The sequence below is a fragment of the Photobacterium rosenbergii genome (assembly GCF_033022775.1).
Classification (GTDB): domain Bacteria; phylum Pseudomonadota; class Gammaproteobacteria; order Enterobacterales; family Vibrionaceae; genus Photobacterium; species Photobacterium rosenbergii_A.
Map to the genome: position 1 here is coordinate 173,015 of NZ_JAWJZI010000003.1, position 57,671 is coordinate 230,685.

The following is a 57,671-nucleotide window of genomic DNA, read 5'->3' on the forward strand; positions in this document are numbered from 1 at the left end:
AGCTTGAAAACATCATGCCGGACTTCCGAGATCCCGCCAAACGCAAAGGTAACTACTCATCTGCCGTGTATATGGGTATTCTTGGTTTTGGCGTCAACACCGAGCGCCTTGCAGAAAAAGGCCTGCCAATCCCACGTTGCTGGAATGATCTAACCAAGCCGGAATACACTGGTGAGATCCAGATCGCTGATCCTCAAAGTTCAGGCACCGCCTACACCGCCCTGGCAACCTTCATCCAACTTTGGGACGAAGACAAAGCCTTCAACTACTTTAAGGCACTGGACAAGAACGTTTCTCAGTACACCAAATCTGGTGTAACCCCATCTCGAAATGCAGCTCGTGGCGAGATTGCTATCGGCATCGGCTTCCTGCATGACTACTCATTGGAGCAATCAAAAGGTGCACCTCTTGAGTTGATCTCACCTTGTGAGGGTACTGGGTATGAAATCGGCGGTGTCAGTGTGATCAAAGGTGCCCGTAACCTTGATAACGCTAAGAAATTCGTTGATTTTGTGCTTTCAAAAGAAGGCCAGGAAACAGCGTGGCAGAAAGGCCAATCATTCCAGATCTTAACCAACATCAAGGCCAAGCAATCGCCAAACGCCTTGAATCCTGAAGATCTAACACTGATCAGCTATGACATGGACAAATATGGTTCGTCTGATGAACGTAAACGTCTGATCAACAAGTGGGTCAATGTCGTCAAGATGGGACAATAATCTCCTTTGGGGCTGCCTAGCAGCCCCTGTCCTGCACCAACTGACAAGACCAACACCGCTCTACATTTCAGGTACAGACAATGAACGAACTTGCCGCACAAATCACGCCAAGTGCCATAAAGCGCGACCCTGTCTTTTATTGGGTATTAAGCCTGCTGGCAGCTTTTATTTTGCTGCCAGTCTTTGCTCTCGATTGGGGCCTTTTTGAATCCACCCCAGAAGAATTCAGAGCAGCGATGGGCTGGAGTAGCATGAATATCTCATGGCTATGGTTCGCCCTCCCTGCTGTTTTATTGTTCCGCCCTGCCCAAGTGCAGGATAAATACGCCAAAAACCGACACTACTTCGATATCGGCTACAGTGCTTTCTGCATGTTGTTTGTGGTGATTTCTTCTTGGTATACCGCGCAAGGAATGGGTTACGCAACCATCGCCCTGTTTGTTGTGCTTGGTGCAGTAATGACCTTGGCTTTCTCAAGGCTTGAATACCTTGGCGGCGATACGTTTGTTATTGGCTCGCTCATCGCAATCGTGCTACTGATCACCACATTTATTATTTTCCCGAGCATCGCCATCTTTGTCCCTATGTTCAAAGATGACATGGGGAATTTTGTCGCCTGGCAGTTCCTAGATATTCTTGGCCGTGCCCAAATCATCCAGATCATCATGAACTCCGTCATGCTGGGGACATCTGTCGGCATCGGCGCAACCTTCTTCGGTTTGGTCTTTGCTATCTATACCACCCGCATCGCCAAGCGAAGTGCCTTCATTGCCCGAATCTTTTCTATTTTGCCTATCGTTACCCCGCCATTCGTAGTCGGCTTGGGTGTCACCCTGATGCTGGGGCGCTCTGGTTATATCACTGAATTGATGGTGGATTGGTTCGGCCTTACCCAAACCAACTGGCTGTATGGCTTTACCGGCATATGGATGGCACAGGTACTGGCGTTCGCACCGATGTCGTTCATGATCCTTGACGGTGCAATGAAATCGCTACATCCATCACTGGAGGAGGCGTCTTATACCCTGCGGGCCAATCGCTACCAGACCTTCTTTAAAATCGTCATGCCGCTGCTCAAACCGGCATTGGCAAACAGCTTTTTGATCATCTTCGTCCAGTCTTTGGCAGACTTCAGTAACCCGCTGGTACTCGGTGGTAGCTTTGACGTACTGGCCACTCAGATCTACTTCTACATTGCTGGCGCTCAGCTAGATTACGCCTCTGCCAGTACCCTTGGCGCAGTTTTGCTTCTGTTCTCACTGGCTATTTTCGTCGTGCAGTATATTTGGATAGGCAAACGCTCTTATGTCACCATCTCCGGTAAGTCTTACCGGGGCGATGTCCAGCCACTGCCTGCCACATTGAAACACAGCGTGTCGGGCCTGTTGTACTTCTGGATGGCATTCAACATTTTGCTCTACGGCAGCATTATCTACGGTAGCTTTACCGTCAACTGGGGGGTTGATTACAGCCTGACCTTCGCCAACTACATTAACCTGTTTGGTATGGGTATGAGCGAAGGGGCTTGGCCATCACTGATCACCACCATGACGTATGCCGGTATTGCCGCACCGCTAACTGCACTATTCGGACTATTGATTGCTTACATCGTTGTGCGCCAGCAGTTCCACGGCAAAAAGGTGATCGAATTTGCCACTATGCTGTGCTTTGCAGTACCGGGAACCGTTGCCGGTGTCTCCTATATCCTTGCGTTTAACGATGCACCTGTGTACCTAACCGGTACTGCCGCCATCGTAGTTATTTCCATGGTGATGCGAAACGTTCCGGTGGGGATCCGCTCCGGTGTCGCCGGTCTCGGCCAATTGGACAAATCATTGGACGAAGCCTCGTTGAGCCTGCGAGCTAATTCGCTGAAAACCATCACCCATATTTTGCTACCACTACTGCGTCCAGCGATTCTATCTACGCTGGTATACAGCTTCGTGCGCGCAATGACCACAGTGAGCGCCATTATCTTCCTGGTAACCCCAGAAACTCGGGTGGCAACCTCTTACATCCTCAACCGAGTAGAGGACGGTGAATACGGTATCGCTATTGCTTACGGCTCCATCCTGATTGTTGTGATGCTCAGCATCATCCTTATTTTTGATTTCCTTGTCGGTGAAGCGCGTATTTCGCGTTCCAAAGCCAAAAACGACGCGTCCTAACTGGAGAATAAATTCATGGCAACTGAAAACTTTGTAGTGCTCAAAAACGTCTGTAAGCGCTTTGGCGACAAAACCGTTATCGGCAACCTCGATTTAGAAATCAAAAAAGGCAGCCTTGTCACCTTGCTGGGCCCATCGGGCTGTGGCAAAACCACAGTGCTTCGCCTTGTCGCAGGGCTGGAAAAACCCACCAGCGGCCAGATTTTCATTGACGGCGAGGATGTCACCAATACCTCTATCCAGCATCGTGATATCTGTATGGTATTCCAGTCTTATGCCCTGTTTCCCCATATGTCCCTGCACGAAAACGTGGGGTATGGGTTAAAAATGCTGGGCTTGGATAAGGCGGAAATCAAAAAGCGGGTCGATGATGCGCTCAAACTTGTTGATCTTGAAGGTTTTGGCGAGCGTTTCGTAGACCAGATCTCCGGCGGGCAGCAACAGCGCGTTGCCCTGGCACGGGCACTCGTGCTCAAGCCCAAGGTGCTGCTGTTCGATGAACCTTTGAGTAACCTTGATGCCAATTTGCGCAGGAATATGCGCGAGACCATTCGCGATTTGCAGCAGCGCTTCAATATCACGTCGCTGTACGTTACCCATGATCAGTCCGAGGCCTTTGCGGTTTCTGATACCGTTATCGTTATGAAAGATGGCGACATCATGCAACAGGGAAGCCCAACAGATTTGTACAAGCACCCAGCTTCTATGTTTATGGCAAACTTCATGGGCGAAGCCAACCTGTTTGAAGGTCACTTTGACGGAGAAACCATAGACATCCATGGCTACAACCTACCAGCTGCCACAGACAATGTTTCAGGTATTAATCCAGGCGACTTTCAGATTGGTGTACGCCCTGAAGCTATTTTACTGGCCGAGCATGGAGAACCTTGCCAGCAATGCCAAGTCATCAGTGCAGCGTATATGGGCTCGATGTATGAAGTCGTCGTGGAGTGGCAAGGCCATGAGCTATTGCTGCAGCTAAACTCCGCACAATTTGATACCAGCTTCACCGACCATGCGTACCTAACGATTAACCCGAACGGTGTGTTCCTATTACCCCCAGAAACAAACTAAGGTTTATCGTCTAGTGCAAGCCGCTCATTTGAGCGGCTTTTTTATTATGCGAGAACGGTAATTGTAGGGGACTTAGGTAAGTGCTCTACGCACAAATCTGAGTAGGTACGTCAGCATCACTGTACTGACGAATAGAAAGGCCATTTTCGTTGAACAGGTGCAAGTTGTGGTTATCCATATACACCTTTACCTTATTACCGGTAACGACCGGCTCATCGGTCGGTAGATGAATCTTGAAGCCATCGACACCTGCATATTGGCCAAACAGATAGGTACTGTTGCCTAGCCTTTCAACCACATCAGGTTGGAACTCAATACAAATAGTATTTTCCTCACTGCTTTGGGAATTGAGGAAAATATGTTCAGGACGGATCCCCACTTTGACCGCCTGGCCAACTTCAACACCGTCTGTATGGGCGGCAATTGAAACAGATTGTCCATCGGGCAAGGTAAGCGTCAATGATTGTGGCTCTTTTTTCGCTATCATAGCCGGGATAAAATTCATTTTCGGCGAGCCGATAAAACCGGCGACAAACTCATTGGCTGGCTGATAGTAAAGCTGCAGCGGTGATCCCACCTGCTCTACCCTGCCATCGCGCAATACCACAATCTTGTCGGCCAGTGTCATGGCCTCGACCTGATCATGGGTCACATACACCATGGTGTTGCCCAGCTGTTTGTGCAGCCTCGCAATCTGAATCCGCATTTCGACCCGCAGCTCGGCGTCAAGGTTAGACAGCGGCTCATCAAACAGGAAGACTTCCGGATCGCGAACAATCGCACGGCCAATCGCCACACGCTGCCGTTGCCCACCCGATAATTCCTTCGGCTTGCGCTTGAGCAGCGCTTCGAGCTGGAGAATATCACTGGCATGTTTCACCCTCTGCTTGATCACCTCCGGTTTCTCTCCCACCATCTTGAGACCAAAGCCCATGTTTTCTTCCACTGTCATATGCGGGTATAACGCATACGACTGAAACACCATTGCGACACCACGCTCTGAGGGCTCAACGTCATTCATGTTGACCCCACCAATGCAGATATCGCCTTCAGTAATGTCTTCCAAGCCAGCAATGAGCCTGAGAAGAGTAGATTTACCACACCCCGACGGACCAACGAAGACAGTGAACTCACCATCTTCGATAGTCAGATCGATACCGTGGATAGTTTGTATTTTTCCAAATCGTTTCACTGCGCGATTTAGGGATATACCAGCCATATAATTTCATCCTCTGAGGTTACGGGACGTCAGCAAGGCTATTTATCAAACAACTAGAACGCTATTTACGCTACCTGATTGTAACGACACAGTAAACGTTTCCAGAGCAATAAGACTCATCTTTTTAACATAGTGTGAGCTGAGTACACCTTGTAGCATTCACACAGGACAAGAGTGATAAAGCACACAATTCATACTAAATAAACAATATATTAGATTGAAACCCCTACATAAAACCCTTATACGCGAGAGACTTTCCAAGCTATAAATCGACCATATCATCCAGATCCATGTCACACATTGTGAGTATTATCACTACCATTAATGGAAACGTTTCCTTGATCACGTTTTATTAACACCATTGTCGATATCGTAACCACGCAAATCACTTTGCGTCATCAAACAGCTATCAAAACAACACCTAGAACATACAGAACAACTTGGTAAGCACGCTTGCCAATGAACCGAGATCTCTGCATACATGGAATCGGAGCCTAGTATGATTCATTCTTCTTCAGCAGAAGCAACATTAGATAGAGCCAGTGACTCTAAACATAAAAGGAAGCGGATTATTCCTATTTCTTTAGTACCGTGGGTATTTCTTGCCCCGGCATTGGTGCTATTTTCTATTTATGTCCTTTACCCCATTGTTAATAGTTTCAACCTCAGTTTGTACCAGTGGGATGGTATGGGCGAGAAAGTCTGGGTGGGTTTTGACAACTATATAGAGTTATTTGATTCAGAAACCTTTTACACCGCACTGACCAATAATTTGTTGTGGCTCATTCTGTTTATGCTTGCCCCACCGATTGGTCTGGCCATCGCACTATTTTTGAATCAGGAAGTGAAAGGAATTCGCTTGATTAAAGCGCTATTCTTTTTCCCATTTGTTATATCGCAAGTCATTGTCGGCTTGGTATTCACTTGGTTTTATGACCCTAGCTTGGGTTTGTTAAACAGTATTCTGGCCTTTTTCGGTGCCGAACCTATTGCGCTGCTATCTAGCGATCAATACGTCACCTACGGCATTATTGCTGCAGGCCTATGGCCGCAAATTGCCTATTGCATGATCCTCTACCTCACCGGGCTCAATAACCTTAATCCGGAGCTTATTGAAGCCGCCCGGCTTGATAACGCTAAGGGGCTCAAGCTCCTCAGGCACATTATACTGCCCCAGTTATCACCGGCGACATTCATCGCTGTAGTGGTGACGGTGATTGGTGCCCTGCGCTCATTCGACCTGGTTGCCACCATGACCGCTGGCGGCCCTTGGGGAAGCTCGACCGTACTGGCTTATATGATGTATGAACAGTCAATTTTCAACTACCGGATGGGCTACGGTGCCGCTATTGCTGTCGTGCTATTCCTGATCATGGCTATCTATATCGCCTTTTTCTTAACGCGCATGTTAAGGAGTGAGAAGTAATGTTCCCGACACCTATTAATAAATCATCCCGGACGATAAATATTGCATACCGGGTTGCACTGCCTTTTTCAATTATATTATGGCTACTACCACTCCTGGCTATATTGCTAACTTCGGTACGCTCTATAGAAGATATCAACCAAGGAAACTATTGGGGTTGGCCCACCAGCTTTAATTTAATAGAAAACTACCAGATGGTGTTCCAAACCACCGATATGGGACAATATCTTCTTAGCTCGTTGATTATTACGCTGCCAGCGGTAGCCGGTGCCGTCGCCCTTTCGACGCTTGCAGGTTTTGCATTGGCAAAATATAAATTCAGAGGCAATATTTGGCTTCTCGCTATATTTATTGCCGGTAACTTTGTTCCATTCCAAATATTGATGATCCCTGTTCGCGATCTCACTATCAGTGCAGGCTTATATGACACCCACCTTGGGTTAATTATCTTCCACGTCGCTTTCCAGACAGGTTTTTGCACCTTGTTCATGCGCAACTTCATCGTCAGCCTACCCAATGAATTACTTGAGGCAGCGCGCGTAGAGGGCGTCAGCGAGTTCAAGATTTTCTGGTACATCATCTTGCCATTAGTCCGCCCAGCCCTGGCAGCGCTATCGGTACTGGTCTTTACCTTTATCTGGAACGACTACTTCTGGGCACTGGTATTGGTGCAAAGCGAAGAAGTACGCCCTGTTACCGCAGGGATCAGCGCTCTACGTGGCCAATGGCTGGCTTCTTGGAACCTGATCTCCGCTGGCGCCGTACTGGCTGCGCTTCCGCCTGTCGCTTTGTTCTTCGCGATGCAGAAACACTTCATTGCTGGGTTAACCCTAGGTGCGACCAAAGGTTAAACGGAAATACAACTACCCTACTAATAAGGATAAATGATGAAAAAACTACATAAAATCATCACCGCTACCACGCTGGCGATGAGCATGGCATCGACTGCTTTCGCCTCGGAGCTGATTATCAACTCAGATCAAGCCGATCCAGCACCAAAGGCCGTCTTTGACAATATGGTTGCCCAGTTTAAGCAGGAAAACCCAGATATTACCGTTAAATACAACCTGTATGACAAAGAAGCCTATAAAACAACACTGCGTAACTGGTTGGTTACCTCTCCACCCGATGTCGTATTCTGGCATGCCGGTAACCGAATGAAGACGTTTGTCGACCGCGGTTTGCTGGAAGATGTCAGCGACGTGTGGCAAGCCAACAACATGTATGAAGATTTCACCAGTACCATCCCAGCAATGACGGTTGATGACAAGCAATGGGGCGTACCGTTTACCTATTATCAATGGGGTATTTACTACCGAAAAGATATCTTCGACAAATACGACATCAGCGAACCTAAAACCTGGGAAGAGTTCCTAGCCGCGTCGGAAACGCTGAAACAAAACAACATCGCCCCGATTGCCATAGGGACGAAATACCTCTGGACCGCCGCAGGTTGGTTTGACTATATCAACCTGCGCGTCAATGGGCTGGACTTTCACCTCGATCTAATGGATGGCAAAGTCCCTTACACCGATGAGCGCGTTCGCAATACCTTCAATACTTGGCGTGAGCTGATCGACAAGGGCTATTTCCTGGAAAACCATGCGGGTTACTCTTGGCAGGAAGCTCAGCCGTTCTTGTACCGCGGCGAAGCAGCCATGTACTTGATTGGTAATTTCATCACCCCTAACTTCCCAGAAGAGCTGGAAGGTAAAATGGGCTTTATGCAATTCCCAGCCATTGACCCAGAGATTGCAATGGCCGAAGAAGCCCCGATTGATACCATTCACATCCCAAGCAAGGCTAAAAACAAAGACAATGCCCGTAAGTTCCTAGCGTTTATCGCACGCGCTGAGAATCAAACAAAGATGAACGAGGCACTGCTGCAGATCCCGACCAACAATAAGTCTACGGTCACTGACGATGTGTTCCTCAACAAAGGCATTGCCATGCTAAACAGCGCATCCGGTACGTCACAGTTCTACGACCGCGATACCGATCCGGCGATGGCACAGGAAGGGATGAAAGCGTTCCAGGAGTTCATGGTTCACCCTGACCGCCTGGACCGAATCCTCAAGCGCCTGGAGCGAACCCGTGCTCGTACTTTCAACAAGTAACTGATAGTGGTGAAATCGATACCACTCCAGTAAAAATGCGGTGTTTTGGGTTTTGATTCCATTCAAGGAGTTTCACATATTACTTGAATTCACACTAATAGCTGACGTATTCTGTGACTATTGTGATTCAAAGTGAAACGTTATCCTGGGTTCCTAACTCAAAACACTCATAGATAGCTTCTTTACTTGGCTTACCGAGCAATCTGTACTGCTTGGGAAAGAAGTTTGTTTCCATTGATCAAAAAAGCCCAACTCATTGTTTTGTTGGGCTTTTTATTTCTCTCCATTTGCGTCCCGCCTCTTCAATGTAATCGTTTCCGGACCTTAAATGTCACCCTGTGTGCATTTTCCAGCAAAAACCGCCAAAAAACACCGTTAATGTGAGCTAAATTACAATTTCATTAATTGCCTTGCCTTTTATGAACAAAATACGCCACACCTCACTGTAAACGTTTCCAGGGCAATGCTAGGATCGCTCTTGAGTTAGGACCCATACATAAAAAAACAAAATGATGGAGACGTTTCATGAAACAGAAGATGCTAGCAAAAGCAGTCGGCATAGCACTGGTAATGGCCCCACTAGCCAGCCAAGCGGCAGTAGAGAACATTCAATATTTTGGCTATGCCAAATGGGGGAATATCTATACAGACAATGATGACCACAATGATGGCAAAGGTGAGCGTAACGACGTGATCCGCGCCAGCGAAGGTTATGGTAACTACCGTTTGGGTAACGAGCTGAACTGGTGGGAAGCAGGCCTAAAAGCCGATGTGTGGCAAAATGGCGATGCTTACTTCGATACGACCCTCTACCTAGGTAGCGGTGAGAGTTGGGGTGATGTCAGTATCATCCAGATGTGGTCAGCCGGTCATGGTCTGTTTGCCTCGCAGCCAAATGCCAAAGTCTGGGCCGGTGAGCGCTTCTACCGCCGCCACGAAGTCCACATGATTGATATCAAGTACTGGGATACATCAAGCACCGGTATTGGTATCGAAGATTGGGATCTTGGCTTTGGTAACGGCCACATTGCCTGGATGGCACCGAACTCCAGTGTTGATGGCCGCAGCCTGCATAACATCGATGCCCGAATCAGTGACATAGCTATTAGCGACACCGCCGATCTGACCTTTGGCTTGAACTACATTTTCACCCAAAACTCTAGCTATGAAGAGTCAGATATCACCACTTCTGGTGCCATGCTATCCGCGCTTTACCGCCAAGCTTGGGACTACGGTTCGAATACCTTAGCCCTTCAGTATGGTACCAATGCCCTTGCGGGCGGCTTGATGAGCGCCGAAGGCGGCTCTAACCGCAAGTACAGCACAGGTGTTGAGCATGATGGTTATAGCTGGCGGATCTTCAACTCTGGCGATCTGAACGTCAACGAAGACTTCCAAGTGATGTATTCGATCGCCTATCAGGACAAAAACCTTGATAACAACGACGGTGAGAAGTGGTTCAGTGTCGGTGCCCGCCCTCAGTACAGCTGGACAGATTACATGGCAACGGCTTTGGAAGTCGGCTATGAAACTGTCGAAGCACAAAACGGCGTAGGTACCAATGACATGTACAAGGTTACTGTTGCCCAGATGTTCCAGGCCGGTAAAGGCGTATGGGCTCGCCCTTCGCTGCGTATTTTCGCAACCTACTCCGAGAAGAACGACGAGTGGAACCGTGGTGGCGATACCTACGGCACAGCTATGCGTAACGCCAGCGGCAAGGACAGCGTTGACGAAGTGACCTTCGGTTTCAACGTCGAGACTTGGTGGTAATCACCCGTTCACACAAACTTGACTAAAAATGGTACGGGCCTTTTAGGGCCTGTACCCTAAGGAAAAAGCATGAAGAAGAATCAGTTGGCGATCATTTTGCTTGGCCTGAGCCTAACCGCTTGCAGTAGTATTCCAGACACAGCACTCAATACCGATCTTAACCAATCGGCATGCTGTGAATCTATTGCTGCGCTATCAATCCAACCGTTGGCATTAGATAGCCAACAGTATGTGATTCTCGATGGAAATGGTCAGACTCTCCCTCTCGCCCATGTTGGCAATGAGGGTCCAAAACGCACACCTGCCAAAGCTTATAGTTTGCCGCAAACGGCCTCTCCTTTCATGCTGACAGTCAGTGCTCCGATTAAAAACAATCTAGTCCTCGCCCCGGCTATAGCCATTTATGACAATCAATGGCAGTTGGTCGAGCAGTACACCACAGAAGATTTCCATTACTTTACCAGTAGCCTAGGCGGTCTCGAGCGCATTGAAGGTAAATTTATCCTCAGCACTCAGCTTAACAACATGGCTTACCTGGTGATCCAGCACGATCCTGAGCAAATTGGCAATCAGCTGGAACGTATACACCCAGAACAGGAATTTGCCGAGTCACAGAACATTATCGGCAATAAACGTCTTCCGCTTCATGCGACATTGTCGCCTGTCGGCGTGGTTGAAATGACCACGCAGCAGCACTTCGGAAATCCTGTGGTAGACCTACTTTCAAGCCTAACGGCGAAAGAGGCCTCGACTGCAGCCGTATCAAATACTGCAACGACTATTGTATCAGAACCTATATCAACAACACCTAAACAGACTGCATCCGTTGACACACAGGACTGGCACTATTTCAAACAACAAATTGATGAAGCCATGAGCCGCGAAAAGCTCAAACAAGCCATTGACTGGGCAAACAAAGCCGAGTCAGCAGGCCATGAACAGGCCAAAGATTACCTGTTGGATACCTTGGCCCAATAACAGCCAACCCGAAAAGCACAAAGAATAACTAGCCGTAGGGCAGCGAGCTATCGCCGTGCGGCACAGCAACTAAAATTTTCAAGATTACGTAAGATCAATATAAGTAGGATAACGATGACGGCATTTTCTAACATTATTCAGCGCCGAGACTGGGATAACCCTCAGTCAGTGAACATCCATTGTTTGTCTGCGCACAGCCCACTGGCCAGCTACCGTGACATCGACAGTGCACGGGATGCAAAAAATGCCCAGCGCCAGTCATTGAACGGCGAATGGAAATTCAAGCTTTTCGATGCCCCGGAGCAAGTAAACGGCGAGTTCGTGACTCCTAGCTTCAATGATCAGGCTTGGGACAGTATTCCGGTACCGTCTAACTGGCAGTTGCAAGGCTATGACAAGCCAATCTATGCCAACGTCAAATACCCGTTCGAAGTAAACCCGCCTTTCGTCCCGAAAGACAACCCAACAGGCTGTTACCGTACCAGCTTTACGGTAGAAGAAAGTCAGCTACTAGAAACCCATCGTATTATCTTCGATGGTGTTAACTCTGCTTTTCATGTGTGGTGTAACGGCCATTGGGTCGGTTACAGCCAGGACAGCCGTCTACCAGCAGAATTCGATCTATCCCAGTACCTTGTGGCTGGTGAAAATACCCTTGCAGTGATGGTGATCCGCTGGAGTGACGGCAGCTACCTAGAAGATCAGGATATGTGGTGGCTAAGCGGCATCTTCCGTGATGTTACCCTACTGGCCAAACCTTCACAGTGCATTGAAGATGTCTTTATCACACCAGATCTCGATGCTTGCTACCGTGATGGCAGCTTGTCTGTTGTTACCCATATCAATGCCACTGCTGAACATCAGGTACAGATCCAACTGTTTGATGGTGAGCAGGCAATCACCGAGCCAGTTATTGACCGCCCGAACAACCGTCGTATCGACGAGCGCGGTAGCTACAACGATGTAGTATTCCAAACGCTGTCGGTACGTGAGCCGAACAAGTGGAGTGCCGAAACACCAAACCTATACCGCTGTGTGGTCTCTTTGCTTGATGCCGATGGCAGCCATATCGAAAGTGAAGCCTACCACGTTGGGTTCCGTAAAGTTGAAACCATCGGCGGCCAGCTTTGCCTCAACGGCAAGCCCCTGCTGATCCGTGGCGTAAACCGCCATGAGCACCACCCAGAGCTTGGCCATGTTATGACAGAAGCAGATATGATCAAAGATATCTGCCTGATGAAGCAATATAACTTCAATGCGGTGCGTACTGCCCACTACCCTAACCACCCTCGTTGGTACGAACTGTGTGACGAGTACGGTTTGTATGTGTGTGACGAAGCCAACATCGAAACCCACGGTATGGAGCCGATGAACCGCCTGTCTGCCGACCCGATGTGGGCACACGCTTACATGAGCCGCTATACCCAAATGGTTCAGCGTGACAAGAACCATCCTTCGATTATCATTTGGTCATTGGGCAATGAATCCGGTCATGGTAGCAACCACAACGCCATGTATGCCTGGTCGAAGAACTTCGACCCATCTCGCCCGGTACAGTATGAGGGCGGCGGCTCCGATACGACCGCGACTGATATCATTGCCCCTATGTATGCCCGTGTGAACACCACCATTGCAGATGAAGCCGTGCCAAAGTGGTCAATCAAGAAGTGGGTGTCCCTACCAAATGAGAACCGCCCATTGATCTTGTGTGAGTATGCCCATGCAATGGGTAACAGCCTTGGCAGTTTCAACGAGTACTGGGACGCTTTCCGAGACTACCCTCGCCTGCAAGGCGGCTTTATCTGGGATTGGGTTGACCAAGGGATCAGCAAGTTCGATGACAAAGGCGATCATTTCTGGGCCTACGGCGGCGATTTTGGCGATACCATCAACGACCGCCAGTTCTGCATCAACGGATTGGTTTTCCCAGACAGAACCCCGCACCCGACTCTGGAAGAAGCCAAACACTGCCAGCGCATGATCACCGTCCAGCTCGATAGCGAAGAGCTATTGGCCAACTGTGTCGCGTATACCCTGACGGTGACCAACGAGAACTTGTTCCGTGCTACCGACAACGAGCGCCTGAAATGGTCTCTGCTTGAAGATGGCCGTATTATTGCAACGGGCGAGCAGCTACTGGATATTCCGGCAGATAGCCAGAAGACCCTCTGCATCGATATTGACTTCAAGCCCCTTGCCGGTGCGGTTTACCACCTCAATACCGATATCGAGCTACGCGAAAGAACACCGTGGGCAGAAGCTGGCCACATTGTTGCCAGCGAACAGTTTGCAGTCACTAACCGCAACTCCCTGGCCTACCCTGCCTTCAGCCGTAGCCAAGCCCCTGTTGCTACTGAAAACGATCAAAACATTTTGGTCAGCAGTGACGATGGCAAGCATAATTGGTGCTGGAACAAAGGCAACGGTCTGCTGGAGCAATGGACAATCGGAGGCAAGCCACAACTTATAGCTTCACCAGCAGATAACTTCTTCCGTGCCCCGCTGGATAACGACATAGGTGTGAGTGAGGTTGATTTCGTTGACCCGAATGCCTGGGTATGCCGCTGGGACGCAGCAGGTATCGGCAAGTGGAACCGCGAATGTGTTGATTGCCAGGTGAATACCCTTAGCCACCACGTCGCTGTCACTTCAACCTTCGTGTATACCTTCAATGGTAATGTACAAGCGATCACCGTTTGGACTTACACCTTGGACAGCCAAGGCCAAACCAAGGTAGATATCTCGGTTAAACTGGCTGATGAGCTACCACCTATGCCTCGCATTGGCCTAGAGCTAGCCTTACCGCTACAGCAAGAGCAGCAGCACATCGAATGGCGCGGACTGGGTCCATTTGAAAACTACCCAGACAGGCTATCGGGTGCCCGCTTTGGAAAGTACACCGAAGCACTGAGCGGCATGCACACACCATACATCTTCCCTACAGATAATGGTCTGCGTTGTGGCTGTAACTCGCTGTCTATCGGTAGCTTGAATATCTCAGGTGAGTTTCAGTTCAGTGTCAGCCGTTACAGCCAGCAGCAGCTGGCAGCAGCGAAACACACCAACGAGCTTGAAGCCGAACAGCTAATCTACCTGCGTGTAGACCACCAGCATATGGGGGTTGGCGGTGATGATTCATGGAGCCCGAGTGTCCATGAAGATTTCAAGCTCACTGACAAGCAATATGCCTACAGCCTGTGCATTGAGCCTCTCGGTGCATAACCACAAGACAGCCTTACCAAAGTAAGGCAGGTCATCGATTAGCGGCCTCATCGAAAGTGGGGCCGCATCTCCTCGCCGTTAGAATTCGCCAAAGCAAACTAAGCTCACTCCAGCTGAACAATTTTTGATAATATTTACCTGTAGGTAGCGTGATTATATTGATCTTGTTGTTCATGCGGAGTTTAGATGCAGATACCGACTATCAGTTTTAACCATAAAAAATCGAACCAAGCAGAATTGGAGATCTTTGATTTAGAGTCTCTTTATCAGCGTGAAAACCTGGATCACTCCCCTCACAAACCTCACCGAATTACCTTCTTTATGATGGTTTACATTGAGCATGGAGCCGGCGAACATATGGTTGACTTTAAAAGCTACCCATATCACTCCGGCAGCATTGTCTTTGTTCGCCGCGAGCAGGTTCATGCGTTTGACTTCTCTTCAAAACCTAAGGGGAAGGTCATTATCTTTACCCAGGCTTTCCTTGACCAACTTCATGCCAACATGCGCCTGCCAAACTATACACCTACTTACCTAAACCAATCGCGCTCTCCGGTACTGACATTGGACAAGAATACCGGCATTAGTGCCACACGAATTATTGAAGAGGTATTGAAAGAAATATCCCGGGATAATGTAGACCCTTTAATCGTCATGTATCTATTTTCTTCGTTCGCGTTAATGCTACATCGATTAAGACCTGAAGAACGCCATGATAAGTTATCCCAAGAACAAAGCGTTAAACTAGCGAGATTTTTTGACCTCTTGCAGGTACATTATGAACACGTTCGCGATGCAAACTGGTTTGCCTCGCAGATCGGTACTACCTACAAGACACTCAACCAAATCTGCAAGCTCGCTACCGATCTTACTGCGAAGCAGATGATTGACGCCTTTGTCACGATAGAGATGAAGCGCCGGTTAGTCGTTAGTAATGCCACCACCCAGCAGTTGGCCTATGATTTTGGTTTTGAAGATGCCAGTAACTTTGTGAAGTACTTTAAAAACCAAACAGAAATGACACCAAGCCAATTTCAAAAGCAATATGCCGACCCTCAACTCTAGCCTCCAGCAAACCCACTATTGAGGGTGCAAAGTTCGATATTAACCATTTTCGGACCCATTTCGACACAGATCTCAACCCGACTTGTTCTTATTATTATTCCCAACCGAACAAGAGGACAACAACATGAACAAGCTTACCCATTTCTTCGCAACCACTATTATTGCGACTTCAGCCCTTAGTGTTTCTGCTTTGGTAAACGCAGAAGAGATGACTAACCGCGATAAAGCTGTAGCGGTTATCTCTAGCATTGAAACCGGAGACCAGAGCGCAATTTCTTTCATCAACCCAGAGAAGTACATCCAGCATAACTTGGCAGTCGGTGATGGTCTTGCCGGTTTTGGTGAAGTGCTTAAACAGCTTCCTGAAGGTAGTGCCAAAGCAAACGTGATTCGCACAATTCAAGACGGTGACTACGTTGCTCTTCATACCGAATATAATTTCTTCGGCCCTAAAGCTGGGTTCGATATCTTCCGATTTGAAGACGGCCTTATTGTCGAACATTGGGATAACTTGCAAGAAGTGGCCAAGCCCAACCCTAGTGGCCGAACTCAGTTCGATGGCACAACCGAAATCACAGACATAGATAAAACCGATGCGAATAAAACGCTAGTCAGTGACTTTGTTCAAACAATTCTTATCAAAGGCGATATGACAAAAATTAGTCACTTTATTGGTGACAAAGACTCTGACTATATCCAGCACAACACCGCGGTTGCAGATGGTTTAAGCGGATTAAGCGCTGCCCTCAAGTCATTGGCCGAGGCCGAAATGCCGATGGTATACGCTACTAACCATCTGATTATCGGGGAAGGTAACTTTGTCCTCTCGGTCAGTGAAGGTACTTTTATGAACCAACATGTCGCATTCTATGACCTATTCCGTGTAGATAACGGCAAAATCGTTGAACACTGGGATACCATTGAAGTGATCCCGCCAAAATCAGAATGGAAGAACGACAACGGCAAGTTTGGTTTTGAATAACCGAATCCATTTAGAAACCACTCCCAAGAGGGTCACTTGAAAGGTGGCCCTTTTCTATAGGCTATGGACCCCTACTACGATAAGAAAGAACAGATCCTTACCGATGAACATGGTGTACCTAAATGTCCTCATTGTGGCAGCAATATGTTTATTAACGCTCGCATCCACAGCTCGTTTATTGATGTCGAGCATCAAGCGGAATATCAGAACCTGATGACATGGCTAAATGATGTCGTAGATAAGAAAGTTGTTTTGCTAGATCTAGGCTCAGGCTTTAACACGCCAACGGAAATTAGAATTCCCATGGAGCAGATTGCGATGGCTATTCCAGAGGCGCATTTGGTGAGAGTAAACCTTGAAAATGAGGACATCACAATGGAATTGGAATCGAAATCGGTTTGTTTAAAGCAAGATATCGCAAGCTGCATCCAAGGACTGTCCGCTCTGGATCCAGTTGATCATATTTAGTTTCTCGATATTAGGTATTGATTACAGTTTACAACTGCACGGCCGATCGACTGATTTAAAAGTCTTTGCTGATCACAATTTTCAGCCGTGGGGCGCAGCTTGTTTTTGGACATTTCCGAGTTTCGGAAGATCCAACATTAGCGGTTCATGAATAACTATAAGTATGGAAACTCGCTTAACTTAGTGTCCAGTATCGATGGACCAAATCACATAAAATAAGGTGACAATATTAAAATTAAAACTGTCACCTAGTACTAAAATTTGCACACAACAATTACGTTTTGTACAAAGTTAAGTAAACTTACTCAAAGAACTTCAAACTTTCTAATACCCCCTTACCAGTAGAACAGCAAAATTCTATAGAACTGACCTCCAGAGAGAAGCTAAGGTCGGTAAAACAGTATTCACCATCCTGCAAAAAAAGTTCACTTGAGCAACGATCAATGATTAATGTAAATTGTAACAAGTCGCTATCAGGTATAGTTAAACTAGATTCATGACTGAACATATCAGTATAGTTATCTTCACCATCATCCCCTACCTTTCTGCTTGTTGTTATAATAATATTATTTTCGTTACGCTCTATATTATAAGTTAAACACTCATTACCTAAAGGGGAAATAGATATTGAACTTCCTCGACCCAAATATAACATACCATCAAGTATCCCTGCATGGTAATTCTGAAAGATAGCGAAGCTATCTCCTGCGTTGAGTGTTTTATCTTGAGAGATAATGGTATTTCGCTCGTTGAGCCATTGTTTAGGTAAAGATGATAAAAGTCGTAACCCCGATTGGGTTTCCGATAATTTTAAATCTCGTGGCGCACTCATAGCGCTTCGCCATGCCTGTGTAGGAACGTCGTTAGCATACAACCAGTTGCTCATCCACGCAATTGACGTACGGCAGCCATTTTCCACATCAGACCAAGTTTGGGCTGCATAATAATCTTTGCCATAATCAAGCCATAGCACTGTTTGAGCATCATGATGATTAATAAAACGTTCACCATCGAACTGACCAATGAAATATTGAGTACCTGAACCACCTGCGTGGCTGCAACGTTGCACACCCACAATCAATACCCAATAACAAACCTTAGAGCCTTCCAATAGGATAGGAAAAAGATCCGGGCACTCCCATGGCATCTCATCATGTTTGCCTTCGTTCAAACCGAAATTGGAGGTTTTTTCCCAGTGATTAAGATCGCTAGAGCGATAAAAGCCCACCTCCTGCCCTTCCGTCACGACCATTATCCAGTGCTGACTTTGCTCGTGCCAAATGACCTTTGGATCGCGGAAGTCTTTTAAACCCGGATTAGGCAATATCGGATTATCGGCAAGCTTATTCCAACTAAAGCCTCCATCTTTGCTGTAAGCCAGACTCTGCATTTGTTCACTATCTCTGCCATCATCATGGCCGATACACGCGGTATAAAACGCCAGTACACCCGGCTGTGATTCATTGTCAAACAACCCGCTCGTATTGCACCAGTCCACTATGGCACTACCTGAAAAACACATGCCTTTTTCATCTGGAACCAACGCTGGTGGTAAATGCTGCCAATTGCGCAGGTCGGCACTGACTGCATGCCCCCAGTGCATCGGTCCCCACTTATTCGCGTAAGGATAGTACTGATAAAACAAGTGGTATTCATTATTGATGTAAACCAAACCATTTGGGTCATTCATCCAACCAAATGGTGGAGTAAAGTGCATTATTGGACGATATGGATCTTTTGCTAATTGTTGCATGCTATTTTTACCTTAGCTATTTAAATAAAATCGAATATACATCAAAGCTATTCTTAATTTTATTAAAGGAATAAGTGTACGTTAGATTCACTTTTCAATACACTCAACGTACTTAATAACGTTCACCTTAATAAAAAGAAGGGGAAATATTTAATTAAAATTAATATAAGGGTAATTAAGTCATAAGAATCATGTTTACACCGCTATTGCAAAATACACTTTATCAGTTTTTGTGTGTATTCAATTTTTTAATTCTCCAGCACATCAAAGGATAACCAATATCGAATCCTTATACACTGATAGGATCGTTCAATTGATCCCACTATTAATGCCTTAACTGATCGGAATTAAAATTAAAGGGGGGCAAAAAAACTTACTTTTTAAGTATTAAGCACTTGTGGCTTTAAAACCATATCTCGCCATCGCAGTTTCAATTTTATTTTTATCAAAGCCGTCATGAAGGCGATAGAACTTTCGGTAAACAACGACACTGGCTATCATTAATAACGTCGGAAGCCCAATCATCATGAATTCCAAGCCTGCAACGGTTTCGCTACTTTGAACGGCATTTGGAATATACCCAACTAATGACAAACCAACACCCACAATGAATCCACCCGCTGCTCCTGCAAACTTAACCAACATTGTTTGTACAGAAAAAATGACGCTCTCGCTTCGGTGCCCAGACTTATACTCCCCATAATCGACAACATCAGCTAACATTACGGTCTGAAGTGCATTCACAATACCCACACCATATGATTTCGCGGCAGCTCCCATGGCTATCAAAAGTACACTACCAGGAATAAAGACACGCATAAAATAGAGCAGAACGCAAGATAAAACCGCTAGGCCACATGCAATGAGCCATAAATTTTTACGAGGGAATAATTTTGCTATATGCGGAAAAGTAACGACACCGATGAATTCAGCAACCCCTGACACCATCATATAAGTAGAAAATAATTCGGCATTATTCAAAGCATAAGTGAAATAATAGATGGCAAAGCCACCAAATATCATATTGGCAATCTGGAACGTCAATACTGAACTGATTAATACTTTGAGTTGGTCATTAGACTTTAAAATATTAGCCACATCTTTTAAGTTAAATCTTTCCGTTGTTTTATCAACGGTCACACACTCTTTAACATTTCTTGCGACTAAAAATGCACTCATAATAAACAATACAGCAATTAACATCGCGAGATTGGAGAAACCTTCACCCTGATCACCGTCGCCTAACTTACCTATGATCGTCAGGCCGTAAGTGCCAATTATAAACCATGCGAGACTGGCAAACATACGCGGCCAAATGACTAATTTCTCTCTTTCCTTACGGGAGCTTGATAGTGCCGGTATCATCGACCAGTACGGAATATCCATGATGGTGTATGTTAAGCCCCACAAGATATAAGCTGCAGCGGCATAGATATAAAGAGGTGTGCCCTCAAACGTATGAGTGCGGAATAAAGCGATTAGAACGACGGCATTCAACAGTGTTCCAATGACAATCCAAGGGCGGAACTTTCCAAATTTAGACCGTGTATTGTCTACGATCATTCCCATCATGGGATCTGTCACAGCGTCGATAATTCTCGCCGCTAAAAAAATAGTGCCGATAAAGCCAGCCGAGAGACCCGCCACATCGGTAAAGTAAAACATTAAAAAGATATAAATAGGTGCACAGGCGAAATCTTTACCTAATGCTGCAAGTCCGTAGGATGCTTTGGTTTTCATCGTTATTTGATTAGACATATTACTACCCTGTTCTTAGTTATCGGCCTAGTTGGCTACCAATGACATTTCATTGATAGCCAAAATCATTTCATTTATTCGAGATACCGAATCAATTTACCTTCTCAACTTTGATTAACATCGCAGTTTCGGGATCGAGTAGCGGCATGCTTAAACCAACCTCTTTGCACCATTCCCCACTTAGTTCACAACCAGCTTCGGTCCAAGGTGGTTGGAACACGACAATGTCGTTGTAGTTGGCCGGTTTGTCTAAAACATAGATACGGTAAGTAGCTTTATCATCTAGGCCCAATATGCGCAGGTTGCCGCTCAAAGAGTGTGTTGGCATATCCAGTTGCGCCACCACAACAACCGCTTCAGATTGATCTTCTGAAACGACAGACAACACTTGATGCGAACTGTCGTCAGTTGGTGTGCGCCACATTTTCCCTGTATGTAACGACGATCGCAATTGCTTGTGTAGCGCGACATAACGTGCAAAGTTCGCTTTTTCATTGCTATCTTCTTTCACCGGATCAAGCTCTATTCCCATATGACCAAACAGTGCCGTCAGTCCACGGAACTCAATGCTGTGACGACGGCGAGTACAATGACACTTATCAGACCCAATATGGCTACCCATCACCTCTGGCGGAAAGAAGTAACTCATGCCACGTTGGATCCCTTGTCTTTCTAGCGCATCATTATTATCCGAAGGCCAGAAACGGTCGGTGCGTTTCAAGATTTCGTAATCAATACGGCCACCGCCACCCGCGCAAGACTCAATACTGACATGAGGGAACTTGGCTCTTACCTTATCGACTAACTGGTAGTAACGCTCTGTTTGTTTTCGTCCAGATGCCACGCCATCATGTGCCGGCTGAACGATTTCTCGGTTCATATCCCACTTGATGTAGCGAATATTGTAGGTGCTTAAGAAATGGTCCAATCGTTCATATATGAAGTTGAATGCATCATCATTTAGCAAATCAATAACATGTTGATGTCTGCCTGTTGGTTGATCATAGCCATCGACAGCCAGTAACCAATCAGGATGTTCGCGGAATAAATCTGAGTCTTTGTTTATCATTTCAGGCTCAAACCACAAACCAAACTCCATACCCAAAGCGTTAACATGGTCTACAACTGGCTCAAGGCCATTTGGGTATTTACGCTCATCTAGGAACCAATCCCCCAATGCGGCAGTGTCATCGTCACGACCTCTGAACCATCCGTCATCGATGATAAAACGCTCCACTCCCATTTCTGCTGCTTGCGAAGCCATTTCCATGATGTATTCAGGATCGTGATCAAAATAGATCCCTTCCCATGTATTCAAATGCACCGGACGTAACTTCTTCTGAAAATCTTCAGCGATGATCGAGTGTCTTACGTGCGAATGGAAGTGATGGCTCATCTCGTTGAGTCCGTTCTCACTGTAACTTGCATACAACCATGGCGTAGAGATACTTTCCCCTTTTTCCAGCGCGACTTCTCCAGGAAAATAGATCACTTCAGCTTGCATCATACGACGACCATCAGTTTTTACATCGGCACGTAAACGATGGTTACCACTCCAAGCAAAGTGGAATCCCCAAACATCGCCTTGTGTCTCACTGAAGTTAGACGTACCAGCAACCATTGCCGGGTAGTGTTCATGTGACGTTCTGCCACGTCGATTCTCTTGCTGATAGCCGTTATGAAGTAGTGGCTGACGTTGTGTTTGAAATTCTCTTGCCCAACGTCCGTGGAACGTCATCAATTCATTTACTCTTACAGGTAATGGCATTGAGTTCGCAAAGCGGTTGACGAAATATTTCCCAGGCGCGAGGTTAGTTAATGTGTGACGTGTTTTCACAACATCAAATTGATCTAAGCAAATTTCTGTTAATAGCTGCAAACCAGCCTGTTCATCTTCACTAGCAAGAGTAATTTGGCCATCACTTTGTTGAATATTTTTCAGGAAGAATACTGGCGCCCAGTCCTGACTATCCCGATGTCCCTCCAATCCAGGGCTGCTGAATACACCACGACCAAGTTCAGGTAGAGTCGTCATTGCTACGTCTTTATCTAAGCGTCCATGAGGTACCGGACGATGCAAAGCGGAGCGAAAGTTTTCTAGGCTACCACTTAACTTCTTACCCCAGTGTAGAATTTCTGCAAAGTCACCAAGCTCAATAATAAGTTGGGACTCCGCTCCGCTTAACTCAATTAATTTTTTTTCTTTCATTACATCTTACTCGACATGTGGCAAACGATTAAACTGCAGTCAAATTAAACGACTCTTCTTTTGTCATCAAATCGAAAAAAACACCGACGTCACCAAACCTTACCTTTCAAGAGTCATTAGATGAAAAGCAAAACCAAAACCCATACTCAACAATCAATATAAAACCTCATAATCCATTACAAATAAGCCAGAAAAGCCAATACAGATCACATTTCAAATAAACACCGTCTGGTAGCCTTACCCCGAAAGCTTACTTTATAGCACCACCAAAACGTAACCTGGACAATTTTACATGCATCACCTGGAAGTATTTCAGTCTGAAAACGTCATCTATTTAGTCAATGATATGCACTCAGCACCTCTACTTGATGTAGACACTGAGTTAAGTTTTGAGCAGCGCCAACCTTTTTACATGGCTGACTACCATTGGCATCAGCAAGTCGAAATCAATGTGCTGCACAAAGGGACGCTCGAATACGGGATCAACAATGCCAGCGTAAAAGTATCCGCGGGAGAGATGGTAGTGTTTTGGGCAGTGACACCGCATAGAGTAAGTAAAGTCAGCGACGACGCTCTAGTTGGGATCATCAATATTCCCTTGAGCGCTTTTCTTGGTTGGGTGCTACCACAAGAGTTTGTGCAGCAAGTAATGCATGGTGGGGTTATCACCTCTCACACCGACGGGATCATCAGCCTTGCCGAAAGTAATCGTTGGCTAAATTGTTATCACGGTGAAAATAGTGTGCGAAATGGAATAGTCAGTGACGAGGTTTGTTTAATGCTGCGACGTCTATGTTCGTTCGATTATAAAGTCGAAATGTTCAGCTTCCTACGTAACGGCTCGTCTCGCCACCCAAATGATACGGGCTATAAAAACGTGCAGCTCATGCTCGATTACATTGCTAAAAACCATAACAAAGACATTAAAGTCGATGACATCGCAGCCCATGTAAAACTGCATCCGAAATACGCCATGGGACTATTTAAGAATATGCTGAATGTCTCGATAAAGCAGTATTTGATAATTATGCGCATCAATCATGCGAAAGTGTTGCTGAGTAACACTCGAAACCCAATCAAAAATATTGCGAATGACAGTGGTTTTAAACACCCAGGTTCCTTTTTCGCTGCATTCAAGAGCCATACAGGTTTAACTCCTCAGCAATTTAGGTCAGAAACTCAAATCATCTCATGACTTGCTATTACATAGAAAAAAATCACATTTGGGCAGAACCGAGTTACGATTGTCGCAACGCAACAGCTCTGTTTAATTTCCAGTACTTCTAACTGATGTTGATGTTGCCAAAAATGAGGTAACGAAGTCGATCCGCCATAACAGTTAATAATAATGCAGCTCTAAATTGCCACACACAACAAAACAATATAAGAGCATATAAATGAGCACTACTTTATGGCAGCCTGAATGATCCTTAACGGAACCTGCTTCTCGCTTATTCCCTGCCCAGTTATCCAATGCCTCGCATCATCATGGCTTACCAGGTAGGGCATCCTGTGATGGTATGGCTCACAGACTTCATAAGGTTGCGTGGTTATCGTAACCACTTTAGGGACCTCAGATGGAAACCAGATCCCTCCCATATATATCGGGCGGCCTTCTTGATGGGAAAAATAGTACTTCTGCTTTCTGGGGCCTCCCTCGTCCCGCCACTCATACCAACCCAAGCAGGGTACCAAACAACGCCTGCTAGCCATTGCTTGTTTAAAAGTCTTCTTTTCAGCGGCAGTTTCTGACTGAGCATAAATAATTATTTTCTTGGCCCAGTCAGGTTTAATCCCCCATTTCGCATCTAGCTGCTGTAGTTTTCCATCGGCATTCACGACAACAGACACAGCTTGCGTTGGCCGTAAGTCCATATTCTCAGTAGCAATAAAATCACAACTAAGCTCATTGCTCACCATCTGGCTAAACTTAATCCCACCCACACCAAACCGTCCGCACATAGTGTTCACCCCCTACTCTGCCAGCTCTAAGAAACAGGATGCCTATTGAATTTTTTCCGGTTCCTGACCAAAATACCACTGTATATATAAACAGTGTATTAAATATGAAAATCATTCCAATCTGTGCCAGTGCCGGTGTGACAGGCTTTGAAAGTCCTGCAGCAGACTACCTACAGCTACCACTGAGTTTAGATGAGCTGTTGGTCGAGCACCCCAGTGCAACTTTTATTGGAAAAGCCCAAGGCCGTTCAATGGAGGGGGTCGGGATCTATGACGGTGATATTCTTATCGTTGACAGGCATGTTCAAGCGAACAACCATGATGTGATCGTTGCGAACCTAAATGGCGAGTTTGTCTGCAAGCTGCTCGATACCCACCGTCGTTGCCTGCTTTCAGCAGCTCCTGGATACCCAACCCTATATCTTTCAGAGAGTGACCAATTCTCCATTGAGGGAGTCGTGATCCGCTCGATACGCTGCCACCGTGCAAGCCGGCTACTGGAGGAATAATGTTTGCACTTGTAGATGCCAACTCGTTTTATTGTTCAGCTGAACAAGTCTTTCGTCCTGACTGGCGTGGTAAGCCAGTAGTCGTGCTTAGTAATAACGATGGCTGTATTGTTGCGACGAACCGGCAGGCCCGGGAAGCCGGTGTGCAGAAATTCAAAGCATATTTTGAAATGCGTGGGTTGTGCGAGGCCAAAGGCGTTATTGCCTGCTCTTCCAACTACGAACTCTATGGTGATCTGTCCGCGAAGATGATGGAAGTCATCGGCAGATTTGCTCCAGAACAGCATATTTACTCTATCGACGAGTCATTTCTGGCATTCAAACGCTGTGAAAAGTCCATACCTGATCTAGCTTTTCACGGCCAGAAGTTACGTCGTGCGGTATGGCGTGAGTGCCGGTTACCCGTGTGTATCGGTATTTCCTCAACGCTGACTTTGGCTAAAGTCGCCAACCATGCAGCCAAAAAGATTCAGGGGTATCAAGGAGTATGTATAATCGATAGCCCTCAACAACGTCACCAAATACTTTCACAGCTCAAGACATCAGACGTATGGGGCATTGGCTCTCGCATATCAAAGCGCCTTGAGTATATGGGGATCAATACTGCCCTGCAGCTGGCACAGCTAAAGCCGGGCTTAGCCAGAAAATCATTTAATGTTGAAGTAGAACGCACCGTTAGAGAGTTAAACGGAGAGCCTTGCAAAGGCTGGGACGAAGTAAGGGCGGATAAAAAACAGATTTTCAGCACACGGAGTGTCGGTGAGCGCATTACCTGCCCAGATAATTTACGCCAGGCGCTGTGCAAACATGCCGCCATTGCGGCTGAGAAGTTACGGCGACAGCAGTCACTAGTCAAAGTCATGATGGTCTTTGCTTCTAACTCCCCGTATGACGAACGCCCTCAAGGCTTCAAACAAGTTTACCGCTTTGCCTACCCCACAGACGATACAACCGTAATCACCAAAGCAGTAACTGCTCAGCTAAACAGCTTATTTACTGAAGGGGTTCGCTACTACAAAATTGGCGTTGGGTTTATCGACCTGGTTAGCGGTAAGCACGCCCAAGGGGATCTCTTTGATGAATCGCCGTCTAACCCTGCACTTATGGGTGTATTCGACAGCCTAAACAAGAAATACGGCAATGGCTCTGTCTTTTTAGCGGCTCAAGGGATTAACCCTAAGTGGTCAATGAAGCGGGAGCTATTATCACCTCAATACACCACTAAATGGCGGGATTTACCGAAAATTAGGTGCTAGATGCTCATACGATCCACACACCGGGCATTGTTTCTTCACTGTAAGCTCCCAGACTGAATCAGCGAATAGACACTACTCGGCGGTAAGGTAAAGCGCTACGTGATAGCCCTTGTTGCAACCACACCATGCTCTGTGTCGGCGTTGCCCGACCAAGATAGCTACAAGGGCTACCCATAAGGGGAATGGTATTCGACACTTATCCTTACTTGTTCGATCATGCCAACGAAAGCCCACCATCAACTACTAACGTGTGACCAACGATATAGCTGGCTTTATCAGATAATAAAAACTCTATAGCATTGACGATTTCGTCGATTTCCCCAAAACGGTTGATTGGTACGACGTCTGAGACCTCAGTGCGAATATTCGAGTTTTCAAGTTGCTTTTCTTCCCATCGGGGTGTCCAAGTTACACCTGGAGCAACCGCATTAATTCGAATTCCAGATTTAATGCTTTCCAGGGCAACAGACCTAGTTAGCCCTTCAAGTGCGTGTTTAGCAGCACTATACATTGATGCGTTGGGCGTCGGTCTAAGACCATTGACGGAACTTACATTTACTATGGATGCACCTGATTCCATCAATTTCAATTCAGACCTCAAACACAAGGCTTGGCACAAAAAATCCACATGAAGCGTTTCTTTGAGAAGCGGTACATCTACTTGAGCTAAATAACCTCGAGAAGCAAGAGCAGGAGATGCGTTATTTACTGCTACATCCAATTTTCCGTAGCGCTCTATAATGTGAGTAAATAAACCTTCTAATTGTTGTTCATCTGCAATATCAACTGATTGGTAATCAACCACTTTTAACTCTGGATATTTTTCAAGTGCATTGAGCCAAGTATCCTTCGAGCGCGAGCATGTAATAACTTGATATCCATGCTTCACGAGCCTAAGCACTGCATGTAAACCGATACCTTTCGAACCACCAGTGACTAATGCAATTTTCAATTTAGGACTCCTTTCCTATTTATGATCTTTGACGGTTAACGCTTTTCTAAGGGGGCTGTAACGCAATACCTATGCCCAACTAGTACATATATCCTAGCCAGTCTATATGGCCAACAGCCCAAGTTTTATCGCTAATAGGCTTAACATATAAGTCATCGACTTGCTCCACAGCGATACCGTAATTTTTATGTTCATGTATTCGCAACCAAGAGCTTAGAGAATTCAGACGAAGATAACCATTAGCAGCATAAAAACCATCTAAACCGGAGATTAAAATAATAAAGTCGACGTCTTTGGTTGAGGCATACTCGCTGACAACTCTATTTCTGGGTAAATATCCATATTTGACCTTATTTGTTATGTACGTACTCCTTCTGGCACGATCATAGGCAGGTCAATCCATTTAATCTCCAAAGCACATAACGCTTAACATAATGCAAACCGCCGCCTATTAGCAGGGTACGCTATCGCCCTCACGTTACCAAACGTTTCATACGTCTCATAACACTATCACAATAGTACGGAAAAAGAGTTATTGGCGTATATACCCCGCTTAAACCCTCAATGCACTGTAGCGCCAGCGCGTATTTCGTCGGCTGTAATATCTGTTTGGTCTTCTGGCAGCCAAACGACAAAGGCCCCGTTCTCACCGATGAAATCATCCCAACCGCCGTTCAATACTTTCGACTCACACAGCGCCTTGATTTCCTCTTTGCTTTTGCCGAGCTTGCGGACTGCTTGATCGAGAGTGAAGGGTTTGATCCAGTTGGTTTGAAATTGCGAGGCTGACATGTCTGGTTTTCTCATTGAACGATTAATAATATGGGATTGCTAGCGAGCTAAGCCCCGTACACAGGTAATTATGTATTGCAACAATACCAATTCACTTCATTTCAGATCAACTGACTGACGTGCATGTTAGAGGTAATGTGACCTTAATCTTAAAGATAAGACAGCAGGTACTATTTTACGGACTCGATACCTTCAACGAATACGTTTTTCATCAATACAAGGCAAGCCTCGCATCCTTGAGTAGATCGAGCCAACTGGCGATCATTCTACTCGCTTTCCCATTTTAGCTATCGTTTACTTTTCACTCTCATGCGTTATGAGTAGGGTGATTCAGGTTACAATAATTAATTTAGCCCATGAAAAAACACTGACGGAATTTGTTTTATCCTCCCAACCATTGTTTAATGAGCCAGCAGTAAAGAAAGAGGGCTCTATGGCTACCATCAAGGATGTCGCGAAAGAAGCGGGCGTTTCCGTCGCCACGACTTCACGGGTGATCAATAACGCACCACACACCAGTGAAACGGCAATCAAAGCCGTAAAGGCCGCAATGGCAAAACTCGGCTACCGACCCAATGCCAACGCAAGGGCTCTCGTGAGCAAATCGACCAACACCATTGGTGTTTTGGTCAATGATGTGTCTGCCCCCTTCTTCGGTACCATGGTCAAAGCCATCGATACCATCGCTAACCAAAATGAGAAACAGCTTCTTATCGGCAATGGCTACCACGACCCGGTGAAGGAGCGCAATGCCATTAACCTGTTGATCAACAGTCGCTGTGAGTCCTTGGTCATTCACAGTAAAGGATTGGACGATCAGGAGCTCATTGACTTAGCTAACGAAATCCCGGGGCTTGTGGTTATCAACCGCATCGTACCCGATATCGCCTCGCGGTGTATTTCACTAGATAACCGTAAAGGCTCCTACCTTGCTACCGAGTACCTGATCCGCCATGGCCATAAACATATCGGTTACTTGTGCTCAAGCCATGACATTGAAGATGCCAGGGATCGCAAGGCTGGCTACCTTGAAGCCCTCAAAGATCATGGATTAGAGCCTAACGAAGAATACATCGAGTATGGTGAACCGGATGAATTAGGTGGTGAATATGCAATGACCAACCTATTGTCGAAGAACCTGCCTGTTACAGCAGTGGCTACCTACAATGACTATATGGCAGCAGGTTGCTTGTCCGTGCTGCATGAAAATAATCTGCGCATTCCGGAAGATGTTTCGGTTATCGGCTTTGATGATGGCGACATTGCCCGATATGTTCACCCGAAACTCACTACCATCCGCTACCCTATCCAAGTCATGGCAGAGCAAGCAGCCAAGTTGTCATTACAATTGGCAAGCGAAAGTAAAAACAGCAATCAGGCAAGATTGTATAACCCAACATTGGTTCGACGTTTGTCAGTTGGTGCAGCACCTCAATAGCATTTTCAAAGCACAAATACGTTTGTCCTACTTGTATAGCCCAAGTAACCTAATGCTACTTGGGCCCACCCCCTTCACATTCCCGTCGATTCCCCCTAGAATTGCCAGCCAATTTCGATTTGGTATCTAAGCATGAACCGCAAGAAGAAAATTAACGAAGCGCTGAAGAAAAAGCAGAAGAAAGCAAACGCCAAGCTGCACCGAAGCAACAAACCACGCTACATCTCCAAGGCCGAGCGTGCCAAGATGGAAGCGGAAGCCCAGCAGGCAGAGCAACCTGCCGAGCAAGCACAAGAAGCAAGCGCAGCTCAAGACAATGTAGAAAGCACGGATAGCAACGGTGACAAAACCGCTGAATAAGCCCTTATGTTAAGCCGCGTGCTTAGCGCATCCATTCGCGATGGAGCTGCTCGCTATCTCCCAGGTAATCGAGCAGCCAATCAATTGCCGGGTTCTGGCTCTCTTTATTCCACGCCAAGCAGCATGGGCTGACCGGCGGTTTAACTGCTAGCTGCTTTTCCACCAGCTCACCACTTTCGATAAGCGGCAGGGCCTTATGCTCTGGCACCACGCAAATCCCCAGCCCCGACTTCAAACAAGACATTGCACTGTGCCAGTTCGGCACCATGATTCGTCGTTGGTTATCCATCAGCCACGTCACTCGCTTAGGCAGCACCCGTGACGTATCTTCAAGACATATCGCCGGATATTCGATAAGCTCTTCTGCCTCCAGCGGATAATCGGTTTGTGCCAGAGGGTGATCCGGGCTGATCACAAAGCGCCACTCCAGCACCCCCATGTCACGGTAATCGAAGTGGCCACTGACCGGCACCGCCGCCGTTGCACCGATGGCTATATCAGCCCGGCCATCAGACAAGGCATCCCACACCCCGTTGAACACTTCCATCGTCAAATGCAGTTCCATATCGGGAAACTGACGATAGAAATCACGCACCAGGGTATTTACCCGGCTCTCACGCACGACTGTATCCAATGCCACCGATACACTTTGCGACCAGCCATTGGCAACTCGCTGGGTTTGCATTTTTAGCAACTCCATTTGCTTAAGTAACGCCCTGGCCTCTTCGACAAAAAACTCCCCTGCCGGGGTAAGTTGTACCTGCCGGTGCAGCCTAACAAACAAATCGACCGCCAAGCGCTCTTCAATCACCCTAACGGTATAGCTAATTGCACTGGGTACTTTGTGCAATTCTTCAGCAGCTGCAGAAAAACTTCCTCGTCTGGCAACCACGTCTATCACTTGCAAATCATTATAAGAAAACATCAACCCCTTCCTTTTTACCGTTTTCGGCTAGCAACCAGCACAGTCAAAACGGTTGATTTTCACAGCAATATTGCAACAGGTTGCTGTTAATTCACACCACCTGATTGATATTCAACCCAACACAGTGCACAAAAGTTAACGACATTGTAAAGGTGAAAAATCAATCGAATCAAATTTTTTGAAAGCAATGTTTAAATTTTACCGTTTCACACCATGAAAAACCATGTATAGACTTGCCGCAAAGTACAAAACAGTTAAAGAAATAAAAGCTATGACAAATCAACCTTCAAAAATGACCACCCTGTGGTTTGCATGTTTAAGTATGCTGGGCTTCCTGGCCACAGACATGTACCTCCCCGCTTTCGAAGTTATTCGAGAGGATTTTGATACATCACAATCACTTATCGGCCTAACACTGAGTATCTTCTTGTTGGGTATGGCACTTGGCCAGCTAATTTATGGTCCGCTGTCTGATCGTATTGGCCGTATCAAAGTGCTAATGGGCGGTATGACGCTATTTAGTATCGCTTCTGTTTTCTGTGCCTTTGCACCGAACGTTGAACTGATGCTGGTTGCCCGTTTTGCACAGGCGCTCGGCGCATGTAGTGCAACGGTTATCTGGCAAGCTGTTGTGGTTGACCGTTACGAAGGCAAAGTCTCTGAGCGCGTTTTTGCTACCATTATGCCGTTAGTTGCCCTATCTCCAGCGCTAGCACCACTTGCTGGTGCGATGCTTGAGCATCAGTTCGGCTGGCGCAGTATCTTTGTAGCCCTCGTTGGTTTTGGTGCTATTTTGTCCATCATGACACTAAAAGAAACTGAAAGTGCCAATTTGGACAAAAAACAAGAAAAAGTCTCGGTGCAATTGCGCCGCGATTATGCCCAGATCCTTAGTTCAAAAAAATTCATCGGTAACATGATTATCTTTGCTGCCTGTTCTGCTGCGTTCTTTGCATATCTGACAGGTTCACCGTTTGTGATGGCAGCAATGGGCTACTCTGGTGCAGATATTGGCCTGAGCTATGCACCACAGACAGTTGCTTTTATTATTGGTGGTTACGGTTGCCGTACTTTGCTGAACAAATATGACAGCCAGCAGCTACTACCTTGGATCCTAAAATTGTTCTTTGCCAGCGTGACTGTGATGTTCATGATCTCTTTGCAGACTGAACCAACCACTATCTGGCCGATCCTGGTACCATTCTGTTTCTTGGCGGTGGCGAACGGTGCCATCTACCCGCTTATCATCAGCAAGGCGCTGGAAGATTTTAAAAACTGCAGTGCAACAGCGGCTGGTCTACTGAACTTCCTGCAGACAATGGTTTGTTTCGCAGCAAGTGGCTTGGTGTCAGCCTTTGCAATGCACGGCTTGATGACAGTAACAACTGCAATGTTCATCACAGGGTTTGTCGCGCTAATCGGTTATGCGTTTGTAGTTAAAGCCCGCCGCGAAGAAACAGCGGCACTTGCCCAGACTGCATAATTCCATATTGCGCTAAAATTCAAAGCGTCCAAAAGGTCACTCTCGAAGTGGCCTTTTTCATTATTAGAGCTCTCTCGCCTCTCGTCTCAAAAACGCTTAAATATTCCACACTGCAACCCTGCACCAATATTCCATTTTCACATCTATCGCCAGAACCACTCAAACACAGTGGTTTAAATGGGATAAAAGACAAAACTTAGAACAAAAATCAAACATAAATGTAACCTGTGGAATTTTTTATACATTTTTCTTGCATAAGATCTCACCCTGGGTAATATAAAACCCAAGTGACGATTAATGCAGTAAGTCAGCATGAGTATTCAAGTAAAGAGTGTTAATAAATTCTATGGTGATACCCAGGTTCTTCATGATGTTGAATTCACCTGTGGTAAAGGGGAAACCTTGGTATTGCTTGGCCCTAGTGGCGCCGGTAAAAGCTCTTTGCTAAGGGTGCTTAACTTGCTGGAGAACGCGAACAGCGGCCAGCTTCAGGTTGCCAACGAAGCCTATGACTTCGCAAAGACTATCTGCGAAAAAGAGGCATTGAAACTAAGACGAAAAGTCGGCATGGTCTTCCAGCAATACAACCTATGGCCTCACCTCACGGTAATGGAAAACCTGATTGAAGCACCGATTAAAGTTGCCGGCATCTCTAAACAGCAAGCGATTGACGAAGCCATGGCTCTTCTAACTCGTTTGCAATTAGCAGACAAAGCGGATGCTTGGCCACTTCAACTCTCTGGCGGCCAGCAGCAACGTGTTGCCATTGCCCGCGCACTGATGATGAAACCTGAAGTGCTGCTGTTCGACGAACCAACTGCAGCGCTCGACCCCGAGATTACCAACCAGGTTGTCAAAATTATTAATGACCTGAGTGAAACCGGCATTACCCAAGTTGTGGTGACCCACGAAGTGGACTTTGCCAAGAAAATCGCCAGCCACGTGCTGTACCTTGAAAAAGGCCGCATGGTGGAGCACGGCACAAAAGAGGCTTTCACAACCCCGGCCACCCCGGAATTTGCCGAATACCTCACGCACTAAATTAGTTACCTATTCAAACTTAGGTATACACACCATTTTTCAGCATCATGCCTATCGTGATGCTGCAGTTAACGACGCACGGAGTATCGCGATGAAAAAGATTGTATTGGCAACATTGATTGGTTTGGCTTCAGCGAATGCAGCCGCTCAGGAAGAAATTAAGTTTGCAATGGAAGCAACTTACGCCCCATTCGAATACGTTGATGAGAATAACGAAATTCAGGGCTTTGATGTTGATCTCGCCAATGCTCTTTGTGACGTAATCGAAGCCAAATGTAGTTTCCACAACCAGCCATTTGATAGCCTGATCCCTGCGTTGAAATTCCGTCGTTACGATGCAGCTATCTCGGGTATTGATATTACTGAACAGCGCCAGCAAGTGGTTAACTTTACCGACGCATACTACGACAACTCAGCCGCTTTCGTTGCCCTGGATGGCAAAGTAGCTGATCAAGCCGCGCTTAAAGGCAAGCGTGTTGGTGTTCAGAACGGTTCAACCCACCAGAGCTACCTAACCGAGCAACTTGACGGTGTGACCGCTGTACCTTACGCGAGCTACCAGGACGCCTTCATCGATATGCAAAATGGCCGTATTGACTCGGTATTCGGTGACACTGCCGTGGTTGCAGAATGGTTCAAAAAGAATGACAACCTGGTTTATGTTGGTGAGCAAGTGACCAATGCCAAATACTTCGGTAACGGTTTTGGTATCGCCATCAACAAAAGCAACCAAGAGCTACTGGATAAGCTAAACACTGCACTAAAAACAGTTAAGGCAAACGGCCAGTACGACGAGATCTTCAACAAGTACTTCGGTGAGTAATTTATGGCGTTATCAGGTTATGCTCTGACGCTACTTGAGGCTAGCTGGGTCACCATCCAGCTAAGCCTGGCCAGCGTCTCTGTAGGATTGGTCTTGGCAGTTCTATTTGCCAGTGGTGAGATGTCGCGCTTTCGTGCCCTTGCTTGGCCGACAACGGCGTTGGTCACCGTGCTTCGGGGCTTACCTGAAATATTGGTTGTACTGTTTATTTTCTTCGGCTCTACGCAAGTACTGTTCTTGCTGACCGGAGATTTCATCGAGGTCAGCCCGTTTCTGTCTGGGGTAATTGCCCTGTCTCTTATCTTTGCCGCTTACGCCTCACAAACCCTGCGTGGCGCCCTCAAAGCCGTTCCTAATGGCCAGCGGGAGGCGGCAAGTGCATTGGGGATCAGCAAGTCGCGGGCATTCTTTAAGATTGTTCTACCACAAGCTGTTCGCCACGCCCTACCCGGCCTGACGAACCAATGGCTGGTGCTGCTGAAAGATACCGCTTTGGTCTCCTTGATTGGGGTAACCGATTTGCTCAAGCAGGCTCAGTTAACTGCTGCTGCCACCCATGAAAGCTTTACCTGGTATGCCTGTGCGGCGGCCGTGTATTTGGTCATTACTTTGATCACCCAACGGGTCGTCAAGCAGCTGGACAAAAAATACAGCCTCCAGGATGGGCAAACAGTATCGAAAAAATCATCAGTCAAAAAGTCAGCCAAAACTAACGCATTGGAAGGAGCTAGCGCATGAATGAGCAGCACGTTTGGCAACTTCTCGATGGCTTAGTCGTTAGCCTTGAACTGACCGCGGTATCCTTGTTAGTTGGCTGTACCTTAGCGTTATTGATGACATTTACGCTGATACTCAAAACATCGGGTCTGCACTGGTTAAGCCGCGGCATCATTACCTTGTTTACCGGTACACCGCTGCTGGTACAGATTTTTTTGATTTACTACGGCCCGGGGCAATTTGAGTGGGTACGGGAAAGTATTTTCTGGCAATGGCTGAGCCAACCTTGGTTTTGTGCCATGCTTGCCCTGGCACTTAATACCGCGGCATACAGCACCCAGTTGTTCAAGGGCGCATTCAATGCCATCCCTTCGGGCCAATGGCATGCGTGCAAAGCCTTGGGGATGAATACCAAAGCCACCTTGAGTGTATTGCTACCGTATGCGATTCGCCGAGCGATCCCGGCCTATTCCAACGAAGTGATTTTGGTTTTCAAAGGCACCTCGCTAGCCAGTACCATCACCATTATGGATATCATGGGTTACGCACAGCGGATCAACGCCCAAACCTACGATACGTTAATGGTCTTCAGTGTCGCGGGTGCTTTCTACCTAACAGTTAATGGCATGCTTACCCTGGTTTTCCGTCAGGTTGAGAAAAAAGCCCTCGCTTTCGAGATGGCGAGATAAGATCTGAAACGTCAAATCTTCATTTATTAAAAGCTGGTTCATACCAGCTTTTTTATTTTTCAAACTTATTCCTCTAATTTATTCCTCAAGATCGGAATCTGTAATAATTCATTTCAAATCAAATCCGCACTGAAACAGTTTTAATATTTATTTAAACGCCATAAATATGACTCTTGGATATATACAGGTTAACCATTCAGTTTACATGGTTAATATTTCTATAGATCTGGATCACACTTTCATCCGATCAACTTATCGGCAAATCAATGAAAAGCGCGCTTTCTTCATGTCATCTAGATCAAAAACGCAACCAAGCCGAAACCAATTTAACAAGATAAAAACACAAAACACTATTAACAACTTTTCACAACTACCCACAAATAGTTATATAAAATCGCATCCCATTCATCTTTCCGTTACAGATCAAAAAAGAATTAATAAGGCAAAACCAATAGCTTTTGCCCGATTGAATCACTATAAAAATATACCTTAAGATCCCCTTAAAACATTTGTTAACACTTTTCCTTTTAGCTCAATTAACAAAGTAGAACGGGTAGAACTATGAATAATGGAATCAGCACAGCTGCTAAGGATGAAAAGCAGCGTGAGTGGCGTGCTTTCTTTTTCATCACAATTTTTCTCTTTCCCATCCTCAGTGTTGCTGCCGTCGGTGGCTACGGCTTTTTCGTTTGGATGATGCAGGTCTTCTTCTTGGGGCCTCCAGGCCATATGGGATAACGCCGGCATAACAACAATCAAATAACCACACATTGAGAACACAACATGAAAGCATTTCTAATTAAAGCTTGGCAGACTTTCTCTCGGCCAAGTGTCCATATCAGCCTCGGGGTATTAACCCTTGGTGGCTTTATCGCAGGGGTTATTTTCTGGGGTGGTTTCAATACCGCGCTGGAGGTGACCAATACCGAAGAATTCTGTATTGGCTGCCACACCATGGAGAATAACGTATACCAAGAGCTGCAAGAAACCGTGCACTGGAAAAATACGTCCGGTGTTCGTGCAACCTGCCCTGACTGTCACGTTCCGCACAATTGGACTGACAAGATCGCCCGTAAAATGCAAGCCAGCAAAGAAGTGTTCGCCCAAGTATTCGGTGATTTAGACACCAAAGAAAAATTCGAAGAACGCCGCGTTGCCCTAGCCCAGCACGAATGGGATCGATTCTCTGCCAACAAGTCGTTGGAATGTAAAAACTGCCACAACTACGACAGCATGGATTTCGACAACATGCGCCCAACAGCTCGCATCCAAATGAAGCAAGCGGCAGAGCGTGATCAAAGCTGTGTTGATTGCCACAAGGGTATTGCCCACAACTTGCCGAAAAATATGGACAGCTCTGGCGGCATGATTGGTGAGCTTGAGCAGCTAGCTTCAAGCACCAAGTTCGAAACAGGCCAAGAATATGTCAGCGTTCGTCACCTACCGCTTTACGAAGAAAAAGAGCTAACCACAGAAGCCGGTCTGCTAAACCCAGCCTCTTCCGTCAAAGTCATCGACCAAACCGCCGATGCCATCGAAGTTGAAGTATCGGGCTGGCGCAAAGACAAAGGCTTTGGCCGTGTTATCCAGGAAGATTTCGGTATGAACATCGCCGTGGCTTCCCTGCTGAAAGAATCTGCAACCAACGATCAGGTTGTCGAGAAGTTCGAGCGCAAAGAAGATGACCTAACCGGCCTGCCTTGGCAGCGCGTGACTGCCAAAGTTTGGATGAAAAAAGAAGCACTGATGGCCGACGTCCAGCCTATCTGGGAAAAAGCCAAACAGTCCTACAACACCAACTGTTCTGTGTGTCACACCCAACCGGATGAAGCACACTTTGATGCCAACACTTGGCCAGGCATGTTCAACGGCATGATGGCATTCGTTAACTTCGATACCGACAGTAAAGCCTTGGTGCTGAAGTACCTACAGAAACACTCATCTGACTTTGCAGATGGCCACCACTAAGCGATTGATGGAGTAATTGACTATGTCTGTAAGCAGAAGACGTTTCCTACAAGGTATGGTAGCAACCAGCGCCGCATCAGTGATTGGCCCAAGCCTGCTAGGGTCAAACAAAGCGATGGCCGCTGAAACTGTAGGCACCTGGAAAGTATCAGGCTCTCACTGGGGCGCATTCCGCGCCCATATCTACGGCGGCAAACTACAAGAAATCAAACCGCTGGAGCTGGATAAGCACCCTACCGAGATGCTTAACGGCATCAAGGGGATTCTTTACAGCCCATCGCGTGTGCGCTACCCGATGGTTCGCCTCGACTGGCTGAAAAAACACAAATACAGTGCCGAGACCCGTGGTAACAACCGTTTTGTCCGCGTTACCTGGGATGAAGCGATTGACTTATTCTACCGCGAACTGGAACGCATCCAGAAAGACTACGGTCCATGGGCGCTACACGCAGGTCAAACCGGTTGGCGTCAAACCGGCCAGTTCCACAGCTGTGGTAACCACATGCAGCGCGTTGTTGGCATGCACGGTAACTACATCAAGAAAGTCGGTGACTACTCAACCGGTGCAGGCCAAACCATTTTGCCATACGTACTGGGTTCTACCGAAGTGTATGCTCAGGGTACCTCTTGGTCTGAAATTCTTGAATACAGTGACAACATTGTTCTTTGGGCTAATGACCCGGTGAAAAACCTGCAGGTTGGCTGGAACTGTGAAACTCACGAGTCCTTCGCATACCTCGAAAAGCTGAAAGAGAAAGTCGCCAACGGCGAAATCAATGTGCTTTCCGTTGACCCGGTGAAGAACAAAACTCAGCGTTACCTGAACAACGATCATATGTACATCAACCCACAAACCGATGTGGCGTTTATGTTGGGTGTCGCGCATACCCTGTACACCGAAGAGCTTTACGACAAAGACTTCATCAAGATGTACTGTTTGGGCTTTGATGACTTCATCCAGTATGTAATGGGTGAAACCAAAGACAAGATCGAGAAAAACCCAGAATGGGCAGCAGAGATCTGTGGCGTGTCCGCCGATAAGATCCGCGAATTTGCCCGCATGCTGGTTAACGGCCGCACCCAGATGCTATTTGGTTGGTGTATCCAGCGCCAGGAGCACGGCGAGCAGCCATACTGGATGGGGGCTGTTATCGCTGCGATGGTCGGTCAAATCGGCCTGCCGGGCGGTGGTATCTCTTACGGCCACCACTACAGTTCAATCGGTGTACCTTCAACAGGATTTGCAGCTCCGGGCGGCTTCCCGCGTAACCCAGACGAAGGCCAAAAGCCTAAGTGGGATAACAAAGACTTCAACGGCTATAGCAGCACCATTCCGGTCGCGCGCTGGATTGACTGTCTGCTAGAGCCCGGCAAGCAAATCCGCTACAACGGATCTAAAGTGACCCTGCCTGATTACAAAATGATGGTGATCAGTGGCTGTAACCCTTGGCACCACCACCAGGATCGCAACAAGATGAAGAAAGCCTTCAAGGCACTTCAAACCGTTGTCACCATTGATTTTGCATGGACAGCAAGCTGCCGCTTCTCGGATATCGTGCTACCGGCATGTACCCAGTGGGAACGTAACGATATCGATGTTTACGGCTCTTACAGTGGCCGTGGCCTGATTGCGATGCAAAAGCTGGTTGATCCACTATTCCAGTCAAAAACAGACTTCGAAATCATGACAGAAGTGGCCCGCCGTTTCGGTCGCCACAAAGAATACACCCGTGGTATGGACGAGATGGAATGGGTTCGCCAGCTTTACAGCGAATGCCGTGATGCCAATAAGGCCAAATTCGATATGCCAGAATTCGATGAGTTCTGGGAAAAGGGCTATTTCGATGCCGGTACAGGTAAACCTTGGGTTCGCCATGCCGACTTCCGTGAAGATCCAGAGATCAACCCGCTTGGCACGCCATCAGGCTTTATCGAAATCACCAGCCGCAAGATTGACCGCTTTGGCTACGAACACTGTCAGGGCCACCCGATGTGGTTCGAGAAGAGTGAACGCTCGCACGGTGGCCCAGGCTCAGACAGGCACCCGTACTGGCTGCAGTCTTGTCACCCAGACAAACGCCTGCACTCGCAGATGTGTGAGTCGGAAGATTTCCGTGCCACCTATGCAGTACAAGGCCGCGAGCCAATCTACATCAATCCGAAAGATGCTGCTGCCAAGGGCATCCAGAACGGTGACTTGGTCCGTGTTTACAACGACCGTGGCCAATTGCTAGCAGGCGCAGTACTGACTGACAGCTACGCACCGGGTGTAGTTCGTATCGAAGAAGGTGCTTGGTATGGCCCTCTAAGCGAGAAAGAAGGCGCGATGGATACCTATGGCGATCCAAATACCCTGACTCAGGATATTCCGTCTTCAGAACTGGCTCAGGCAACCAGTGCCAACACCTGTCTGGTTGAGTTCGAGAAGTTCACAGGTACCGTTCCGCCAGTGACGTCATTCGGCGGACCGATTGAAGTGAGTTAATTCTCACTGGCAGTAAAATAAACTAAGGGGAGTTGCCTATGGCGACTCCCCTTTCTATGCGCAAAGCATTTCAATAGCCACTTTTGGTAACGCTTACACCATCCCTAAGTGTTGATTTTATTAGTTATGTGCTTTAACTCTGATTCTTATTACTGCTTTGTTATTGCACCTGTTACACAGTCGGTGTTTAATATGCGTCAAGTATGATTTGAGCTAGGATGTGTAGCCATGGCTACGATTAAGGATGTGGCCAAACTGGCCGGTGTTTCCGTTGCGACGGTATCACGAGTGATCAACAAATCCCCTAAAGCCAGTAAAGCGTCTATTTCGTCTGTCACGCAGGCGATGAAAGAGCTTGGCTACCGCCCCAACGCCAATGCAAGAGCGCTGGTCAGCCAATCCACCAATACCATAGGCGTGGTAGTCGGTGATGTCTCTGATCCCTTCTTTGGCTCTATGCTGAAAGCCATCGATCAGATCGCGCGGCAAAACGGCAAACAAATTCTTATCGGCAATGGCTATCACAACGCTGTTACCGAAAAAGAAGCCATAGAGCTATTGATTAACAGCCGCTGTGAATCGCTCATCATCCACAGCAAAGGGTTGAGTAATCAAGAGCTGATTGATTTTGCCAATGAAGTGCCGGGCATGGTGGTGATCAACCGCTACATACCCGAAATTGCCCATCGCTGCATTGCACTCGATAACCACAAGGGCGCCTACCTAGCAACCGAATACCTGATCAAAAATGGCCACCAGCATATCGGCTATGTTTGTTCTAACCATGATATCGAAGATACCGAGCAACGCTGTGCAGGTTACCTCGATGCACTACGTGCTTATAACCTACCAACCGATGATAACTACATCGAATACAGCTCACCCGATGAAGCCGGTGGCGAGCATGCGATGACTAACCTGCTATCCAAAAATCTCCCGATCACAGCAATAGCCGCTTACAACGACAACATGGCTGCAGGTTGCTTATCTGTGTTGGAAGAAAATGGTATTACTCCACCGCAAGATATCTCTCTGATCGGTTTCGATGATGGTATCATCGCCAAGTATTTGAGCCCGAAACTGACTACGGTGCGCTACCCAATCAACATCATGGCAGAGCAAGCAGCAAACCTATCGCTTTCTCTCGCCAAAGGTGATGAGAACAAGACATGTACCCGAATGTTTGTCCCAACCCTAGTACGTCGCTTGTCCGTCGCTCAAAAATAATAAGCAATAAGAGGAATGTATGCTTAATCTCGAAAAACAGTTGGCTTTTATCAATGAATTGGATCGCCTGAAAGCGGTATACCGCAAAACCATGGTCAAGCCTGATAACAACCGCCAGGAAAACAGCGCCGAGCACAGCTGGCACATTGCGCTTATGGCACAAGTCTTAAAAGACTACATTGAAGAGCCAGTCGATGTGAATCGTGCGGTTATGATGCTGCTGATCCATGACATTGTTGAAATCGATGCCGGAGACACTTTTGCTTTTGCCGAGCAACATGAGCTCGATGGCCAGGAAGAGAAAGAAATCGAAGCGGCCAACCGTTTGTTCGGTCTATTACCACAAGCACAGTTTACAGAAATGAAAGCATTGTGGCTGGAGTTTGAGCAAGCGCAAACTGCTGATGCTCGCTTTGCTAAGGCAATGGATCGCATCTTGCCGCTTATCCAGAACATGTCCAACGAGGGTGGCAGCTGGGTTAAACACACAGTAACCAAACAGCAGGTCCTTAAGCGTAATGAATACCTGGAAAAAGTAACACCAAAGCTATGGCAATATGCTTGCGAGCAGATTGACCTTGCAGTGAAGAATGGCTGGCTTGTCGACAACTAATATCGGCATAATAAAGACTTGATCACAAAGGCCGTGGAGATTTGAGCAATCTTCACGGCCTTTTGTTTATACCCATGTAACTTGAGTAAATTAAGTCACTGACACAGTGTTTACAGGCATGACTTATGAGAAATTCCTTTTCTCTACATTCCATACTGTTGTGCGTTTACTTATCTTTGTGAATCAGCGCCATTTTGTAAGCAAGGTTACCTTCTTGATCCATTGCCCTGAACTTCACACTGCCTGAGCGGTTGGATGCAACAGTCACAAAAGCCCGACCATGTTCATCGGTGGTGAAAGTACCAGAACCTGGAACATTGGTTGTAATTTGCACATTGCTAGCAGGTGATCCGTTTTCGCTGACTTTGACCCATGCTCCCTCGTTTTGCGGAGTCACTCTAAGCTTTAAATCGGCCATCACTGGTGCACTTAGTAACACAGTTGCTGCGATCATAGTACCTGTAAGCTTAAGCATACCTTTTCTCCTTGAAATATTTGTTTGGGTTCGGAGTTAAATTTAGCTAGAGCATCAAGATAAAGAAACATTAAGAATTAAACATGTCGTTCGAATTATTCGAACATGATTTTTTGCCCTGACATTAGTTTACGATTACGCACGAACTGTTTACCATTGGCATAAATATCTGGATTTTCTTTACTATCAGAGTAATACATCATTAAACTACGCATTCAGACAATAATTATTTCTCAACAACTTTATTTCTCTACCCTGCATGTTTAAGCTATAGAGCATAAGACATAACAAAGTTATCTAAGTCGTTCAATTTCTCAAAACTGATACAATTTAATGGTAAAATTAAGTAAATATCCGTCAATCAAACGATATTTTATTGCTATATCGTAAAGATAATTTACACCTATTTTTATCCATAATCGGCCAGTTAGATCGCAATTAAAAGTCATAGCTTAAATTAACCGTGCTGTATATCTCATCATGGCTCTGATCGGAGGCAACTGTCGAATTGTAGAGATACACAAAATCTATGACGTCAACGAAATACCTACGTGCCTATTTGCGATCGGCTGGATGGTTTACACCATCATTAGTCACCACATCACCTAAATCAAAAGGATTGACGCCTTCTAGGCACCCTACGTTATAGCCATATTCTTCCGGGTTTGAACGTCTCTGGTGGTGGGTATATATGCCACATTCAGAGCAAAAATAGTGTTTGGCAGTATGGCTATTAAATTGGTAGAGCTTGAGGACATCTTGCCCTTTAATGATTCGAATACCATCAAGTTTTACTGAACCCACGATCGCCCCTTTACGGCGGCATATCGAACAGTCGCAGCGGCGGGGATTCTCTACCCCATTGGGTAAACTCAATTCTAATTCAACAGCGCCGCAATGACAGGTTGCTTTATGCTTGGCTTGGATTTCCGTTTCACCGACTTTTCTGATCATTTTTTATTCCTTGTGTTGTATTGCTTGTGTTACATCCCTTGTAATATGTCGCTCTAGTCGATCACTAAACTACCATCGTCATTGAACTCCCAGCAGTCACCATAGGCAACTTCCCAAAGATACCCGTCGGGATCAGAGAAATAACCACTGTACCCGCCCCAAAACACATCCTGAGCCGGTTTCTCGATTTTCCCGCCCGCCTTTGCAGCTAAAGTTAATACCTTATCGACCTCTTGTTTTGAGCGAGTATTGTGGGCAAGGGTAATGCCGGAAAACCCAGCTTTAACGGCTTTGAAGTCAGGTGATACATCCTCGGCCAAGGCATCCAATGGATACAGCGCCAAGCATACCCCACCGGTTTTAAAGAAAATAATGCCATCTTCCGGTGTTTTGGAAGATGGAAAGCCAAGTTCGCTGTAAAACTCAAAAGAGGCTTTAAGGTCTTGAACGCCTAGCGTAATAATGCTGATCCGCGGTTCCATGATATTTCCTTTTATACATAACCCACATCATCTTAGCGCCTTCTTCAATACAGATCACTGCAAATAAGAAAGGCCACATGGTGGCCTTTTCTCTAATTAACAATAGGATCGTTTATTGTTGGGCTTCCGCTTCTTTCAGTTCCGGCTCTGCACTATAGAACTCGCCACGCTGAATTTTGGCCCGCACTTTCGCGTGTTCTTCTTCGGTGAAGGTGTAGCGCGACATAATGAAGATACGGATCACAGCACCGAGAGCTGGCAATAGTGAGACACAGAAGAATAAACCTGACAACGCCGAGGCGGATTGCTCTGCATTAGGGACATAACCAATCATAGTCAGGATGATACCTGTCAAGCCACCCGCTACCGCGACAGACAACTTGCCGGTAAAGGTTTGCCCAGAGAAGGTGATCGCCGCACAACGCTTGCCGGTACGGTAGTAAGAATACTCGACGGTATCTGCAATCATTGCCGAAATCAGCGGGTTCGTCATCATGAAGATAGCCGTGATCACTGACAGCCAGACCATCACCATGGTCGGATTTGCATAGCCCGTCAGGTAGAAGCCGACACGCGCCACCACTTCCATAGCACACAGCACGATAAAGATATCACGCTTACGGAAGCGCTTTGTCAGCATAGGGGTTGCCAAGCAGGCAATCGCACTGACCAGAGTAATCGTACCGATGACCGATACCAGCGACGCGTCACCCATGTTGTAGGTAAAGAAGAAAATATACATGCCATTGACGATGTTAAAAAACACATTCATGAAAAAGGCGGCAAGAATAAAAAACAACGGCTTGTTCTGGCGTACCGCGTGAAATGTCTCTTTTAGGGTCACCTTACCGTCTGAGGCGGTTTCGATACGCTCGCGGGTATTGAAGAAACCGTTGAGCATGAAGGCCAGCCCAATCAGCATGAGGATAATCACCGCCGGAAGGTAGCCCTGATCCGCCCTGCCATCGGCAAACATTGCAGACAGCTTGGGGAACAAAATCATCGTGGCGCCGATACCAGCATTCACCCCGAGCATGGCGCAAGTCGCGGCTTTTGCCCGCTCCTGAGGCTCATCGGTCATCACTGAAGACATCGACCAGAATGGTACGTCAGAAATAGTGTATAGCGTCCCCCACAAAATGTACGTCACACCGGCATAGAACACCTTAGTCGACATATCTGCATCGATATTGTAAAAAGAGGCAATGGTCACCAACACAATCAAGAAGGGGGTGAACAGCATATAGGGGCGAAACTTGCCAAAACGGGAGTTTAGCGTATCCATGAAGCCCGCGATGAGCGGGTCATTAACCGCATCCCAGACCCTGGCAATGAGGAAAATCATACTCGCCGCTATCGGCGAAATGCCCAAGATATCGGTATAGAAAAACAAGATGAAGGAACCAACTAGACCAAAGCTAAAACATTGGCCTACCCCATATCCAAAATAGGACATGAGCTCTTTGGGTTGCAGTTTATTTTGTAGGGTAGTCATCTTCACGTCTCACACTGTGCTTATCATTGTAATCAGGTGCAAGCAAGCCAGCACAGAAGTGCATGCTGGCTCACTCTGTGTAGGGTTATTTAGTCATTGCTAACTTCTGAATCAGGTCAACTTCAGACTGGTCGTATGGCGTGCCGTCTTCATGCAGCAAGTCGTGGAACCAGCGGGATTGATAGTCGCTATCTGAGCGCTTGATTTCCGGCCACGGCAAATGAGTCTGGGTTCTTCCTTTCACCAAGCCCCACTGGTAACAGCCGATTTGCTGCTCGTGGAACAACGGCAACTGCTCATGCAAGTACGATTCCGCGTGGCGTCCCAGCCATTCCGTGCACATCATCGGCCTCTCATAGGCAGACACAACCTCAACGGCTTTTGCAAAGAGATCCAAAGGAAGATAGGCGTGGAAAGTGATAATATCTGAGAGCTCCAATGCACGGCGGTCCGTCGGGTGCTCAAAAATAGGTAGGCTTCTGTCGAGAATGCTCGGAGCATGCCAAGCACCCACCGTCAACGGCTGAACCGGATCACAATCGCGCGCCCACTCAAACGCTTTTTCCATCAATTGATGGCTGAATGTTTCCATCGCTTCATCAAAAGCATGTTCACCGTCCAGGCTGAAGATCATTCGGTTGGTCGGTTCATTGTACAAATCCCAGATAGTAATACGGCTATCTGTCTGATACGTAGAAACAATATCTCGTACATAGGTTTCAACCTCGCTCCACAGGCTTGGCTCCATAACAATATTACGGCCAGGGCTAGCAGCAGCTTGACTATTATGCAGTTCAGGCACTGGCTCTTTTTGCTGGCCAAGGTATGGGTGATCGCCAGAGAAGCCGCAGTCATCCATCAGTGTCATCATCACCTTGATCTGCAGGCGCTCACAAATCGCCAGGAAAGCATCAATGCGCTGATGCAACCCATCGCGGTCAGCCTGCCAGACGATAAACGGTAAGTTGGTCCGCAGGGTGTTGTAGCCGACCTCCACAGACCATGTCAGCTCTTGCTCAATCGTTTCCAGATCGAAAGTGTGTGCTTGCCACATCTCTGTCCAGTTAACCGCGGTTCGAGGTAAGTAGTTAAAACCGCGCAACCACCCTTGCTCTTTATGCCACGCCCATGCTTGTTCTGAAGACCACTGTTTAATCATTTTAACCTCAACACTAATGATTAGCTAATATATTAGCTAATGTATTATTTGGAGGTATTTATTCAACTGATCCGCTTACGAGTTGTAAAACTGATCACAATATTTCTGACAATCGTGGATCGAAGTGTGATCTGTGCCACTTCAGTGATGAAATGTAAGCCCGTTGTTTGCTAATATACTGGCTAATTTATTAGCTAATGAAGATGCAACATCAATGAGTATCAAAAAGCGGATCACCATGCGCGATATCGCCTCTGCCGCGGGAGTGTCGCAACCGACTGTCTCGCTGGTTCTTAATGGCTCCCAGTCCATTAAGTTGGCCGATGCCACGAAAAAAAAAGTGTTAGATGCCGCAGAAAAGCTAGGGTATGAGCACAAACGCGCCGTTCATGCCAAAGGCCGTCCGAAAAAAATCGCTCTGGTGATCAATGGTCTCAACCATTATGATCCCTTTATCGAAGCCGTAAACGCCGCTCGGGAAGCGGCTTGGCAGCAAGACCGCGTGCTGGTGACCTTCGATTACAGCAACGACAAACAATTAGCTAAGCAGATCCAAGCTGAAATTGCGCAGGGGGAATATGATGGCCTCATCTATGCCTCAAGCATGACCCGCGCACTCTCTCCCAATATCAAGGTTGATGCGCCAACCGTATTTTTGAATTGCTACAGTAAAGACGATGCCAGCCAACCCGCCGTCCTCCCGGCTGACAAGCTCGGTGCCTATAAAGTCACAGAGCATCTGCTTGACCAAGGCTACCAGCGCATCGGCGTAATTTGCGGTGAAAAATGGATGGAAGCGAGCACCGATCGCTTGAATGGCTACCGTCAGGCGCTGATTAACCACGATATCATTCCCGATGATACGCTGGTGAGGGAGGGTAACTGGTCACTGAAAGAAGCCCACCAGCAAACGTTGGCCTTGCTTGACATGCCCAACCCGCCACAGGCTATTTTTATCGGCAGTGACTACATGGCAATTGGGTGCTATCAGGCCATCGCCGAACGCGGTTTGTCTATCCCCGACGATATTGCATTGGTGAGCTATGACAACCAGCAGGTCGCGAGCGAATTCTCCCCCGGGCTAACTTCTGTCGAACTGCCCTACGCGGATATGGGGCGCCAATCTGTGGAGGCGCTTCTTGAGCTGGTTAACAAACAAAGCTTGATGTCACCGACCCTCAAGGTGGAGGGCGATGTCATCATCCGCGCTTCCTCTGTCAAACAATAGCATGGGCTGAATAACCGCCCCACCGCCAACATCCATGTTGGCGGCCGGTTTTATGGGTCACCGTCGCTAGATATTCCTCCAGCAGCGTCTAAACACCACAAAGCAGGACGTCATTCAAATCGTCGTGCCGGTGCCTAAACAATCCAGCAAAGGATGTTGATAGTTACTAACGGTTAAACAGGAAGAAGGTGATTACGGTTGGCTTTGCGAGACACATAATAAAATAAATTATGCCTTAATGACCAAGATCAATTTATTGCATATACATTGGTCGTATGTTGTAAACATGTTAAACCAAAAAGGAACGTGTATATATGGAGCTAATACAAGATCCAAGATGTTATACCGACATCTGCATTGACGGAAAATGGTTCCACCATGACCATTGTACCGATACCGCTTATATGCTTTGGGGCGGAACATCTCCTCATATTCAATTAGACAAAACCCCGAAGACAGAAAGCGAACTCATAGACCTTCTCACCCACGCCAATCGTCGCTAAGGCCAATCCAAGCTGATGACTGAACTTCTCCGCTAGCTGGTACCCATCCTAAAAAGTAAAAGTACCAGCTAACATAAAGTTTTTCTTCTCTCAACTTACTCTTTCGTAATGAATTGTTTTCCAAGTCGAGTGAAAGCAAAATAAATAGGTACATAGATCACCAACAAAATCAGCGTATCCACCACAAAGTTAAGCTCTCCTGCTGACAGAAAGGTACCTACCAGAAAGTTCTTGAGTGTTATTGCACAGAACACCGACACGAACGTGACGATGAATGTCATGGTGTTTTTCTTCATCTTCAACCAAATACAATTTCGTAATTAATATTCGGACGATTATACGTAGGATTAGGTTAATCGCATAAAGATAACTTGTAAGCCTGTCCTTTCTCCTCAATACTCCCTTAGCATTTAAGAAAAGACCTGCCCCCTGCTCATAAGCAGCCAACGCCTACATTTAACATGAAAAAAGCCCGCTCATGTGAGCGGGCAAACCCCAATTTCAACAAAGAATATACCCTGCACCTTGAGGTAACTTGGGTATACAACACTAAAAGTTAAATCGGTAGCCTGTGTAATGGGCGTAGATTTGCTCAGGGCGCAAAATACTTTCCCCCGGCCACTCTGGATGATTAGGTGCATCCGGCAGATATTCTGTTTCTAGGCAGAAACCTCGATGAATACCATATTCACCGGAAGTGCCTTTCGTTCCTGCCAAGAAATTACCTGTATAGAGTTGAACAGCCGGCTTGGTGGTTTGTACCGTCATGGAAACTTTCTGATCTGGCGAGACTACTTTGGCAAAATCGGCAATACCATCAGTGACTTCCGGTTCCAGAATGAAGGCATGATCGTAGCCTTTCGCCAAGACTTGCTCAGGATCTTTCAGCAAGTCCTGCCCAATCATTTTCCCCTCGCAAAAATCAAAGCCCGTCTGGTCGACAGATTTCAACTCGCCACTAGGGATCCCAACCTCAGATGTCGGCACAAAACGATCCGCTTTGATCATCAGTTCATGCTGCAAGCAGTCTTGACCCGAAGCTTCACCAGCCAAGTTAAAGTATGCATGGTTGGTAAAGTTGACCGGGCAAGGCTTGTCACAATCAGCCTGATAGCTAATGGCTACCGTATTATCAGCTGTGAGTTCAAACGTGACTTTGGCCTTCAAAGTACCTGGGAAGCCTTGGTCGCCATCTTCTGACACTAGGCTGAAAACCAGCTTGGTATCACTTTGATGCTCCAGCACCCAGCGACGTTGATCGTAACCGTCAGGGCCTCCGTGAAGGGTATTGCCCGCTTGGTTGGTAGCCACTTGGGTCGTTACGCCATCAATCGTGAATTGACCATTCGCAATACGGTTGGCATAGCGTCCGACCGTCGCACCAAAATAGGCGCTTTGTTTTTGGTGATCTGCCATGGATGAGCAGTGCAGTAATACTTCCCTCGCCTCACCATCGACCGGGACGGTACAACTTAACCACGTCGCGCCTATGTCCATGAAAGTCGCCGTCATGCCTGAGCCATTGGTCAAGGTGAACAGGTTTGCAGGACGGCCATCGCTGGCCGCCTCCGTGGTCATAGTTTCGTGTAGTGATAACACCTTATGAGGTAGTGTCATTGTTAATCCTTATACGTACTTTTTATTCAAAGCTCAGGCAATCACGCCTGCACCCGCTTTGGCTTTACACACGTAAATAGTTTCTTTCAGGCCCGTTTCTGCTTCGTAGTTCTCTGCAAGTACCGCTTTCACGTCCTCAACCAATGCCGGTGGCACAATCGATACCACACAGCCACCGAAGCCACCACCTGTCATGCGCACGCCACCTTGATCGCCAATAACGGCTTTCACGGTATCAACAATATAATCAATCTCACGTACCGTGATTTCAAAATCATCACGCATAGAGGCATGAGATTCGGCCATCAGTTCACCCATACGCTTGATATCACCCTTGCTAAGGGCTATCGCGGCTTCTTCAGTACGGTCATTTTCAGTGATCACGTGGCGGGCACGCTTGGCAACCATCTCGTCAAGCTCATCAACGCGGGCGTTGAACTGCTCGATAGTGACATCACGCAGGGCTTTTACACCGAATATACGAGCAGCTTCTTCACACTGCGCGCGGCGGGTGTTGTACTCGCTATCAACCAAACCACGCTTCTTGTTCGAGTTGATGATGACAACAGCCATATCTTCCGGCATCGACACTGCTTTGGTTTCCAGTGAGCGGCAGTCAATCAACAAAGCGTGGTTTTCTTCACCTTCAGCAGAAATAAGTTGATCCATAATGCCGCAGTTACAACCAACGAATTCGTTTTCCGCTTGTTGGCCGTTAAGTGCAATTTCCTGCTGGCTGATTTCTAGCGCATAGAGTGTTTTGAATGTCTGGCCAATAACCACTTCCAATGCCGCTGAAGAGCTCAAGCCAGCGCCTTGAGGCACATTACCGCTTACTGCAATATCAGCACCGGCAAACTCGTAGCCACGACCACGCAGGCACTTCACCACACCCTTGATGTAGTTGATCCACATGCAGTCCTGGTCAAAAGTAATTTCTGAGGCCAAGTCAAACTCTTTGGTTTGGTTGTCATAGTCAACTGACACCACGCGGACGATATTGTCGTCACGTCGTGCAGCTGCCACCACCGCTTGATAGTCAATGGCACATGGCAATACGAAACCGTCATTGTAGTCAGTGTGCTCACCAATAAGGTTTACACGGCCCGGCGCTTGAATAAGATGTGTCGCTTCGTAACCCAGCACGGAAGAGAATGAAGTATTAACAGCATCAATCAGCAGTTGTGTTTTAGACATAATAGGTTCCTATCTTTTCGTATGGGTTAGTTGTTATTGTTGGCTTTCACGGTAGTGGACATCGCTAAGCGCACGCAGTTTGTCTGCGGCCTGCTCTGCGGTCAGGTCACGCTGGCTTTCTGCTAGCATTTCGTAGCCCACCATGAACTTGCGGACTGTCGCTGAGCGCAGTAGCGGTGGATAGAACAGTGCATGAAGCTGCCAGTGTTCGGTCGAGGTATCGCCATCTTTGAAGAACGGTGCATAGTGCCAGCCCATTGAATACGGGAAAGAGCACTTGAACAGGTTGTCATAGCGGCTGGTCAATTTCTTGATTGCCATGGCCAGATCATCACGCTGCTCAGCAGTCAACTCGTTCATACGACGAACATGGGTTTTCGGCATCAGCATGGTTTCAAACGGCCAGGCCGCCCAGTAAGGGACTACCGCGATCCAGTGCTCGGTTTCAACCACCGTACGTGAACCGTCCGCCATTTCGGCCTTGGCGTAATCCACCAGCAAGTTTGAGCCCTGCTCTTGGTAGTAAGCACGCAGGTTTTCATCTTTACGTGCGATCTCGTTTGGCAAGAAGCTGTTTGCCCAAATCTGGCCGTGCGGGTGCGGTTGGGAACACCCCATTGCCGACCCTTTGTTTTCAAACGCCTGAACCCAAACGTACTCTTGACCTAGCTCTTCAATTTGCTCATTCCAGGTATCAATTACCTTGCGAATCGTACCGACGGGTAGCTCAGGCAAGGTTTTGCTGTGATCTGGGGAGAAACAAATCACTCGGCTCAAACCACGGGCACTTTCACAGCGAAAAAGTGGGTTGTCAGACTCAGGGGCGTCCGGTGTTTCTGGCGTCAACGCCGCATGGTCATTGTTGAAGACATAGGTATCGGCATAATCAGGATTTTCATCGCCCGATACACGGGTATTGGTCGGGCACAGAAAACATTCGCTATCGTACGCTTTGTCCTCTGCTTTTTCCGGTGTCTCATCTGCCCCCTGCCAAGGGCGTTTCGCACGGTGAGGGGAAACTAAAATATATTGCCCCGTCAGCGGATTGTAGCGACGGTGCGGGTGATCAACTGGATTAAACTTTTGTTCAGACATTTTCAAAACTCGCCATTACAGTGATACTGCAAACTAAATAAAGGTAGGAGCAGGCAAACTTAGGGGTGAGACGCCACCTACTCCCAAAATCATCTCAAGACCAATTAGTAGCCATTAGGGTTTTCAGACTGCCAGCGCCACGTGTCGACAGCCATTGCAGTGACATCGAACTTGGCTTCCCAACCCAACTCCGCGCGGGCTTTAGCCGGATCAGCCCAGCACTCGGCAATATCGCCAGGACGGCGCGGGCAGATTTTGTAAGCAACATCGTGACCACAAGCTTTGCTGAAGGCATCGACCATCTCAAGTACGCTGCTGCCTTTGCCAGTACCCAAGTTGAAGATATGCAAACCCGCTTTTTCTCCCACCGCTCGCAATGCCGCAATATGGCCATCGGCCAAGTCCATCACGTGAATGTAATCGCGGATACCGGTGCCATCCGGCGTTGGGTAGTCATTGCCAAAGACAGATAGGTACTCTCGGCGGCCTACTGCAACCTGGGCTATGAACGGCATAAGGTTGTTCGGGATACCCTGCGGGTCTTCGCCCATAATGCCTGAAGGGTGAGCCCCTACAGGGTTAAAGTAACGCAGTAGCGTGATACTCATTTCCGGCGCAGCTACCTGGATATCGCGCAGGCACTCTTCGACCATGTACTTACTGCGACCATATGGATTGGTCACTTTGCCTGTCGGTGTGGTTTCTTTGATTGGGATTTCTTCCGGGTCACCATAAACCGTTGCTGATGAGCTAAACACCAAGCTATTGACGCCCGCATGCTTCATCGCATCCACCAGCATCAAGGTGCCGTGAACGTTGTTGTCGTAATACTCAAGTGGTTTTTCGACCGACTCCCCGACAGCCTTCAGGCCTGCAAAATGGATCACAGAGCTGATTTCGTGCTCAGAAAAAACTTGGTCGAGAATTTCTCGGTCTCGGATATCGCCTTGATAGAATGTCGGTTTGGTGCCAGTTAGAGTTTCAACACGCTCCAGCACGGCTTCTTTACTGTTGCAAAGGTTATCCAGAATGATTGGCTCAAGGCCTGCTTCAATCATTTGTACACAGGTATGGCTTCCGATATAGCCCATACCACCTGTTACTAATACCTTCATCACTCTCTCCCAAATCACTGCCAGTGGCTTTCATCACACCACCCAAGAAACAGCATCTTGTTCTTAACTGCGAGCAAGTTTATCAATAAGCCCAAAATGAATACTGTGATCATTGCCACACAATGTAAACGTTTCCACCAATTTCACACAGATTTCATTTTGCTTTAATTGATATCACTCTCTCAAAAACAACTTGGAATTAATTAAATAACAACAAAAACAATAAGATAAAAGCAAACCCAACGTTGTCGCTTTGCAGTACGGTGCTTAGGGGCAATCCAGAAAGCAAGGTGGAACAACACGTAAAAGTGAAAACGATTACCCTAAAAACCGTAAAAGAAGTGTTCACTTAGCATTGATGACCAGATACGTCACCATTAATATACAGTGTGATGCATAAGACTAAATTGGCATCAATATATGCATCAATTGGCATTTCAACGCTATACTAAATCAGTTATATGTACCTCACGGATGAAGTATGAAGACTGCGATATTACGTTTTTTACTCTTTTTCATTCCCCTACTGACCATCACGTCAGCGTCGATTTACTACATTTATAGTGAAGACATCTCCCAGATAAACCATCGTATTCAAGACCGTGAAAATAGCCGTCACCAGTCTTCTTTGCATATCACAAGGTTGCATTTCGCCCCAATCATTGAAGATCTTCGTTATCTGAGTGAGAAAGCCAAAGAATTGTCGGAAACGCACCATGCTGTCGAAAGGCAAAGAGAAATCCTGACGGCGACCTTTCAGCGCCTATCAACAACTCGCTCTTATTATGATCAAGTCAGATTAATCAACGATGCAGGCCAGGAAGTCATAAGAGTTAATAAAGAGGGGAAGGATGCTATCGCCGTTGATAAAGCTAACCTTCAAGACAAAAGCCATCGTGATTACGTTCAGAAAGCGTTAAAGGTTCCAGCGGGAAACTTTTACACATCCCAATTTGATTTGAACCAAGAAAACGGACAGATCGAACTCCCCCACAAACCCATGCTACGATTTGTCAGTCATTTTAAAATGAATGGCCAAAGCTGGCTTATCACTCTAAATTACCTCGGTATAGACTACCTAGAAGAGCTAAAAGGCCAATATGGTTGGGATGAAGTACAAAACTGGCTAATTAACAGCAATGGTCAGTGGCTGATGGGGCCTTCCGCAGAAAGCGCTTGGCAATTCATGCCTTCAACTATCGACCCTGCTCAACAAGACTTTTATTCTCTCTACCCAGACTTATGGCAAAACATTCAAGCTAGCAATCACGGTCAGGTCATCATTGGTGATTACCTATATACCTTTACCCGCTTCTTTTCAGGTACCACCTTCAGGGGCGAAGATAGTTATACCCTCCCTTTTCAAGGGACCGACCTCCCCTGGACGATTATCTCCAAGGTTAATATGACTGAAGCGGTCACGGAGTTGGCCTTTACCCAAGAGCGAATACTCAAACTGGTCATCTTTGCAGGGTTAATTGTCTGTTTGGCTTCAGGTTGTCTGGTATTGGCTTGGCATTTATCACAACTGTTGAATGCACAACGCAAAATGACACTAAAAATAGAAGACACTGCCCTGCAATACGCCACAGTGCTTCGCCATGTGCCCGATGGTCTGATGTCTCTCGATCACGACATGACGATTTTGACGGCCAACAACGCCGCAATACAGATCTTATCACTGCAGAATAAAGATATTATCGGCAGTAACTTAACCAAACTATTACCAGGCACACAATCACGCCGCCAGATTGAAGCGATTATCGAGCAGTTGCAGCAACTCAGAGAGAAAAAGCAGCCCACGATAAAGATACGTTTACAGTTCAATAATCTAAAAACCAAGCATATTGAGATCATTGCAACCGACACGGCCTATAGTTCAAGCCGGGAAATATTGTTGAATCTCCGCGATGTCACCTACTGGATTGAGCGAGAAGAAAAACTTAAGAGTATGTCACGTGCACTCGAGCAAAGTAATGATTCCATCATCATTACTGATAAAAGAGGCGTGGTGGAATACGTGAACCATTCATTTGAAAGCCATAACGGAATCAAGTCGAAGGATATTGTTGGCAAGCAATCAATAGAGCTGCTAAGAAGCACCCTCAACAACATCAACGATGTTAAGCATGTACAAAAACAGCTCAAACAAGGTCATGTTATCGAGCGTGTCATCGCCCATAAGCAGGGCGATGAGCAAATCATGTATGAAGAAAAAACCATTGCCCCTATTCGTAATAGCCGAGGCAAAATTAGCCATTACATTTCGACTGGCAAAGATATCACTGAACGTGTGATGTTCGAAAACCGCTTACACCGGTTAGTCCATTATGACCTGCTAACCGAACTGCCTAACCGCACCTTGCTACAGCAGCAAATCGGTGCCGCAGTAAAATGTAACAAGGTTACTGGCGATAGCATCGCCCTCCTATCAATCGATCTCGATTACTTCAAGCAGATCAATGATTCGTTGGGCCATGCCGTTGGAGATAAAGTGATCCAAACAGCGGCTAAGCGCATCCAACGTCTATTACGGGAAACGGACTTCTTAGCAAGACTCGGTGGGGATGAATTCGCTGTTTTGCTCTCTCAAAATGTTAACTTACAGAATGTTACCAATATCGCAGCCCGCATTCTCAAACATATCTCTGCACCTTTGGCGGTTGAAGGTAAGGAACTCTTTTTAACTGCCAGCATAGGGATCAGTTTCTTCCCTGAAGATTCCGATGTAGCAGAAAACCTCAGTAAATATGCAGACATCGCACTTTACCGAGCAAAAGAACAAGGCCGTAATCAATTCTGTTTCTATACCACAGAAATGGGCGTTCACAGTATTCAACAGATCCAGCTGGAGTCCGAACTGCGGCGTACAGTAGGTACAGATCGCTATGAGTTTTTCTACCAGCCTAAAGTTAATGCTAACAATCACGAAGTCTGTGGTGTCGAAGCCTTGCTGCGCTGGAAAAATGAATTAGGTGAGCATGAATCACCACTGAACATTGTTCCGATCCTAGAACGCTCTGGTGTAATCATTGAGGCTGGTGAGCACCTTATTCAAAAAGCCTGTCGTCAATTAAAGAAATGGCAAGCGAATGGCATCTACCTCAATTTTGCCATAAACATCTCTGCGCAGCAGTTGTTAGGATCGAACATTGTTGAAACCATCGATAAGGCTATTATCCAGAGTGGGTGCGATCCTAAATATCTGGAAATAGAGATCACCGAGTCTGTGATCATGTCCGATGTAAACACGGCATTAGATAAGCTGATCAAGCTCGAAGCGCTTGGGGTCAAGATTGCCATCGATGACTTTGGTACAGGCTACTCATCTCTGGCATACCTGAGTCGCTTCCCTGTTCATATATTGAAGATTGATCGTGAGTTCATCAAAGATCTGCCATGGAATAAAGATAATATCGCCATCACCCGTTCAATTGTTGAGCTCGCCCACAACCTAAAAATGCGAATAGTCGCAGAAGGTGTCGAGAACCAGTCGCAACGTGATTTCTTAGCCAGTATTGGGGTCGAGGAATTCCAAGGCTATCTTTTCGGACGGCCACAACCAGTCAGTGAGTTTGAACAGTTTTTCCTGCATGAAGATAAGAGCACTGTATAGAGGTGGAGATATAGCCTTTATTGGGCACCTATAACGGGTTCTTAGCTACATTACGTATATACCGTCATGACTTGGGTATATCTATTCACCAGTGATACACCTGAATAGATAAAAGTGCAGAAATTTTGATTTCATTTATATTTTATACGCTGTTTTATTACTCAGGAATACCTCTCCCGCCACCATTCTTGCTTCAAATGGGGTGGCATCATAAAAAAAAATCAAAAAATATCGTGCAGAAACCACTCGTTTCGATGATATATCCCACAAAATGACTCGCGCGACTATTAAATAAGCGACAAATTTAGTGACGTAACATACTAATTACATTATTTAATGGATGATATATTCTGCTTTTTTCGTATGGATATTAAACAGTTCAGCATTAGCCTACTGATTTTAAAGCACTCGTGCTTTCAGATTGAGACTATTCTTATTCTTTACCTGAATTATCAATATCGGGTGAGAAAATCATAAATAAGAACATTACAATAACAAAGCGCCGCAAAGCTTCGCCTTTAAATATACATAACATCAATAATCAAAACATAAACAACCAACACG

Annotated in this window: 48 protein-coding genes and 1 pseudogene (1 of these 49 cut by a window edge); 30 read left to right on the forward strand and 19 right to left on the reverse strand. The window is 46.7% G+C overall.

Annotated features, from left to right (window positions below; translation table 11 throughout):
* The 3 genes from R2X38_RS08755 to fbpC all read left to right on the forward strand — a co-directional run.
* A protein-coding gene (locus R2X38_RS08755) for an ABC transporter substrate-binding protein (protein WP_317521857.1) crosses the window boundary here: on the forward strand, positions 1 to 719 show its 3' portion. 316 nt of this gene lie to the left of the window's left edge; the window shows 719 of its 1,035 coding nt (coding positions 317–1,035); the start codon falls outside the window, past its left edge; its stop codon occupies positions 717 to 719.
* 80 nt (positions 720 to 799) lie between these two features.
* Positions 800 to 2,887, forward strand: coding sequence for an iron ABC transporter permease (locus R2X38_RS08760; RefSeq protein WP_317521858.1), 2,088 nt, complete (start codon positions 800 to 802; stop codon positions 2,885 to 2,887).
* A 15-nt stretch (positions 2,888 to 2,902) separates the two neighbouring features.
* Positions 2,903 to 3,961 (forward strand): ferric ABC transporter ATP-binding protein, encoded by a 1,059-nt coding sequence (gene fbpC, locus R2X38_RS08765; RefSeq protein WP_317521859.1) that lies wholly within the window; start codon positions 2,903 to 2,905, stop codon positions 3,959 to 3,961.
* A gap of 85 nt (positions 3,962 to 4,046) precedes the next feature.
* On the opposite strand, the gene R2X38_RS08770 is transcribed toward fbpC, so the two are convergent.
* Positions 4,047 to 5,180: a sn-glycerol-3-phosphate ABC transporter ATP-binding protein UgpC gene (locus R2X38_RS08770; protein WP_317521860.1), complete on the reverse strand. Its 1,134-nt coding sequence runs from the start codon at positions 5,178 to 5,180 to the stop codon at positions 4,047 to 4,049.
* 499 nt (positions 5,181 to 5,679) lie between these two features.
* Between R2X38_RS08770 and R2X38_RS08775 the strand changes: the two genes are divergently transcribed.
* From R2X38_RS08775 to R2X38_RS08815, 9 genes are all read left to right on the forward strand, one after another.
* Positions 5,680 to 6,606, forward strand: a complete 927-nt coding sequence (locus R2X38_RS08775) for a sugar ABC transporter permease (RefSeq protein ID WP_317521861.1) — start codon at positions 5,680 to 5,682, stop codon at positions 6,604 to 6,606.
* Positions 6,606 to 7,457: a carbohydrate ABC transporter permease gene (locus R2X38_RS08780; protein ID WP_222550453.1), complete on the forward strand. Its 852-nt coding sequence runs from the start codon at positions 6,606 to 6,608 to the stop codon at positions 7,455 to 7,457. Before R2X38_RS08775 ends, R2X38_RS08780 begins: the two co-directional genes overlap by 1 nt.
* Before the next feature lie 36 nt (positions 7,458 to 7,493).
* Positions 7,494 to 8,723: an ABC transporter substrate-binding protein gene (locus tag R2X38_RS08785; protein ID WP_317521862.1), complete on the forward strand. Its 1,230-nt coding sequence runs from the start codon at positions 7,494 to 7,496 to the stop codon at positions 8,721 to 8,723.
* 525 nt (positions 8,724 to 9,248) lie between these two features.
* A complete protein-coding gene (locus R2X38_RS08790) occupies positions 9,249 to 10,496 on the forward strand; it encodes a carbohydrate porin (protein ID WP_317521863.1) in 1,248 nt (415 codons plus the stop codon).
* 69 nt (positions 10,497 to 10,565) lie between these two features.
* Complete coding sequence (locus R2X38_RS08795) at positions 10,566 to 11,474, forward strand: MalM family protein (RefSeq protein WP_317521864.1); 909 nt, start codon at positions 10,566 to 10,568, stop codon at positions 11,472 to 11,474.
* Positions 11,475 to 11,588: 114 nt separating this feature from the next.
* Positions 11,589 to 14,696 (forward strand): beta-galactosidase, encoded by a 3,108-nt coding sequence (locus R2X38_RS08800; protein ID WP_317521865.1) that lies wholly within the window; start codon positions 11,589 to 11,591, stop codon positions 14,694 to 14,696.
* Positions 14,697 to 14,882: 186 nt separating this feature from the next.
* On the forward strand, positions 14,883 to 15,761 hold the full coding sequence (locus R2X38_RS08805) for a helix-turn-helix transcriptional regulator (RefSeq protein ID WP_317521866.1): 879 nt from the start codon (positions 14,883 to 14,885) through the stop codon (positions 15,759 to 15,761).
* A 124-nt stretch (positions 15,762 to 15,885) separates the two neighbouring features.
* The gene (locus tag R2X38_RS08810; protein WP_317521867.1) at positions 15,886 to 16,743 is read left to right on the forward strand and encodes a nuclear transport factor 2 family protein; all 858 of its coding nucleotides are present in this window, start codon (positions 15,886 to 15,888) and stop codon (positions 16,741 to 16,743) included.
* Positions 16,744 to 16,887: 144 nt separating this feature from the next.
* Positions 16,888 to 17,211 carry a hypothetical protein gene (locus R2X38_RS08815; protein WP_317521868.1) on the forward strand — a complete coding sequence of 108 codons (324 nt, stop codon included), beginning with the start codon at positions 16,888 to 16,890 and terminating at the stop codon, positions 17,209 to 17,211.
* Between the two features lie 301 nt (positions 17,212 to 17,512).
* Here R2X38_RS08815 and R2X38_RS08820 read toward each other — a convergent pair whose 3' ends face one another.
* The 3 genes from R2X38_RS08820 to R2X38_RS08830 form a co-directional block, all read right to left on the reverse strand.
* Complete coding sequence (locus R2X38_RS08820; protein ID WP_317521869.1) at positions 17,513 to 18,964, reverse strand: glycoside hydrolase family 32 protein; 1,452 nt, start codon at positions 18,962 to 18,964, stop codon at positions 17,513 to 17,515.
* Between the two features lie 387 nt (positions 18,965 to 19,351).
* Entirely contained in the window at positions 19,352 to 20,722 is a 1,371-nt protein-coding gene (gene melB, locus R2X38_RS08825; protein WP_317521870.1) for a melibiose:sodium transporter MelB, read from the reverse strand.
* A gap of 91 nt (positions 20,723 to 20,813) precedes the next feature.
* Positions 20,814 to 22,931, reverse strand: a complete 2,118-nt coding sequence (locus R2X38_RS08830; RefSeq protein WP_317521871.1) for an alpha-galactosidase — start codon at positions 22,929 to 22,931, stop codon at positions 20,814 to 20,816.
* Positions 22,932 to 23,223: 292 nt separating this feature from the next.
* Between R2X38_RS08830 and R2X38_RS08835 the strand changes: the two genes are divergently transcribed.
* Positions 23,224 to 24,126, forward strand: a complete 903-nt coding sequence (locus R2X38_RS08835) for a helix-turn-helix domain-containing protein (RefSeq protein ID WP_317521872.1) — start codon at positions 23,224 to 23,226, stop codon at positions 24,124 to 24,126.
* A gap of 209 nt (positions 24,127 to 24,335) precedes the next feature.
* On the opposite strand, the gene R2X38_RS08840 is transcribed toward R2X38_RS08835, so the two are convergent.
* Positions 24,336 to 24,893: an SOS response-associated peptidase gene (locus tag R2X38_RS08840; RefSeq protein ID WP_317521873.1), complete on the reverse strand. Its 558-nt coding sequence runs from the start codon at positions 24,891 to 24,893 to the stop codon at positions 24,336 to 24,338.
* Positions 24,894 to 24,997: 104 nt separating this feature from the next.
* On the opposite strand from R2X38_RS08840, the gene R2X38_RS08845 reads away from it, so the two are divergent.
* Both R2X38_RS08845 and R2X38_RS08850 read left to right on the forward strand, forming a co-directional pair.
* Positions 24,998 to 25,402, forward strand: coding sequence for a translesion error-prone DNA polymerase V autoproteolytic subunit (locus R2X38_RS08845; protein ID WP_317521874.1), 405 nt, complete (start codon positions 24,998 to 25,000; stop codon positions 25,400 to 25,402).
* Positions 25,402 to 26,658: a Y-family DNA polymerase gene (locus R2X38_RS08850; RefSeq protein WP_317521875.1), complete on the forward strand. Its 1,257-nt coding sequence runs from the start codon at positions 25,402 to 25,404 to the stop codon at positions 26,656 to 26,658. The genes R2X38_RS08845 and R2X38_RS08850 overlap by 1 nt, the downstream gene beginning before the upstream one ends.
* Before the next feature lie 214 nt (positions 26,659 to 26,872).
* Here R2X38_RS08850 and R2X38_RS08855 read toward each other — a convergent pair whose 3' ends face one another.
* From R2X38_RS08855 to R2X38_RS08865, 3 genes and pseudogenes are all read right to left on the reverse strand, one after another.
* Entirely contained in the window at positions 26,873 to 27,610 is a 738-nt protein-coding gene (locus R2X38_RS08855; protein WP_317521876.1) for an SDR family oxidoreductase, read from the reverse strand.
* 79 nt (positions 27,611 to 27,689) lie between these two features.
* Positions 27,690 to 27,926 (reverse strand): annotated as a pseudogene (locus R2X38_RS08860) (GNAT family N-acetyltransferase); the annotation flags it as partial.
* A 245-nt stretch (positions 27,927 to 28,171) separates the two neighbouring features.
* Positions 28,172 to 28,402: a hypothetical protein gene (locus R2X38_RS08865; RefSeq protein WP_317521877.1), complete on the reverse strand. Its 231-nt coding sequence runs from the start codon at positions 28,400 to 28,402 to the stop codon at positions 28,172 to 28,174.
* Positions 28,403 to 28,835: 433 nt separating this feature from the next.
* Here R2X38_RS08865 and R2X38_RS08870 point away from each other — a divergent pair, with 433 nt between their 5' ends.
* Together R2X38_RS08870 and R2X38_RS08875 are read left to right on the forward strand one after the other, a co-directional pair.
* Entirely contained in the window at positions 28,836 to 29,840 is a 1,005-nt protein-coding gene (locus R2X38_RS08870) for a substrate-binding domain-containing protein (RefSeq protein ID WP_317521878.1), read from the forward strand.
* Positions 29,841 to 29,972: 132 nt separating this feature from the next.
* Positions 29,973 to 30,200: a DUF2986 domain-containing protein gene (locus R2X38_RS08875; RefSeq protein ID WP_317521879.1), complete on the forward strand. Its 228-nt coding sequence runs from the start codon at positions 29,973 to 29,975 to the stop codon at positions 30,198 to 30,200.
* Between the two features lie 22 nt (positions 30,201 to 30,222).
* Here the strand turns inward: R2X38_RS08875 and punR are convergent, their stop codons facing one another.
* Positions 30,223 to 31,125, reverse strand: a complete 903-nt coding sequence (punR, locus tag R2X38_RS08880; protein WP_317521880.1) for a DNA-binding transcriptional activator PunR — start codon at positions 31,123 to 31,125, stop codon at positions 30,223 to 30,225.
* 271 nt (positions 31,126 to 31,396) lie between these two features.
* Between punR and punC the strand changes: the two genes are divergently transcribed.
* The 10 genes from punC (at position 31,397) to R2X38_RS08930 (ending at position 42,171) form a co-directional block, all read left to right on the forward strand.
* Positions 31,397 to 32,608, forward strand: a complete 1,212-nt coding sequence (gene punC / locus R2X38_RS08885) for a purine nucleoside transporter PunC (protein WP_317521881.1) — start codon at positions 31,397 to 31,399, stop codon at positions 32,606 to 32,608.
* Positions 32,609 to 32,920: 312 nt separating this feature from the next.
* The gene (gene artP / locus R2X38_RS08890) at positions 32,921 to 33,649 is read left to right on the forward strand and encodes an arginine ABC transporter ATP-binding protein ArtP (protein ID WP_317521882.1); all 729 of its coding nucleotides are present in this window, start codon (positions 32,921 to 32,923) and stop codon (positions 33,647 to 33,649) included.
* Between the two features lie 91 nt (positions 33,650 to 33,740).
* Positions 33,741 to 34,472 (forward strand): lysine/arginine/ornithine ABC transporter substrate-binding protein, encoded by a 732-nt coding sequence (locus R2X38_RS08895; protein WP_317521883.1) that lies wholly within the window; start codon positions 33,741 to 33,743, stop codon positions 34,470 to 34,472.
* Between the two features lie 3 nt (positions 34,473 to 34,475).
* On the forward strand, positions 34,476 to 35,210 hold the full coding sequence (gene artQ / locus R2X38_RS08900; protein WP_317521884.1) for an arginine ABC transporter permease ArtQ: 735 nt from the start codon (positions 34,476 to 34,478) through the stop codon (positions 35,208 to 35,210).
* Complete coding sequence (gene artM / locus R2X38_RS08905; RefSeq protein ID WP_317521885.1) at positions 35,207 to 35,878, forward strand: arginine ABC transporter permease ArtM; 672 nt, start codon at positions 35,207 to 35,209, stop codon at positions 35,876 to 35,878. Before artQ ends, artM begins: the two co-directional genes overlap by 4 nt.
* Before the next feature lie 561 nt (positions 35,879 to 36,439).
* Positions 36,440 to 36,616: a trimethylamine N-oxide reductase system protein TorE gene (gene torE, locus R2X38_RS08910; protein ID WP_317521886.1), complete on the forward strand. Its 177-nt coding sequence runs from the start codon at positions 36,440 to 36,442 to the stop codon at positions 36,614 to 36,616.
* 45 nt (positions 36,617 to 36,661) lie between these two features.
* The gene (gene torC, locus R2X38_RS08915; protein WP_317521887.1) at positions 36,662 to 37,846 is read left to right on the forward strand and encodes a pentaheme c-type cytochrome TorC; all 1,185 of its coding nucleotides are present in this window, start codon (positions 36,662 to 36,664) and stop codon (positions 37,844 to 37,846) included.
* 22 nt (positions 37,847 to 37,868) lie between these two features.
* A complete protein-coding gene (torA, locus tag R2X38_RS08920; RefSeq protein ID WP_317521888.1) occupies positions 37,869 to 40,331 on the forward strand; it encodes a trimethylamine-N-oxide reductase TorA in 2,463 nt (820 codons plus the stop codon).
* 228 nt (positions 40,332 to 40,559) lie between these two features.
* Complete coding sequence (locus R2X38_RS08925; protein WP_317521889.1) at positions 40,560 to 41,558, forward strand: substrate-binding domain-containing protein; 999 nt, start codon at positions 40,560 to 40,562, stop codon at positions 41,556 to 41,558.
* Positions 41,559 to 41,577: 19 nt separating this feature from the next.
* The gene (locus R2X38_RS08930) at positions 41,578 to 42,171 is read left to right on the forward strand and encodes an HD domain-containing protein (protein ID WP_317521890.1); all 594 of its coding nucleotides are present in this window, start codon (positions 41,578 to 41,580) and stop codon (positions 42,169 to 42,171) included.
* Between the two features lie 166 nt (positions 42,172 to 42,337).
* On the opposite strand, the gene R2X38_RS08935 is transcribed toward R2X38_RS08930, so the two are convergent.
* The 5 genes from R2X38_RS08935 to R2X38_RS08955 all read right to left on the reverse strand — a co-directional run bounded on the left by R2X38_RS08935 (position 42,338) and on the right by R2X38_RS08955 (position 46,733).
* Entirely contained in the window at positions 42,338 to 42,646 is a 309-nt protein-coding gene (locus R2X38_RS08935; RefSeq protein WP_317521891.1) for a hypothetical protein, read from the reverse strand.
* 555 nt (positions 42,647 to 43,201) lie between these two features.
* Positions 43,202 to 43,600 (reverse strand): GFA family protein, encoded by a 399-nt coding sequence (locus tag R2X38_RS08940; protein ID WP_317521892.1) that lies wholly within the window; start codon positions 43,598 to 43,600, stop codon positions 43,202 to 43,204.
* A 53-nt stretch (positions 43,601 to 43,653) separates the two neighbouring features.
* On the reverse strand, positions 43,654 to 44,082 hold the full coding sequence (locus R2X38_RS08945) for a VOC family protein (RefSeq protein WP_317521893.1): 429 nt from the start codon (positions 44,080 to 44,082) through the stop codon (positions 43,654 to 43,656).
* Between the two features lie 112 nt (positions 44,083 to 44,194).
* Positions 44,195 to 45,577, reverse strand: coding sequence for an MFS transporter (locus tag R2X38_RS08950; protein ID WP_317521894.1), 1,383 nt, complete (start codon positions 45,575 to 45,577; stop codon positions 44,195 to 44,197).
* Between the two features lie 85 nt (positions 45,578 to 45,662).
* Positions 45,663 to 46,733 carry a cellulase family glycosylhydrolase gene (locus R2X38_RS08955; RefSeq protein WP_317522251.1) on the reverse strand — a complete coding sequence of 357 codons (1,071 nt, stop codon included), beginning with the start codon at positions 46,731 to 46,733 and terminating at the stop codon, positions 45,663 to 45,665.
* A gap of 217 nt (positions 46,734 to 46,950) precedes the next feature.
* Here R2X38_RS08955 and R2X38_RS08960 point away from each other — a divergent pair, with 217 nt between their 5' ends.
* Positions 46,951 to 47,964, forward strand: a complete 1,014-nt coding sequence (locus tag R2X38_RS08960; protein WP_317521895.1) for a LacI family DNA-binding transcriptional regulator — start codon at positions 46,951 to 46,953, stop codon at positions 47,962 to 47,964.
* A gap of 314 nt (positions 47,965 to 48,278) precedes the next feature.
* The gene (locus tag R2X38_RS08965; RefSeq protein ID WP_187462400.1) at positions 48,279 to 48,467 is read left to right on the forward strand and encodes a hypothetical protein; all 189 of its coding nucleotides are present in this window, start codon (positions 48,279 to 48,281) and stop codon (positions 48,465 to 48,467) included.
* A gap of 95 nt (positions 48,468 to 48,562) precedes the next feature.
* On the opposite strand, the gene R2X38_RS08970 is transcribed toward R2X38_RS08965, so the two are convergent.
* The 5 genes from R2X38_RS08970 to galE all read right to left on the reverse strand — a co-directional run bounded on the left by R2X38_RS08970 (position 48,563) and on the right by galE (position 53,491).
* The gene (locus R2X38_RS08970) at positions 48,563 to 48,748 is read right to left on the reverse strand and encodes a hypothetical protein (RefSeq protein WP_317521896.1); all 186 of its coding nucleotides are present in this window, start codon (positions 48,746 to 48,748) and stop codon (positions 48,563 to 48,565) included.
* A 268-nt stretch (positions 48,749 to 49,016) separates the two neighbouring features.
* Positions 49,017 to 50,084, reverse strand: coding sequence for a galactose-1-epimerase (galM, locus tag R2X38_RS08975; RefSeq protein WP_317521897.1), 1,068 nt, complete (start codon positions 50,082 to 50,084; stop codon positions 49,017 to 49,019).
* 33 nt (positions 50,085 to 50,117) lie between these two features.
* Positions 50,118 to 51,281, reverse strand: a complete 1,164-nt coding sequence (gene galK, locus R2X38_RS08980; RefSeq protein WP_317521898.1) for a galactokinase — start codon at positions 51,279 to 51,281, stop codon at positions 50,118 to 50,120.
* A gap of 33 nt (positions 51,282 to 51,314) precedes the next feature.
* Positions 51,315 to 52,376, reverse strand: coding sequence for a UDP-glucose--hexose-1-phosphate uridylyltransferase (locus R2X38_RS08985; protein ID WP_317521899.1), 1,062 nt, complete (start codon positions 52,374 to 52,376; stop codon positions 51,315 to 51,317).
* A gap of 104 nt (positions 52,377 to 52,480) precedes the next feature.
* Positions 52,481 to 53,491: a UDP-glucose 4-epimerase GalE gene (gene galE, locus R2X38_RS08990; RefSeq protein ID WP_317521900.1), complete on the reverse strand. Its 1,011-nt coding sequence runs from the start codon at positions 53,489 to 53,491 to the stop codon at positions 52,481 to 52,483.
* 481 nt (positions 53,492 to 53,972) lie between these two features.
* On the opposite strand from galE, the gene R2X38_RS08995 reads away from it, so the two are divergent.
* Entirely contained in the window at positions 53,973 to 57,107 is a 3,135-nt protein-coding gene (locus R2X38_RS08995; RefSeq protein ID WP_317521901.1) for an EAL domain-containing protein, read from the forward strand.
* The last annotated feature ends 564 nt before the right edge of the window (positions 57,108 to 57,671 follow it).

Excerpts from the sequence above, each read along its gene's own strand:
- artQ (WP_317521884.1), top strand. The coding sequence starts at position 34,476 with ATGGCGTTATCAGGTTATGCTCTGACGCTACTTGAGGCTAGCTGGGTC.
- R2X38_RS08780 (WP_222550453.1), top strand. The coding sequence starts at position 6,606 with ATGTTCCCGACACCTATTAATAAATCATCCCGGACGATAAATATTGCA.
- punC (WP_317521881.1), top strand. The coding sequence starts at position 31,397 with ATGACAAATCAACCTTCAAAAATGACCACCCTGTGGTTTGCATGTTTA.
- artM (WP_317521885.1), top strand. The coding sequence starts at position 35,207 with ATGAATGAGCAGCACGTTTGGCAACTTCTCGATGGCTTAGTCGTTAGC.
- R2X38_RS08830 (WP_317521871.1), bottom strand. The coding sequence starts at position 22,931 with ATGAAAGAAAAAAAATTAATTGAGTTAAGCGGAGCGGAGTCCCAACTT.
- R2X38_RS08835 (WP_317521872.1), top strand. The coding sequence starts at position 23,224 with ATGCATCACCTGGAAGTATTTCAGTCTGAAAACGTCATCTATTTAGTC.
- R2X38_RS08950 (WP_317521894.1), bottom strand. The coding sequence starts at position 45,577 with ATGACTACCCTACAAAATAAACTGCAACCCAAAGAGCTCATGTCCTAT.
- torC (WP_317521887.1), top strand. The coding sequence starts at position 36,662 with ATGAAAGCATTTCTAATTAAAGCTTGGCAGACTTTCTCTCGGCCAAGT.
- R2X38_RS08790 (WP_317521863.1), top strand. The coding sequence starts at position 9,249 with ATGAAACAGAAGATGCTAGCAAAAGCAGTCGGCATAGCACTGGTAATG.
- galE (WP_317521900.1), bottom strand. The coding sequence starts at position 53,491 with ATGAAGGTATTAGTAACAGGTGGTATGGGCTATATCGGAAGCCATACC.
- R2X38_RS08970 (WP_317521896.1), bottom strand. The coding sequence starts at position 48,748 with ATGACATTCATCGTCACGTTCGTGTCGGTGTTCTGTGCAATAACACTC.
- R2X38_RS08925 (WP_317521889.1), top strand. The coding sequence starts at position 40,560 with ATGGCTACGATTAAGGATGTGGCCAAACTGGCCGGTGTTTCCGTTGCG.
- R2X38_RS08935 (WP_317521891.1), bottom strand. The coding sequence starts at position 42,646 with ATGCTTAAGCTTACAGGTACTATGATCGCAGCAACTGTGTTACTAAGT.
- R2X38_RS08965 (WP_187462400.1), top strand. The coding sequence starts at position 48,279 with ATGGAGCTAATACAAGATCCAAGATGTTATACCGACATCTGCATTGAC.
- R2X38_RS08805 (WP_317521866.1), top strand. The coding sequence starts at position 14,883 with ATGCAGATACCGACTATCAGTTTTAACCATAAAAAATCGAACCAAGCA.
- R2X38_RS08995 (WP_317521901.1), top strand. The coding sequence starts at position 53,973 with ATGAAGACTGCGATATTACGTTTTTTACTCTTTTTCATTCCCCTACTG.
- melB (WP_317521870.1), bottom strand. The coding sequence starts at position 20,722 with ATGTCTAATCAAATAACGATGAAAACCAAAGCATCCTACGGACTTGCA.
- R2X38_RS08785 (WP_317521862.1), top strand. The coding sequence starts at position 7,494 with ATGAAAAAACTACATAAAATCATCACCGCTACCACGCTGGCGATGAGC.
- R2X38_RS08850 (WP_317521875.1), top strand. The coding sequence starts at position 25,402 with ATGTTTGCACTTGTAGATGCCAACTCGTTTTATTGTTCAGCTGAACAA.
- R2X38_RS08800 (WP_317521865.1), top strand. The coding sequence starts at position 11,589 with ATGACGGCATTTTCTAACATTATTCAGCGCCGAGACTGGGATAACCCT.
- artP (WP_317521882.1), top strand. The coding sequence starts at position 32,921 with ATGAGTATTCAAGTAAAGAGTGTTAATAAATTCTATGGTGATACCCAG.
- R2X38_RS08820 (WP_317521869.1), bottom strand. The coding sequence starts at position 18,964 with ATGCAACAATTAGCAAAAGATCCATATCGTCCAATAATGCACTTTACT.
- R2X38_RS08810 (WP_317521867.1), top strand. The coding sequence starts at position 15,886 with ATGAACAAGCTTACCCATTTCTTCGCAACCACTATTATTGCGACTTCA.
- torA (WP_317521888.1), top strand. The coding sequence starts at position 37,869 with ATGTCTGTAAGCAGAAGACGTTTCCTACAAGGTATGGTAGCAACCAGC.
- R2X38_RS08870 (WP_317521878.1), top strand. The coding sequence starts at position 28,836 with ATGGCTACCATCAAGGATGTCGCGAAAGAAGCGGGCGTTTCCGTCGCC.
- R2X38_RS08985 (WP_317521899.1), bottom strand. The coding sequence starts at position 52,376 with ATGTCTGAACAAAAGTTTAATCCAGTTGATCACCCGCACCGTCGCTAC.
- R2X38_RS08795 (WP_317521864.1), top strand. The coding sequence starts at position 10,566 with ATGAAGAAGAATCAGTTGGCGATCATTTTGCTTGGCCTGAGCCTAACC.
- punR (WP_317521880.1), bottom strand. The coding sequence starts at position 31,125 with ATGTTTTCTTATAATGATTTGCAAGTGATAGACGTGGTTGCCAGACGA.
- R2X38_RS08845 (WP_317521874.1), top strand. The coding sequence starts at position 24,998 with ATGAAAATCATTCCAATCTGTGCCAGTGCCGGTGTGACAGGCTTTGAA.
- R2X38_RS08865 (WP_317521877.1), bottom strand. The coding sequence starts at position 28,402 with ATGTCAGCCTCGCAATTTCAAACCAACTGGATCAAACCCTTCACTCTC.
- R2X38_RS08940 (WP_317521892.1), bottom strand. The coding sequence starts at position 43,600 with ATGATCAGAAAAGTCGGTGAAACGGAAATCCAAGCCAAGCATAAAGCA.
- torE (WP_317521886.1), top strand. The coding sequence starts at position 36,440 with ATGAATAATGGAATCAGCACAGCTGCTAAGGATGAAAAGCAGCGTGAG.
- R2X38_RS08875 (WP_317521879.1), top strand. The coding sequence starts at position 29,973 with ATGAACCGCAAGAAGAAAATTAACGAAGCGCTGAAGAAAAAGCAGAAG.
- R2X38_RS08760 (WP_317521858.1), top strand. The coding sequence starts at position 800 with ATGAACGAACTTGCCGCACAAATCACGCCAAGTGCCATAAAGCGCGAC.
- fbpC (WP_317521859.1), top strand. The coding sequence starts at position 2,903 with ATGGCAACTGAAAACTTTGTAGTGCTCAAAAACGTCTGTAAGCGCTTT.
- galK (WP_317521898.1), bottom strand. The coding sequence starts at position 51,281 with ATGTCTAAAACACAACTGCTGATTGATGCTGTTAATACTTCATTCTCT.
- R2X38_RS08770 (WP_317521860.1), bottom strand. The coding sequence starts at position 5,180 with ATGGCTGGTATATCCCTAAATCGCGCAGTGAAACGATTTGGAAAAATA.
- galM (WP_317521897.1), bottom strand. The coding sequence starts at position 50,084 with ATGACACTACCTCATAAGGTGTTATCACTACACGAAACTATGACCACG.
- R2X38_RS08775 (WP_317521861.1), top strand. The coding sequence starts at position 5,680 with ATGATTCATTCTTCTTCAGCAGAAGCAACATTAGATAGAGCCAGTGAC.
- R2X38_RS08895 (WP_317521883.1), top strand. The coding sequence starts at position 33,741 with ATGAAAAAGATTGTATTGGCAACATTGATTGGTTTGGCTTCAGCGAAT.
- R2X38_RS08840 (WP_317521873.1), bottom strand. The coding sequence starts at position 24,893 with ATGTGCGGACGGTTTGGTGTGGGTGGGATTAAGTTTAGCCAGATGGTG.
- R2X38_RS08815 (WP_317521868.1), top strand. The coding sequence starts at position 16,888 with ATGTTTATTAACGCTCGCATCCACAGCTCGTTTATTGATGTCGAGCAT.
- R2X38_RS08930 (WP_317521890.1), top strand. The coding sequence starts at position 41,578 with ATGCTTAATCTCGAAAAACAGTTGGCTTTTATCAATGAATTGGATCGC.
- R2X38_RS08960 (WP_317521895.1), top strand. The coding sequence starts at position 46,951 with ATGAGTATCAAAAAGCGGATCACCATGCGCGATATCGCCTCTGCCGCG.
- R2X38_RS08945 (WP_317521893.1), bottom strand. The coding sequence starts at position 44,082 with ATGGAACCGCGGATCAGCATTATTACGCTAGGCGTTCAAGACCTTAAA.